The following is a 55,675-nucleotide window of genomic DNA, read 5'->3' on the forward strand; positions in this document are numbered from 1 at the left end:
ACGGCTCCCCGACGATGTCCTCGCGGGCGTCGAGACGGACGTCGATAACGTCGTCCTGTTCCTCCTCGACGGCTTCGGCTACGAGCACTGGAAGCGCTACTGCGAGGAGCGGGCGCTCCTCTCGGCGCTCGCCGATCGCGGCACGGTGACGCCGCTGACGGCGATCTACCCCTCGGAAACGGCCGCGGCGCTGACGACCGTCCACACCGGTCGGCCGCCGGTCGAGCACGGGCTGCTCGGCTGGTTCCAGTACCTCGAGTCCGCCGGGCGAATCATCGAAGCGCTTCCGTTTCGGACTCTCGAGGGCGAATCGCTCGCCGACGCGTCGCCGGGGTCGGACGCTCGAGAGCTGTTCGAGGGGGAGACGGTCTACGAGCGCGCACGAGAGCGCGGGATCGAGAGCTACGCGATCCAGCCGAACGAGTTCGTCGACTCGGGGTACACGCGAGCGACCGCCGTCGGCGCGGAGCGGGTGGGGTACGACACCGCGGCGGATCTCGCGGTGACGATCCGACGGACTCTCGAGGACTCCTCCGATCCGACCTACGTCTACGCCTACGAGCCGACGATCGACGCCATCTCGCACGCCGAGGGGACGGGGACCGAACGCTACCGGGCGAACCTCGAGGCGATCCTCGAGCGCCTGCGCTACGAACTGGTCGACCGACTCGACTCCGACGTCGCGGAGCGAACGCTGCTGCTGGTGACGGCCGACCACGGGATCGTCGACACCGTCCCCGAGGAAAACGTCGAGATGACCGAGTGGAACGACTGGCCCGCGCTGCGGGAGACGTTCCGCCGCGATGGCGCCGGCGAGCCGCGTCTTCCGACCGGCAGCCCCCGGAACGTCCACGTTCACGTTCGGCCGGATCGAGTGCAGGAAGCGCGCGAGATCGTCGAGTCGAACGCGATAAGGACGTTTACGCGCGAGGAGGCGCTCGAGCGCGGCCTGTTCGGCCCGGGGACCCCGTCGTCGCTGTTCGAGCGCCGGTGTGGCGACCTGATCGCCGTCCACCGGAACCGAGGAATGTGGTGGTGGGAGATGGCGTCGATCGGGATGCACGGCGGGCTCACGCGCGAGGAGATGCTGGTTCCGTTCGCCGCAGCACGGCTCGACGCGTTGCAGCGGTAACGCCCGATCTTGCGCGTATCCTTCACCCATAAGTACGCGCGCCTCCGAGGGGGAGCCAATGAACGGCAACCGTTTCGGTCGCCTCTTCCAGGTGACCACGTTCGGCGAGAGCCACGGAGAGGCGATGGGCTGCACCGTTTCAGGGTGTCCCGCCGGCCTCGAGCTTTCCGAGGAAGACATCCAGGCGGACCTCGATCGGCGCAAACCGGGTCAGTCGATGATCACGACCAGCCGCGGCGAACCCGACGACGTCTCGATCAAGTCGGGCGTCCAGGACGGCTACACGACCGGGACGCCGATCGGGCTCGTCATCCAGAACAAGGACGCCCGCTCGGGCAAGTACGAACCCTTCATCACCGCGCCGCGGCCCTCCCACGGCGACTTCACTTACTCCGCGAAGTTCGGGACCCGCAACTGGGGCGGCGGCGGGCGCTCCTCGGCCCGGGAGACGGTCAACTGGGTCGCCGCGGGCGCGGTCGCGAAGAAGCTGCTCGCTCGCGAGGGGATCGAACTCAAGGCTCACGTCAACCAGATCGGCGACGTCGAGGCTCCCGAGGTGAGCTTCGAGGAGATCCTCGAGCACAGCGAGGCAAACGACGTCCGCTGTGCCCACCCCGAGACGGCCGCGGAGATGCAGGAACTGATCGAGGAGTACCAGGACGAGGGCGACTCCATCGGCGGCTCGATCTACTTCGAGGCCCAGGGCGTCCCCGTCGGTCTCGGCGCGCCCCGGTTCGACTCCCTTTCGGCGAGACTCGGGCAGGCTATGATGGCGGTTCCCGCGACGACGGCGTTCGAGTTCGGCCTCGGGCGCGAGGCCCGCGAGTGGACGGGCAAGGATCGCAACGACGACTGGGAGTTCGATTCCGAAGGGAACCCGACGCCCGTCGAGAACGACCACGGCGGGATTCAGGGCGGGATATCGAGCGGCGAACCGATCTACGGCGAGGTGACCCTGCACGCCCCGACGTCGATCCCGAAGAGCCAGCAGACGGCCGACTGGGAGACCGGCGAACTCAAAGAGGAGCAGGTTATCGGCCGACACGATCCGGTTCTGCCGCCGCGCGGCGTCCCGGTCGTCGAGGCGATGCTGGCGCTGACGCTCGTCGACTTCATGCTGCTGTCGGGTCGGCTCAACCCGGATCGCGTCGACGGTCAGCCCGGCGAGTACGACACTGAGTACCACCCGAGCAACCCGCGAAACGAGTAGCACAGCACCTCGATCAGTCGCTCTCCCGAGCCAGGTTCCGGTCCGAGATACCGCTCCGTTGCACCTCTGTGTGGTAATCACTAGCATTTATAGGTCGGGTTGTAGTACTGTGCGCCGCTATGGGAGAGATTAACTTGCAAACCCCGGAGGGACGAGCCGAAGCCTTGCGTCGGATGCTGACGATCCGTGCGTTCGACTCGGAAGCGGGCGACCGGTTCGCGGACGGCGAGATTCCGGGGTTCGTCCACCTCTACATCGGAGAGGAGGCGGTCGGCGTCGGGACCTGCGCGGCGCTCGAGGACGACGACTACATCGCGAGCACGCACCGCGGCCACGGCCACTGCATCGCGAAGGGACTGGATCCGAAGTACATGATGGCTGAGCTCTACGGGAAAGCCGAGGGCTACTGCAACGGGAAGGGCGGATCGATGCACATCGCCGACGTCGACGCCGGAATGCTCGGCGCGAACGGGATCGTCGGCGCCGGACCGCCGCTCGCGACCGGCGCGGCGCTGTCGATCGACTACCAGGACCGCGATCAGGTCGCCGTCGGCTTCCTCGGCGACGGCGCCGTCGCCCAGGGCCAGGTACACGAGGCGATCAACCTCGCGGCGACCTGGGATCTGCCGGCGATCTTCGTCGTCGAGAACAACCAGTACGGCGAGGCGACGCCGGTTGACAAACAGCACAACGTCGACAACCTGAGCGACACCGCACAGGCACACGACATCCCGGGACTGACCGTCGACGGGATGGACGTCACCGCGGTCGCGGAGGCCATCGGCGAGGCTCGAGCGCGCGCCCGGAACGGCGACGGGCCGACGCTCGTCGAAGCCGAGACCTACCGGTATCGCGGCCACTACGAGGGCGACGAGGAGCCGTACCGGGACGACGAGGAGATCGAACGCTGGCAGGATCGGGATCCGATCGAGTCGTTCAGGGATCGGCTGATCGATCGCGGCGAGCTCACCGCCGAGGAGTTCGACGAGCTGGAGGCCGAGATCGAAGCCGAAATCGAGGCGGCGGTCGAGTACGCCCAGGAGGCCGACGAGCCGATGCCCGACGAGGCGTACGACGATATGTTCGCCGAGACGCCGCCGGAGATCGAACGGTTCGCGACGGCCGCCCGGACGGACGGCGGTGAGCGGACCGCCAGTTCGCGATCCTCGTCGGAGCCGCGCTCCGACGGCGGCCGCCCCGGAGGTGACCGACGATGACCGCACAGACCGAAGCCGAACTCGAGACCGAAACGGAGACGATGACCGTCCGAGAGGCAATCCGGCAGGCCCTCCGAGAGGAACTCGACCGCGACGAAGACGTCTACCTCATGGGCGAGGACATCGGGCTGTTCGGCGGCGTCCTCGAGGTGACCGGCGACCTCTACGAGGAGTTCGGCGAAGAGCGCGTCCGCGACACGCCGATCAGCGAAGCCGGCTTCATGGGCGCGGCGACGGGCGCGGCGGCGACCGGCACCCGACCGGTCGTCGAACTCATGTTCTCGGACTTCGCGGGCGTCTCGATGGAACAGATCATGAATCAGATGGCGAAGATGCGCTACATGTTCGGCGGGAAAGCCGAGATGCCCGTGACGGTTCGCACGACGGAGGGCGGCGGGATGGGCGCCGCGAGTCAGCACTCGGGGACAATCCACACCTGGATCGGCCACTTCCCCGGCCTGAAAGCTGTCACTCCCGGCACCGCCGCAGCCGCGAAGGGGCTGACGAAGGCCGCGATCCGATCGGACGATCCCGTCTTCGTCTTCGAGAACAAGATGATCTACGAGCAGAAGGGCGCGGTGCCGACCGACGAGGAGTTTACGGTGCCGATCGGCGAGGCCGCGGTCGAACGCGAGGGCGAGGACGCTACCGTCGTTGCGACTCAACGTCTCGTCGGTGAGTCCCTGCAGACCGCCGAGAGTCTGGCCGGCGACGTCGACACCGAGGTGATCGACGCCCGCTCGCTGTACCCCCTCGACACCGAGACGATCGTCGAGAGCGTCCGGAAGACCGGGCGACTCATCGTCGCCGACGAGAGTCCGCTGTCCTACGGCACGCACGCCGAAATCGTCGCGCGGGTCCAGGAGGAGGCGTTCTTCAGCCTCGACGCGCCCATCCAGCGCGTCGGGACGCCCGACACGCACGTTCCGTTCAGCCCGCCCCTCGAGCAGGAGGTGCTGCCGGACGGCGACGACGTGCGCGAAGCGATCGAGCGAGTGACCTGACTCGTGGCTCGCGTCGGACTGATCGGCAACCCCGCCGCCGGTCGCGACATCCGTCGTCTCACCGGCGGCGCCAGCGTCGTCGACAACTACGCGAAGCGCCGGGTCGCGGAGTGCGTTCTCGCCGGGCTAGCGGCGGTGGTCGAGCCGCCGGACGTACGGGTCATGCCGGATCGGGCGGGGATCGCCGATCACGCGATCGACGAATCGCCAGCGGTGATCGACGCGACGACTCTCGAGGTGCCGGCCGAGGGAACGGCAGCCGACACGCGACGGGCGGCGGCCCGGTTTCGCGAGTCGGCCGATGCCGTCGTCGTTCTTGGCGGTGACGGGACGACCCGCGACGTCGCGCGCGAAATTGGCGACGTTCCGGTCGTCGCCGTTTCCACCGGAACGAACAACGTCGTGCCGACGCCGGTCGACGGGACCGTCGCGGGAGTCGCCGCGGCGCTCGTCGCGACGGGCGCCGCGCCGCCGGACGCCGTAACCGACCGACACGGGATGGTCGAAGCGCGAGCCGAGACGGTGACCGGCGACCGGCGGCTGTCGGCGCTCGCGGCCGCCGAAATCTCCTCGTGCTCGTTCGTCGGGACGCGAGCGCTGCTCGATCCGGGGGATCTGCGCGGCGGCGTCGTCTCGCGGGCCCATCCGGGGGACATCGGTCTCGCCGCCGTCGCCGGAGCGGTCGAGACTGTCGCGCCCGAGGACCCCGGCGGCGTCGCGCTCCGGCTAACCGACCCCGCCGACGCCTCGCGAACCGTTCGGGCGGTTCTCGCACCCGGCGTCACGGCGACCGTCGGAATCGCGTCGGTCGAGCGCCTCGAGTGGAACGACTCCGTTCGGTTCGACGTTCCGGACGGAGTCGTCGGTGCCGACGGCGAGCGCGAACTCGAACTGACGGAGACGACGGCCGAACTGCAGGTGGTTCCTGACGGTCCGCGGCTCGTCGACGTCGACGCGGCGCTCGAAGCCGGGGCCGACGCCGACGCGTTCGAACCAACCCGTCGGCTACCGTCGACCGAGGACTGAGGCGGGTCCGAGAGCCCGGATCAGGTTCGCTCCCAGGTGATTTCGACGGAGAGATCGTCCCGAAGCAGTTGCGAGACGTGACAGCCCCGCTCGCCGAGGTCGACGATGCGATCCACCGTCTCGTCGTCGGCGTCGGTCTCGAGTCTGACCGTCGCCTCGAGGCGCTCGACCGAACCGCGTTCGGGGTCGGCGTCGGTCGTGACGTCGATCGCGTCGACCGAGGCGTCGCGTTTGTCCGCCTGAAACCGGACGCTCAGCGAGAGACACGAGGCGAGGGCGCCGAGGAAGACGTCGACGGGCGTCGGTCCCGTCTCCGAGCCTCCGGCGTCCTCGGGCTCGTCGAACGACCACTCGAACGAGCCGGCTTCGATCGTCCCGCCCATCCCCTCGGGATTACGCGCAGTGACGGCCCGTCCGGGCATTTCGGGGCCGTCGATCGCTGCGCTCTCGGTGCACTCGCGTCCGATTTCGTCCGGGAGCAGCGGCCACGGATCCTCGAGGTGATCGACCAGAGTCTCGAGGAACCTGGCGGCGTCGGCGCCGTCGACGACGCGGTGGTCGAAGGAGAGATCGAGTGGAAGTCGTCGTTGCCACTCCACCTCGTCGGTCGCGTCCTGAACGGGCGTCTCCGCGACGGCGCCGACGCCGAGGATGGCGACCTGCGGCGGGTTGATGATCGGATCGAACGATTCGACCCCGAGAACGCCGAGGTTCGTCACCGTGAACGTCCCACCCTGTAACTCGTTCATCGTGTACGCCCCCTCGGTCGCCGCCCGGACGAGGTCTCGGCGCTCGGTCGCGATCGACTCGAGCGATTTACCGCCGACGTCCCGGAGCACCGGCGCGATAAGCCCCTGGTCGATATCCACGGCCACGCCGACGTTGTGTTCCGTCCAGATGCGGTGTACGTCGTCCTCGAACGTCGCGTTGAACGCGGGATGTTCCTCCAGCGCCGCGGACACCGCGAGCAAGAGCACGTCCTGGACGGAGACGTCCGTCCCGAGACTGGCGTCAGCGGCGTCAGCGGTGGCGAACAGCTCCTCGGCGTCGGCTTCGCGGTGAACCGTTACGTGAACGGCTTCCCGATAACTCTCGCCGAGTCTCGAGGCGATCGTTCGGCGCATTCCGTCGAACGGGCGCTCCTCGACGAGGTTCCGTCCGAAATCGTCAGTCGAACCCGCCGCGTCCTCGACGTCCGCTTCGGTAATCGATCCCTGAAAGCCCGTTCCGTCGACGGTTGCGAGGTCGACGCCGAGTTCCTCGGCGCGTTTTCGCGCCCGCGGCGACGCATCGACGTCCGGTTCCCCTCGTTTTCCGCCGGATCCGGCCGCGTTCTCGACGTCGTCTTCGGTAACCGCTCCGTCGTATCCGGTTCCCTCGACGCGATCGAGGTCGACGTCGAGTTCCTCGGCGCGTTTTCGAGCTCGCGGGGAGATCTTGCGATCGGCAGCGGTCGGCTGCGATCCGGTTGCACGCTCGATTTCGGCGGCCGGGTCTCTCTCGTCGTCGGTCGCGGAATCAGACGGATCGGTGCTCGCCTCGTCAGTTGCCTCGAGATCCGCCGTCGCTTCCGATTCGAGGTCGCCGGTGTCGCCGTCGGCGGGAGCGACGATCCCGATCGGCGTCCCCGGTGGCACGGACTCGCCCTCCTCGAGATAGGTCCGGTGGAGGACGCCGTTCTCTCGGGCCTCGACTTCGGCGACGCTCTTCTCGGATTCGACTTCGGCGATAACTTCTCCCTCCTCGACCGTAGATCCCTCGCCGATTGTCCACTCCAGTAACTCTCCGCGTTCCATCTCCAATCCGAGCTTCGGCATCCTGACAACGTATCCCATGACCCAAAATGACACAACCACCGCATAAAGCGTATCGATGGAACGAACGGGCGGTACTCCGCTCCGTCACCGAACTGTGATCGAGGTCTTCGAAACCGCCGATGTTTGCCCCCATCGTCGATTATAGATCGTTATTTTTGTAAACAAACTATAAGGGAGGGAGAGATAAATTGGATGATTGCTCATTCTTCACGATAGATGCATGGCAATCTATAGCAAAGGCTTTAGGCACGGTGAGACCAAATTTTGGATACCGCTGGCCAACTGGCCACTGATCTCAATGAGCGACGAAGAACTCATCTGGCGAGTCTCAGGCGGTTCCGGAGACGGAATCGACTCGACGAGTCAGAACTTCGCGAAGGCGCTGATGCGCTCGGGGCTCGACGTATTCACACACCGACACTATCCATCACGGATCCGTGGCGGCCACACGTACGTCGAGATTCGAGCCGCAGGCCACGAGGTACAGTCACGGGGCGACGGGTACAACTTCCTCCTCGCGCTCGGGGACTCGTTTGCCCGCAACCCGCAAGAAGAAGCATACTACGGCAACGAGGAGATCAAGCCGCTCTCGGAGAACCTCGACGAACTCCGGGAAGGGGGCGTCATCGTCTACGACGAGGGTCTCCTCACCGAGGACGACGTCGCGGAACTCGACCTCGAGGAGCGCGCCGAGGAGAACGACTGGCACGTCTACCCGGTCGATCTCCGCGGTCTCGCCAAGGAGCACGGCCGCGAGGTTATGCGTAACACCGCCGGCGTCGGTATCACGGCGGGACTGCTCGACATGGAACTCGAGCACATCGAGGACCTGATGTCCGACGCGATGGGCGGAGACGTCCTCGAGGCCAACCTCGAGATTCTCCACGAAGCCTACGAGATGGTGGGCGACGAGATCGAGGTCGAACACGACCTCCGCGCCCCGACGGGCGAACACGACACCGAGCAGGCGCTGCTGTCCGGGTCGAACGCGATCGCCTACGGCGCGATCGACGGTGGCTGTCGGTTCATCGCCGGCTACCCGATGACGCCGTGGACGGACGTCTTCACCATTCTCAGCCAGAACTTTCCCGACATCGGTGGCGTCTCCGAGCAGGTCGAAGACGAGATCGCCGCCGCCGCGCTCGCCGTCGGTGCGAGCCACGCCGGTGCGAAGGCCATGTCCGGTTCCTCCGGCGGTGGCTTCGCGCTGATGAGCGAACCGCTCGGTCTCGCCGAGATGACCGAGACGCCGCTCGTGCTGGTCGAATCGATGCGCGCCGGTCCCTCGACGGGGATGCCGACGAAGCCCGAGCAGGGCGACCTCGAGTTCGTCCTCTACACGAGTCAGGGCGACTCCTCGCGCGTCGTCTTCGCGCCCGGAAACATCGAAGAGGCCTACGAACAGACGCGTCTGGCGTTCCACATCGCCTGGGAGTACCAGATTCCCACGATCATCATCTACGACCAGAAGCTCTCGGGTGAGAACAAGAACGTCGACGTCGAGTTCTTCGACCGCGAACCCGAACCGGGTCTGGGATCGACGCTCACCGAAGAGGAACTCGCGGAGGCCGCACACGACAACTCTGGAAAGTTCAAGCGCTTCCAGCACGAGAGCGAGAACGGCGTCAGCCCGCGCTCGCTGCCCGGCCAGAAGGACGGTCGCTACCTCGCAACCGGTAACGAACACAGTCCCGTCGGTCACATCAGCGAGGACCCCGACAACCGCGTCTACCAGATGGACCGTCGGATGCAGAAACTCGAGTCCATCCGGACGGAACTCGAAGAGGAACACGAGTCCAACCAGACCTACTTCGGCGAGGACGACGCCGAGTACGGGATCATCACGTGGGGCTCGAGTCAGGGCGCAGTTCAGGAAGCCGTCGAGCGCCTGAACGAGCAGGGCCACTCCGTAAAGGGTCTCAGCGTCTCCGACATGATGCCGTTCGCCGAGACCGAGGTGACGGAATTCCTCGAGAGCGTCGACGAGGCGATGGTCGTCGAGATGAACGCGACCGCCCAGTTCCGCGGCCTGATCCAGAAGGAACTCGGTCGCTTCGGCGAGAAGATGACCAGTCTCCTCAAGTACAACGGGAACCCGTTCGAACCTGCCGAGATCGTCGAGGGTTACGAGGTCAACGTCGCCGACGAGGACCGCGAACCGACCGCACAGGTACGAATCGAACCCGCTGCAGGTGACTAATCATGAGTGCATTCAACGCAATCGGTGAAGAACGAGAGATCGACCGGGACGAGTTCACTCCCGGCGTCGAACCGCAGCCGACCTGGTGTCCGGGTTGTGGCGACTTCGGCGTCCTGAAGTCGCTGAAACAGGCGCTCCCGGAGGTCGGCAAGAATCCTGAAGAGGTGCTGACCGTCACCGGGATCGGCTGTTCGGGCAAGCTGAACAGCTATCTGGACACGTACGGCTTCCACACGATCCACGGCCGTTCGCTGCCCGTGGCCCGCGCCGCGAAGCTCGCGAACCCCGAGGTCGAAGTGATCGCGGCCGGCGGCGACGGCGACGGCTACGGTATCGGCGGGAACCACTTCATCCACACGGCCCGGGAGAACCACGATATGACCTACATCGTGTTTAACAACGAGATCTTCGGGCTGACGAAGGGACAGACATCCCCGACCAGCCCCAAGGGCCACAAGTCCAAGACCCAGCCGTCCGGCAGCGCGAAGTCGCCGCTTCGTCCGCTGTCGCTGTCGCTGAACGCCGGCGCGACGTACGTCGCGCGAACGGCCGCCGTCAACCCCAACCAAGCCAAGGAGATCATCAAGGAAGCGATCGAGCACGACGGCTTCGCCCACATCGACTTCCTGACCCAGTGCCCGACCTGGAACAAGGACGCGCGTCAGTACGTCCCGTACGTCGACGTCCAGGAGTCCGACGACTACGACTTCGACGTCCACGACCGGGAGGAAGCCGCGCGGATGATGCGCGAGACCGAGGACGTCCTCAACGAGGGCACCGTCCTCACCGGCCGGTATTACGTCGACGACGAGAGCCCCTCCTACACCCAGGAGAAGCAGGCCGTCGGCGAGATGCCCGAGCAGCCGATCGCCGAGCGCTACTTCGACGAGGACGGCGAGTGGGAGCGCAGCTACGACCTGCTCGACCGGCACAAGTAGACTCGCGTTGCGATCTCTCTGATTCGTTTTCGCGGTTTTTTCGAACGCTACTCCCGGTAGCCGACGCCTCGAGCGAACAGCTTCGAGACGTAGCTCAACACGAGCAGCGCGACGATCAGCGCTCCGAGGGCGTACGGTTGGAATCCGTAGAGTATCTCGCGGATCGCGTAGCCGAGGACCAGCAGTCCCATGAGCAGCGCCGTCCCGCCGGCCCAGCGAGAGACGTACGCCGGATCGACAGACTCGTCGTAGTTGGAGTGGAGATCCGCACGTCCCCGGAAGGCGATGAGATAACCCAGATAGCAGATTGCGAGTCCGCAGAGCAGCCAGACGCCGCCGCTGATGAGGTTGTAGTCGACCATGCCGTTTCTCGAACGTGCGATCAGGGACCGAATAAGTCCGCCGGTCGGGATTGACGCGGCGGCTGAGATCCCCGTCTCGGACCGTCTTCGGTCACGCGAGCCGACGTTTTCGGATACAAAAGATATTTTCCCGCCGGAGCAAAACAGAGTAGTATGAGCACACAGGCGACGGAGGATCGCATCCTCGAGGTTCTCGAAGAGGATGCACAGGCGTCCTACGCCGAGATCGCCGACCGCGCGGGGGTCTCGAAGCCGACGGTCCGGAAGTACATCAACCAGCTCGAAGAGGAGGGGGTCATCGTCGGCTACTCGGCCGACGTCGACCCGAAGAAGCTCTCGAGCCAGACCATCGCGCTGGTCGGCGTCGACGTCGCGAGCGAACGCTACGTCGAGGCGACGAAGGCGATCAAGGAACTCGAGGAGATCGAGGCGCTGTACAGTTCGAGCGGCGACCACATGCTGATGGCCGAGGTCCGCGCCGAGGACGGCGACGCGCTCGGCGAGATCATCGCCGACGAACTGCTCGAGATCGAGGGTGTCACCGCGGCCCACCCCTCTTTCCTGCAGGAACGACTGAAGTAACGATCACCGGCTGCACAGGACGCCGAACTGCCCCCGTCGCTCGTGAACCGTCGATTTCGTTCTCACCCGCTCGTCCCGCCGGATCCATACCGTGCCGGAGCGTACGCAGATAGAGAGGACAATCGTGACGAGTCGATCCGACGCGATTCTGTTCGACATGGACGGCGTACTCCTCGAGGGGCCGGGCACTCCCCCGCGGGTCTACGACCGCGCGGTCGACGCGGCGATCGACGCGCTCGGACTCGAGCCGACGGAACGACAGCGCCGCGACCTTCGAGACCACGGCTACGAGAGCGTCGAAACGGCGTGTACCGCCCTCGGCGTCGACCCGACGGCGTTCTGGCGCCGAAAGGAGGAACGGGCGTCTCGGCTGGCGGCCGATCGGATTCAGTCCGGGGAACGGGGCATCTACGAGGACGTCACCGCGCTTTCGGAACTCGGCGAGCGGGCGACGCTCGCGCTCATGAGTAACAACCGCCACGAGACCGCCGCGTTCGTCGCGGACTACGTCTCGGTGTCGTTCGCGACCGCCAGGGGACGAGACCCCACGCCGGCCGGGTTTCGCCGACGGAAGCCGAAGCCGGACTACCTCCTCGAAACGCTCGCGGAACTCGACGTCGAGTCGGGGCTGTACGTCGGCGACCGCGAGACCGACGTGATCGCTGCCGAGGAAGCGGGCCTCGAGCCGGCGTACCTCCGTCGCTCGCACAACGCGGACGCGCCGCTTCCGACGGACGCGACGTACGAACTCGAGTCTCTCTCCGACCTGGCCGGGATCGTAGACGAGCGCCCCGACGGGTAGGATCGACGGGCGGCCTCGAGTTTTTCCGCGCGGCCGTCGTACCGACGTCCATGCCGTCGTACGAACGCGAAATGCGGGTCGAAGCGCCGCTCGAGGAGGTCTGGGACTTTCACTCCCGCGTCTCCGGTCTCGAGGCGCTGACGCCGGAGTGGATGGGGCTGCGCGTCGAGTCGGTCGTCGGTCCGGACGGGGAGTCGGATCCGGGGATCCTCGAGGCCGGCTCCGAGGTGACGCTGTCGACTCGCCCGTTCGGCGTCGGCCCCCGCCAGCGCTGGACGTCGGTGATTACGGAGCGCGAGCGAACCGACGGCACGGCGTACTTCCGCGACGAGATGGTTCGCGGCCCGTTCGATCGCTGGGTCCACACGCACGCCTTCTACGCGGACGGCGACGAGACGCTGCTCCGCGACCACGTCGAGTACGAACTCCCGCTGGGGGAACTCAACGCGGCGGCGACGCCGTTCTCCCGGATCGGGTTCGAGGCCGTGTTTCGGAAGCGACACCGGCTGACGAAAGAGCGCTTCAGCCGCGGGATTCGATGAGAGAACCACGCTTGTTTTGATTACGGAGGGGCAATTCGAAGGCGAATGAGTCAACACGACGGGCGATCACACACGCGGCGGCGGCTCCTCGGCGCGATCGGAACAGGAGCGACCGGTGCCGTTGCAGGGTGTCTGGGAAGAAACGGTGGCGGCGAAGATGAGGGTGAAGACGAGGACGACCGCGAACATCAGTACGCGACGTCCGTGGAACACCCGGGGGACGAGCCGCTCGATTTCACCGGCGAGTACAACTGCCCGGTCTGTAACATGACGCCGGCAGATTACTCGGTCTGGCAGTCCCAGCTCGCTCACGAAGACGGAACGGGTGCGGTCTTCGATACGCCGGGCTGTCTGTTCGCCTACTACGCGGTTCCGCCCACGGACTCGGACGTCGTCGCTGCCTGGGTGACCGACTTCGAGACGGGCGAACTGATCGACGCGACCGAGGCTTTCTTCGTACTCGTCACGGACGACGAGCCGGTGCCGGACGAAGTGATGGGGCTCAACCCGCGACCGTTCGAGGATCGGGACGACGCAGTCGCCTATCTCGACGAGTGGGACGCAGAGGAACTGACCGAGGACGATATCATCGGACTGACCGACGTCGACCGCGAGGTCGCGGCGATCTACCGCGGGAACCGGCTCCCCGACGAGTAGCGTCCCCGACGCCCCTTACCCCCGCCTCGTCGACCGCGCCGGGATCGGCGGTCTCGACGACTCGCCTCGAGATCGTGACACCGCGACTCGTCCTTCAGCTGTCACTCACGTGCCTCGAACGGCTTCCGGAACGCGTTTGTCCCTGTCCCGTATTGTGATACGACGTGAAGGCGTCCGATCTCGAGGTCACGCCCCTCGTCGCTCTCGCGTTCGCGGTGTTCGCCGCCAGCACCAGCGCCATCCTGGTGCGCTGGAGTGCGGCCCCGAGTTCGGTCGCGGCGTTCTACCGGGTGCTGTTCACGACGGCGATCGTCGCGCCGGTCGCCCTGGTGCGGTACCGCGAGGAGTTCACCCGCCTGTCGGGACGCGATCTCGGCTTCGCGATCGTCGCCGGCGTCGCGCTCGCGGTGCACTTCGCCGCCTGGTTCGAGAGCCTGAACCACACGAGCGTCGCCGCCAGCGTTACCCTCGTCCAGACCCAGCCGATCTTCGTCGCGCTCGGTGCGGCGCTCGTCCTCGGCGAGTACGTCAATCGCGAGGCGGTCGTCGGAATTGCGATCGCGATCGTTGGCGCGGCCGCGATGTCGTTCGGCGGCGCCGGCGAGGCTCCCGTCTCGGACGCGACGATGTACGGTAACGCCCTCGCGCTGCTGGGTGCGGTCACCGTTGCAGGTTACGTTCTGGCCGGGCGATCGATCCGCCAGCGCGTCTCGCTGTTTCCCTACGTGACGGTCGTCTACACCGCCTGCGCGCTCACCCTGTTCGTCCTCGTCGGCGCGCAGGGCCACGACTACGTCGCCTATCCGGCCCGCGAGTGGCTGCTCTTTCTCGGGATGGCCGTCGGCCCCGGCGTCTTCGGCCACACCGTCGTCAACTGGGTCCTGAAACACCTCGAGTCGGTCGTGGTGAGCGTCACCTGGCTGGGCGAACCCGTCGGCGCGACGCTGCTCGCGCTCGTCCTGCTCGCGGAGGTGCCGGACGCGATCACGGTGGTCGGCGGGTGCGTCGTCCTCGCCGGGATCTACGTGACGACGATCGAGCGGGAGCGGCGACGGGGCTGACGGATCACAGCGGTCGAGTCAGCCCTCGAGCGTCTCGAGGTACGCCTTCCCCTCATCGGTTATCGCGTAGACACCCCCTGCGATCTGGCGGACGTGACCGTCGGACTGGAGTTCGTAGCACCGCTGGGTTATCGTCATCGGATGCGTCTCGAACTCGCTCGCCAGTGACGCCATCTCGACTGAACCCCGTTCGGCAAGCATCGCTAACAGCGCCTGGTCCGAGCAGCCGTTCATGTGTGATAACATCATGCACGATAATCGGCTACATAGTGGTTTCGCTCGTCGGGGGAGCGCGGATCAGAGATCGAGTATCGACCGAGCCTGCGCGGGCGTCGCGATCTCCCGGCCGAGTTCCTCGGCGAGACGGGCGATCCGCTCGACCAGTTGGGCGTTGCGCTCCGCGAGTTCGCCGCGGCGGTAGTAGACGTTGTCCTCGAGACCGACGCGCACGTGACCGCCGAAGAGAATCCCCATCGTCGCGAACGGGAGCTGATGCTTGCCGAAGCCGAGCGTGTTGAACAGCGCGCCGTCGGGTAAGTTGTCCACCGCGTTCAGTAAATTCTGCGGTCTGGGCGGCGTGAGCGTTCCCGGCCCGAAGATGAGCGTGGCGTAGACGGGATCGGCGAGATCGCGGCGCTCGAGCAAACCGTGGACCTCGTTCAGGTGGCCGTCGTTGAACACCTCGAGTTCGGGTTTGATCCCGCGGTCGACCATCTCCTCGTGCAGCGAGTCGACCAGCCCGCGGGTATTCTCGCTGGTGAGGTGGTCGTAGCGGTTCAGCGGTCCCATATCGAGCGAGGCCATCTCCGGCGGCGGATCGGTTCGCAGCGGGAGGTGGCGCTCGGCGTCCGGCGCGCCGGTGCCCCCGGTCGAGTGCTGGATAACGACGTCGGCGGCGTGCCGACGAACGGCGTCGTCGATCTCCTGGAACCGCTCGGTCGCGAAGGTGCGCTCGCCGTTCGGTCGGCGGGCGTGCAGGTGGACGACGGACGCGCCGGCATCTTCGACCTCGGCGGCGGCGCGACCGATCTCCGCCGGCGTCTCCGGCAGATTCGGGTTCGCCTCCTTCCCGTGGACGCCGCCGGTCAGCGCCGCGGTGACGATCAGCGGCTCGCCGGCGAGGTAGTCCTCGTAGCTCATCGCTCGGTCGCCTCCGTACCGTCGTCAGCGTCGTTTTCCTCGTCGCGATCCTCGTCCCCGGCGTGTTCGAGGAAGATCTCGCAGTGGCGGTCGTGCTCGAGGTCGTAGCGGTCGTTGCAGATATCCGCGCGCAACGGCTGGACGAACCGGTCGGCGACGGTGCAGTAGGCTCGAGCCTCGTCGAATCGCCGGTCGTCCGCTCGGTCGCGGTACTCGAGGTGCGGGCAGGTCACACTCGCCAGTACTTCTCGTTCAATGGTAACTATTCGCATCATCGTAGCCTCTCCGAACACCAGCCCGGTGAGACGCCCGCTCCCCCCCAAAACGCGTTTCGGTGGCGCGCGCTGTTGATCAGGGCGAGCGACGGCGAGATCTGATCGACGACACTGTGTGAGGTCTTCGCGAACAGTGCGAGCGAAGTCGTTCTAGCAAAAATAATTCACGCTGGTGCTGCGGTCGGCGGCATGACTTCAGGCGTCTCCGTTCGGAGGTAGTGGCCGACGAGTACGATCGCGGCACAGAGCGGGAAGATGGCGATCAGGGTGGCGATCAGTCCGACTCCCAGCGCGAAGCCGACCGGTCCTGCGAGCAGCGTGGCCGGGAGGACCGCGATCAGCAGTGCCGCGAAGGGCCGCGACACGATCGACGCTCGCAGGAGCGCGATGCCCATGAGGAACGTGCCGAGGTTGATGCCGACCATGAGGCCGAGGCCGATACCGATGTTCGCGGGCGTGACGATCCCGATCGCGCCGACGGCCGGTGCGGCGGTTGCGAAGACGAATCCGACCGCGGCCATCCCCGATCCGATCGCCGCGAGAAGGGTGCCGGCGCGTAGGAGACGTCCCCCCGCCCCGGAGAGTCGAACGTGCATCGCCGCGAAGCCGGCGAAGACGAGGAACCACGTGATCATCAGCGAACCTTCGCTGGCGTAATACCAAGAGGTGCCGACGCCGTCTACCGGATCGGTCCCATGGAGCGTGAGGAACCCGAGCAGTTCCAGCACCGTTGTGATCGTAAAGTACGCGAACAGGAGGGTTCCGCCGGCGATCGCGGCGAGACCCGCAGCGCGTACTCGCTGTGGCGTCCACCAGCCGGCCGCCGCTCCATCATACTGCGTAGTGTGCGTTGACATTGTTACTCCGATTGTCGATGTAGAAATCGAGAATCACTATTATCTACGCGTAATAGTATCATCAACACAACACCTGATGAGTCAGGCTTGTCAGACACTACTGATCGATCCCAAACACGCTGTCTCCCGTATGGAATCGTGCGCGGCTAATTTCTACATAACGAATCACTCGACTCAGACACGCAGACAGTTCGACACTGAGAAACACCCTTCCGATAACGTTCGTGTCACCCCGTGACGCCAGGGTGAGGGAAGCGTCCTAAGGACGGAGACCGTGCTACCGATAATGGCACCTGACACACCCGGACTCCACCACGTGACGGCGATCGCCGGCGATCCGCAGCGGAACGCCGACTTCTACGTCGGCACGCTCGGACTCCGCTTCGTCAAGAAGACGGTCAACCACGATGACACAGGGACGTACCACTTCTACTTCGGCGACGAGGAGGGGACGCCCGGAACGAACATCACCTTCTTCCCGTGGGCCGACAGCGGTCGTTCCGGACAGTTCGGCGCGGGACAGACGAAGACTACGGCCTATCGCGTGCCGGCCGACTCGGTCGACTACTGGCTCGAGCGACTCGAGTCGAACGGGATCGACGTCGAGCGCGAGGAGCGCTTCGGCGAGACCGTCCTCCGCTTTTCGGATCCGGACGGAATCGGGCTCGAACTGATCGCAGCCGACGGCGAGTCGGACGCGACGCCGTGGGACGGGAGCCCGGTCCCGACCGATCACCAGCTCCTCGGGTTCCACAGCGTGACGCTCGCGGTCGACTCGTTCGATGCAACGGCCGGCGTGCTGACCGACGTTCTCGGCTACGAACTCGAGGCCGAGGCCGAGAACCGTCGGCGGTACCGGAGCGCGAGCGGCGGTCCCGGCTCGGTCGTCGACCTGATCGAGAGCGACGCCGGGCGCGGGCAGATGGGCGTCGGAACGGTCCACCACGTCGCGTTCGAGGCCGAGAGCGTCGAGGAACAGCGGGAGTGGCGCGAGGCCTTCGCCGACCACGGACTCTCGCCGACGGAGGTGATCGACCGAAAGTACTTCCGGTCAATCTACGTGCGCGAACCCGGCGGCGTCCTCTTCGAGATGGCGACGATGGAACCGGGATTCACGGCCGACGAAGACGTCGAGGAGCTGGGCTCGCGGCTCACGCTGCCGGAGTGGCTCGAGGACGAGCGCGAGCGGATCGAAGCGCAGTTGCCGCCGTTCGAGGGGCCGAGCGTCGAGTCGGGCGGCGACTGAATCGACGTCGACCGATACCGGCGCCACAATCGCTTTTATCCGCGCTTCCCTACGGGAAGTATGAAATTCGCCGTATTCGGTGCCGGTGGCGTCGGCGGCTACCTCGGCGGTCGCCTCGCCGACGCGGGCCACGACGTCCATCTCGTCGCGAGGGGAGACCACCTCGACGCGCTCCGGTCCGACGGGCTGCGCGTCGAGAGCGTCGCCGGCGACACGACGGTCGATCCGCCGGCGACCGACGATCCGACCGATATCGGCGCGTGCGACTACGTGCTGTTCTGCGTGAAGTCGCACGATACGCGGGACGCCGCCGCGGGCCTCGCACCGCTGATCGGCGCGGACACCGCCGTCGTCTCCTTCCAGAACGGGGTCGACAACGAGAGCTGGCTCGCCGAGGAGATCGGCGCGGACCGCGTCGTCGGCGGCGTGGCGTACATCTTCTCGACTATCGCCGAGCCGGGCACCGTCGAGCACACCGGCGGTCCGGCCCGGTTCGTCTACGGTGAACTCGACGGTCGACGAACGGACCGGATCGAGGCGCTCGACGACGCGCTGTCGGCCGGCAAGGGGATCGACGCGGTCCTCGCGGACGACGTCGACGCCGAGCGCTGGCGGAAGTTCGCGTTCATCTGCGCGCAGGCGGGGATGACCGCCGCGACGAGAGTGCCGCTCGGCGAACTCCGCGAGACCGAGGCGTCCTGGACGATGTACCGCCGCATCGTGGAGGAAGTCTGCGCCGTCGCGCGTGCGGAAGGCGTCGACCTCTCCGAGGACACCGTCGACGAGTGGCTCGCGTTCGCGTCCGATCTCGACCCGGAGATGACCTCCTCGCTCCACTACGACCTGACCCACGGCAAGCGACTGGAACTGGACGCGCTCCACGGCTCCGTCGTTCGACACGCGAGCGACGTCGGCGTCGACGTCCCGATGAACGAGGCCGTCCACGCGATCCTGCGCCCCTGGGCCGTGCGAAACGAGCGGTAGCGCGTCGTGGAAGGACCGAATCGTCCCGCCGTCCGCCGAACGTTCCGCGCGAACCGAACGAATCGCCGCTGTGTTCCCTTTTAACATCGATCCGCTCGTACGGCCGTCTATGTCTCCGTCCGATTCGAGCGACCGCCTCGCGTCGTTCCGATTCGAGTACCACCCGGCGACGATCAGGTTCGGCGCGGGCTGCGTCGGCGACCTCTCCGCCGAACTCGAGCGACGCGGGCTCGAGCGCGCCCTGGTGGTCTGCGGCTCCACGGTCGGGAGCACGCCCGAGGTGATCGAGCCGGTCAGGGACGGCCTCGGTGACCGGCTGGCCGGCGTCTTCGACAAGACGACGCCCGACAAACGGCTCGAGACCGCGCTCGACGGCCTCGACCGACTCGAGGACGAAGGGGCAGACGTCCTCGTCAGTCTCGGTGGCGGGAGCAGCCTCGACGTCGCGAAGGTCGTCAGTATCCTCGCCGCCAGCGACCGGCCGCGCAGGGACGTCGCCGACGAATTCGCCGAGACGGGGACGATCACCGTCCCCGACGAAGGACTGGTGCCGATCGTCGCGATTCCGACGACGCTCGCCGGCGCCGATCTCTCGACCGGCGCGGGTATCAGCGCGTCTCCCGAGTCGGGGCTGGTTGACGACGAGATCAGCGGCGGGGTCGGGGGTACAGACCTGATGCCGACGGCGGCCGTTTACGACCCCGAACTGGTTGCGACGACGCCCGACTCGATTCTCGCGGGTTCGGCGATGAACGGCTTCGACAAGGGGACCGAGACGATCTACGCCGCCAACGCCACGCCGGTGACGGACGCGACGGCCAGACACGGCCTCGAGAAGTTCGAGGACGGCCTCCGGGCGTTCGGTCGGGGCGACCGCGACGTCGAGACGTTCGAGACGCTGCTCGAGGGGCTAATCCTCGTCCAGTACGGGATCGCGCGAACCGACGGAACGACGCTCTCGGTCGTTCACGCCTTCGGCCACGGGCTGCGGGACGCCTACGGCCTCCAGCAGGGCGTCGCCCACGCCGTCGTCGTGCCCCACGTCCTCCGCTATCTCTTCGAGCAGGAGGGCGTCGACGCCCGGGCGGGGCTGCTCGCGGACGCGCTCGGCGTCGGCGAGGCCGCCGACCGCGGCGCCGCGGTCGTCGACGCGGTCGCGGAGCTGCGGGACGAACTCGGGCTCCCGTTCCGCTTGCGGGACCTCGAGCCCGTCGAGGACGACGACTTCACCGACGTCGCGGAGGCGATCCTGGCGGACGGCTTCATGACGAACGCGCCGCCGGGGCTCGAGCCGACGGTCGAGGAGATCGAAGGCGTGCTCGAGGAAGCCTGGTAGTTCGCCGTTCGATCCCCGTCGTCGGTCCCGGCAGTAGCAGCACGTGTCTCCGGAACCGCGGAATATTCCGGTCCGACGCGCCTCGCTCGAGACGAGATGGCTACCGAGATGACCGCATACGTCCTCGAGGAGTACGGCGATCCTGACGGCTTTGCGGAGACAACCGTCGACGTTCCGGAACCCGGATCGAACGAGATTCGCGTCGAGGTCGCCGCGACGAGTCTCAATCCCGTCGATTACAAGATCCGCCGGGGCGACCTGGCCGACATCGGACCCGAGATGCCGGCGACGCTGCACTGCGACGTCGCGGGCGTCGTCGACGCGGTCGGCGAAGCGGTCGAGGCGTTCGAGGAGGGCGACGAGGTGTACGGGATGCCCGGCGGCGCGGGTCGACAGGGTTCACTCGCGGACTTCGTCGTCGGTCACGCAGGTACGTTCGCTCACGCGCCCGAAACGCTTCCGCTCGAGGAGAGCGCGGCGCTGCCGGTCGTCGCGCTCACCGCCTGGGAGATGCTCGCCGAGAAGACGACCGTCGAAATCGGCGACGAGGTGCTCGTCTACGGCGCCAGCGGCGGCGTCGGCCACGTCGGGGTCCAGCTCGCGAAGTGGTTCGGCGCGGACGTCACCGCGACGGCCTCGAGCGAGGACAAACGCGACTTCGCCGCTGAGCTCGGCGCCGACGCGACCGTCGACTACAGCGAGACCGACGTCGAGACGTACGTCGACGAGCACGCGAGCGGCGACGGCTTCGACGCGGTCTTCGACCCGGTCGGCGACGACCACCTCGAGACGGCCTTCGAGGCGGTTCGGCCGTTTGGAGCCGTCGTGACGACCGAGTCCAGCGCGGCCGAGGAGCTCGATCTTTCGCCGATGCACCTCAACTCGCTCGAGCTCGGTGTCGTGCTGGTGATCCTGCCGGTGCTGCTCGGCGATCGCCAGGAGCGAATCGGCGAGGAACTCGCTGATATCGCGACGCTCGTTGACGCCGGCGCGCTCGAGCCGCACGTCGACGATCGGTACGGCTTCGACGAGGTCGCGAAAGCCCACCGCCGCGGCGAGGATGGCGACTTCGTAGGGAAGCTGCTGCTTGTCAACGAGTAGCGCCCTCCCGGCGAGCAGCGTGTTCTCGAGACCGGTTGAGACTTGTGGATCCACCGACCTACGGTGCGGTGGCGGCGCTGTCGATTCGCGTTCGAGCGCAGCGAGGTGCGAGCCTGCGAGCACCTCGAAAGGCGAATAGCGAAGGACGCTCCGCGTCCTTCGGACCGTGCGAACGGGCGCTTCGAACCCGTGAGACGACGGTTTCACCGTTTCACGGCGCCCGTGAGCAGAAACCGGCTGGGGGAGGACGTGGAAATCCCCCGTCGTCAGTGTGAGTCGTGTATCTGAATGAGGTACTGTGCTACATACTGGTGAAGGCGTTACCGCTGCGGTCGAGCCACGAGTGCTGCACCCGCGAGCGATCGACGGGAGCGAGCGGCCTTGTTAGCGTAGATTTTTGGAGGAGAGGTGAGCGAGCAACGCGAGCGAACCCGACGAGAAACAGGTACTTCCGCACTCTCTACACAACAAACCGGCTAATTTGAAATCGAGATCGAGTCCGCGCGACGAAACCGACTTTTCGACTATCGTTACTGCTCCGGTTCGCCCTCGAGATAGGACGGCCGTTCCTCGTACGCGATCGGATCGCGAACGCCGATCCGCTGGAACGCCTGCAAGCGGAACGCACAGGCATCGCAGGTACCACAGGCCGGTTCGTTCTCCCGATAACAGCTCCAGGTGTGCTCGTAGGGGACCTCGAGGTCGACGCCTCGTTCGGCGATGTCGGTCTTCGACCGCTCGACGAACGGCGCCTCGATCCCGATCTCGGTGTCGGGTTTCGTCCCGACGTCGACGACGGTCTCGAAGGCGTCGAAGAACTCGGGCCGGCAGTCGGGATACCCCGAGAAGTCCTCGCTGTGGGCGCCGATGAACACCGCTTCGCAGTCGTTGGCCTCGGCGTAGGAGGTCGCCATCGCAAGGAGGTTCGCGTTGCGGAAGGGGACGTACGAGGAGGGGATCTCCTCGCTTTCCATATCCGCGTCCTCGACGTCGAGTTCGTCGTCGGTCAGGCTCGAGGCGCCGATCGCCGAGAGGTGACCCGTCTCGATCCGCAGGAAGTCCGCCGCGTCGATCTCGTCGGCGAGGCGGCGCGCGCACTCGAGTTCGCGGTCCTCGGTGCGCTGGCCGTACGAGGTGTGCAGCGCGTAGATCTCGTAGCCGCGCTCGAGCGCCTCGTAGGCGGCGGTCGCGCTGTCCATGCCGCCGGAGAGGAGGACGACGGCGCGTTTCGCTGTCGATTCGTCGGCCGGAGGGATGGTATCGGTGTTAGACATGGGTAGCAGCGTTCGATCGCGCTACGTTTCCGGCGCGTCGTTCCAGAGGTCGACGTGGAGCCGCGGCGTGTAGCGAAAGCCGCGTTCCATCGCGAGGTCGGCGACCCGGCTCCGAGTCTCGGCGAGTCGCTCGCGGGTCGCCCCCTCGGGCATCAGGAGGACGTCGTCGTCTCGGATCGGCACGCTCGAGACGTCTCGAAGATCGTCGAGCAACTCGAGTATCTCGGGCATATCGTCCGCGTCGGTGACGACGAACTTCAACTGGAAGGGATACTCCTCGACGAGGCGGGCGAGCGCCTCGAGGTCGATCCGGTCGTTCTCGTGGCGCTCTTCCCACTCGCCGTCGCCCTTGGGATCTCGCTCGGGCGTCGGCGTACTGCTCTCGAGTTTCGGGCTGATCGACGCGAGATCGATCGGCGCGTCGCGACGGATCGTCCCGTTGGTCTCGACGGTGGTGTGGTAGCCGCGGTCGTCGAGTTCCTCGAGGAGGTCGACGCTTCCCTCGTGGAGCAGCGGTTCGCCGCCGGTGAGGACGACGTGGTCGGCCCGCTCGTGGGACTCGACCTCCGCGACGATCTCCTCGATGGTCATCCGGGCGTGGGTCGGCTCCCAGGATGTGTGGTAGGAGTCACAGAACCAGCACCGAAGGTTGCAGCCGCTCGTGCGGACGAACACCGACGGAACGCCGGCGAGCGTTCCCTCGCCCTGCAGCGAGTAGAACAGCTCGTTGATCGGGAGCCCGTCAGTCGACGCGCCCTCCCGCTCCGCGTCGTCGACGTCGCGATCGACCGAGTCGGAGACCGGCATCTCAGAACTGACTCCCTCCGCAGAGTTCGCTCGTCTCGTTGACCTGGACCCCGATGTCGGTCACGTTGTCCGGCAGGGCCTCCTCGAGCTTTCGCTCGAGGATGACGCTCATCACCTCGGCCGTCGGCGGCTGCTCGAGAACGACGACGCCGTCGTCGTCGCCGGCGTCCTCGAAGGCCTCGACGAGCGGATCGCCCCGCTCGAGCAGGAACATGTGATCCCACTCGGAGATTACGTCGGTAATATCTCCCTTGTCGGCGACCCACCCCTCTTCGGTGAGTTCGCCCTCGAGGGTGACGGCAACCTCGTAGTTGTGACCGTGCGGACGAGAACACTTGCCGTCGTGGTGGAGGATTCGATGGCCGGCACTGATCCGGATCGGCCGATCCCGACCGACGTGGAGGGTACGGCCGGTCCCGACGACGGCATCGGCGGGCTCCTCGCGGGCGGCGAGCTCCTTGGTCATACCGTGGTATTCGCCGGCGAATACTTAACTCTGGTCGATCCGGATCCCAGGACTCGTCGATAGATCGAACGCCGTCCGGTACTCTCGGTTCGGTCGATCGTCCGGAATCGCGAAAAAGCGAACGTGCACCCGGCCGTGATCGGATCAGTGAGCGCTGACGGAGCGGCTCTCACCGTCTGAAATCCGTCGGGAGATCCGGGCCGTTTAACCCTCGAGTTGGTCCTGGATCCTGTTTTTCGCTTCGGTTCGCCGCTTCTGCGAGAACGTCGGTTCGTCGGCCGAGAAGCTAACCCCGACTTCGTCGACAGTCCGCCGGTAGATGTTCGTTCGGCGTCCCTCCTCGGAGAGCCGTCGCCCCTCGCAGGTCAACAGTCCGGCGTCGACGAGTTCCTCGATTCGCCGATAGCAGGTGGCGATGGGGATCTCGATGTCCTTGCTCAGCGTCTGTGCCGACTTCGGCGTGCCCGCTGCACAGAGAATTTCCGCGCTGTACTTGTTGCCGAGTGCCGTGAGGACCGTCGTCGAATCCGACTGGTCCTGTGCCGTCCAGCCACGAGACATAATCCCACTATAGCTATTTATCAAAATTGAATCTTTCGATTATATTGAGTATCTTTTTTGCTTTAATTTCGTCCGGGTGGAGTAGTCTCGATCGAGGGCCGGGAAGGGCGGGACGCATTTGAATCGTCGAGTCGAACGGTCAGTATGAACGTCGCGGTCGTGACGGTCGGAGACGAACTGCTCGCTGGACGAACGACGAACACCAACGCCACGTGGCTCTGCGAGCAACTCGCCGAGCGCGGCGCGACCGTCGAACGCGTGACGACCGTTCCGGACCGCGTCGCGGATATCGCACGGGTCGTCAACGAGTATCGCGCCGAGTACGACGCCGTCGTGGTCACGGGGGGACTCGGCCCGACGCACGACGACGTCACGATGGACGGAATCGCCGCCGCCTTCGGCCGCTCGCTCGAGACGCACGACGCCGCGCTCGAGTGGCTCGAGGATCACGGTTACTCGCGCTCTGACCTGACGGAAGGGACGGCAGAGTTACCGGCCGGAGCCCGGGCGCTACACAACGAGGAAGGAGTCGCACCGGGTGTGGCGCTCGAGGGCGTCTACGTACTCCCGGGCGTGCCGGCGGAGATGCGAGCGATGTTCGAGACGATCGCGACCGAGTTCACCGGCACGAAAACCTACCGGGAGACGGTCGTCGCGGACGAACCCGAGAGCGCGCTGCTCGATCGGTTCGACGAGTTGCACGACCGATTCGACGTCTCGGTCGGGAGCTATCCCGGCGAGTCGGTCAGCGTCGAAATCGTGAGCGACGACGAAGCGACGGCCGCGGAAGCCGCGGCGTGGCTCCGCGAGCGGGTCGATACGCCGTCGTAGCCGACCGACTACCGGTAGAGGTAGGCCAGCCAGACGACGGTAACGAGCAGGCTCACGAGCAGGGTTCCCCAGCCGACGATATCCATCGGCAGCGCCGTTTCCGCCTCGAGTACGACGCCGATCAGTTCGTTCATACTCGGCGATCCGTTCTCAGCCCTCTTAATTTTTCAGAAAGCGTGTCGATCGGTGCAAAGCCACACGGATTTAGCGTCGGCTGTCGAACCGTCCGACATGGATTCCATCGGCGTCGTCGTCAATCCGATCGCCGGGATGGGCGGGCGGGTCGGATTGAAGGGAACTGACGACAAGGTCGAGGAGGCGCGTCGACGCGGTGCAGAGCCGCGAGCACCCGAGCGAGCGCGAACGGCATTCGCATCGTTGCACCGGCGGGCGCCCGACCTCACGGTCTACACGGCGGCCGGCGTGATGGGGGAGAACGCGGCTCGAGACGCCGGCTACGAACCCGAGGTCGTCTACGATCCCTGGTCGGAGACCGGAAACGAATCGGCGGCGGAGCCGCCGACGGATCCCGCAGCGTCCGAGACGACCGGCGCAGACACGCGGGCCGCCGTTCGGGCGTTTCTCGAGCGCGGTCATCGGACATCGTCTGACGACGGCGTCGACCTGGTTCTCTTCGTCGGCGGCGACGGAACGGCGGTCGACGTCGCGACGGTACTCGAGGACGTCGGCGACGAGACGCCGATGCTCGGGGTGCCGGCCGGCGTCAAGATCTACTCCTCCGTGTTCGCGGTGACGCCGGCGGACGCCGGTTACGTCGCCGCCGAGTTCGACCGCGTGGAGAGCCGCGAGGTCAACGACATCGACGAGGAGGCCTACCGCGAAGGCGAGGTTCGCACCGAGCTGAAGGCGGTCGTGCCGGTGCCGGTCGCGCCGGACGTCCAGTCGGGAAAACAGGTCTCGAGCGGCAACGTCGACTCGCTGGCCGCCGGATTCGCCCGCGAGGCGGACCCCGATCGAACCTACGTTTTCGGTCCCGGCGGAACCGTCGGAGCGATCGAGACGGAGCTCGGAATCGATCCCTCGCCGCTCGGCGTCGACGTCTGGCGCGACGACAGACTCCTCGCTCGAGACGCCGCGGAGACGGAGATTCTGGCGGTCCTCGAGGATCCCGTCTCGATCGTAGTCTCGCCGATCGGCGGCCAGGGTTTCGTCTTCGGCCGCGGAAACCATCAGATCTCGCCGCAGGTCATCGAGCGGGCCGACGAGATCGAGGTCGTCGCATCGGGAGAGAAACTCGACGATATCAGTGCGTTGCGGGTGGATACCGACGACGACGCGGTCGACGACTCGCTTCGCGGCTGGATGCAGGTCCGGACGGGCCGGTTCACGACGCGACTCGTAAAAGTCATCTAGGATCCCCGCACATCCCCGTGTGGCTCTCAACCATATTAGTATCGGTCCGGAATGTAATGTGTGTATAGTCAAGACTAAGGTTGGCTCCGGCATACGGCCGTCCATGGAAACGCGGAAAGTCCAACGGCTCGGTCCGTCGACGCTCGCGATGACCCTGCCCGCGGAGTGGGCGTCAGAGCACGGCGTCGAGAAGGGCGACGAAGTGACGATTCGAACCAGCGGCAAGGGCACGCTAACGGTGATGCCCGAGTCGGCGAACACCGAAGAGACGGAGGCGATCATCCACGTCGACAGCCTCGACGCCGCCGCCGTCGAGCGCGCCATCGTCGCCCAGTACGTCCTCGGGCGGCGCGTCATCCGAATCCAGCGCGAGGACGGTGCGCTCGACTCTGAACACATCAACGCGGTCTACCAGGCCGAGACGCAGTTGATGGGACTCGGCGTGATCGAGGAAACCCCCGAGAGCATCTCGATCCGCTGTTCGGTCGATCCCGAGGACTTCACGCTCGACAACCTGCTCGAGCGACTCGAGCGGACCGGACGAACGATGCGCGGCGAGGCGATCAAGGCGCTGGCCCACGGCAACCCGGATCTCGCTCAGCGGGCGCTCAACCGCGAGCGTCAGGCGAACAAGATCTTCGTGCTCCTGCTGCGTCTGATCTTCACGGCCTATCAGAACCCGAACCTCGCCCGGGCGGTCGGCCTGAACAGCGGCTTCCCGCTGATCGGCTACCGCTCGATCGCGAAGAACCTCGAGTTGACGGCCGACAACGCCGAGGACGTCGCCGACATCGTCATGGAGATCGAGGGCCACACCCTCGACGTCGACACCTCGATCATGCGCGACATCCGGGAACTGAACGAGGTCGTCGACGAGATCACGTCCCTCGCCGTCGAGGCGGCGGTCGAGCGAGATTACGACAAGTCCAACGAGGTTCGGTCGCTGTTTCACGAGATTTCCGATCGAGAGCACGAGATCCTCGCCGAACTGCCGGAGATGGCCAACGAGGACCTGCTGCGGGTGCGCGAGGTGCTCGTCAGCCTCCAACAGACCGCACAGTACGCGATGCGAAACGCCGAAATATCGGCCAATCTCGCGCTGAACGAGGAGTCCGAGCACACGACGATCAAGTGAGCGACCGACTCGAGTCGCCCCTGCCGCCGGTGCGGCGCGCCGTACTGTCGGTTTGCGCGAAGGGATGCAGTTAAGGGACCCTGCACAGAATCCTCGAGCATGGCTACGCAATCGGAGTCGACGGACAAGGGTCTGGGCCTGGCGCTCGCGCTCGGTGCAGTCGCGACCATCGGTGCACTCCTGATGCTTACCGGTGCACCGAATATCGAAGCCGCGTGGGGATTCGCCGGGGCGATGTTGTTTAGCTCGCTCGCGGTCGTCGGTATCCACCTCTACTGGGACTGACGACGACTTCTCGTTTTCGCTCACAGTCACACGTCGGACCCCGACACTCGATACCACGCTCCACGCCGTTTCAGGTGCGGTATCTGCCGTTAAGAGTTAAGACCGACGGCGACCTAGAGCGGGTACGGACGATGACCGACTACTCCGACGAAGAGCAGCGTATTCTCTCGTACCTCCGCGAGAGTGCCGCCCGCGGCGAACAGTACTTCCGGGCGAAGAACATCGCGGACGCGATCGGACTCTCGTCGAAACAGGTTGGTGCTCGCCTCCCTCACCTCGCGGAGAAATCCGACGAGGTCGACATCGAGAAGTGGGGTCGGGCCCGCTCGACGACCTGGCGAGTCACCGTCAGTTAAGCCGCCTCTCGTCTCCCGGTCCACGGTCTTTTTACCGACGAACGACCCAGTTAGTGGCATGACTGTACGTGTCGACCGGTCGTTCGAGGTGCCGGCGCCTCCCGAGCGCGTCTGGGAGTTTATCTCCGATCCGGCGAACCGGGCGCAGGCGATCAGCGTGGTACAGGAGTACTCCATCGACGATGCGGACGGTCGCCGCGCGACCTGGCACGTCGAGTTACCGATTCCGCTCGTCCGGCAGACGGTCGCCGTCGAGACCGAAGACATCACCCGCCGCCCGCCCGAGTACGTCAAGTTCGTCGGAAACTCGAAGGGGCTGACGGTGACGGGCGAGCACGAGATCGTCGAAACGGAGGGCGGCAGTCGTCTCGAGAACCACTTCGTCGTCGACGGAAAGCTCCCGGGCGTCGAGAAGTTCTTCAAACGGAATCTGGACGAGGAACTCGAGAACCTCCGCCGCGAACTCGAGCGGGATCTCCAGACCACACAATGACCGCACAGCAGACGGAATCCGAAGCGGAGACGTTCCGGCTCGCACTCGCGCAGATCCGGGTCGAGTCCGGTCAGGTCGAGGCGAACGTCGAGCGCGCGCTCGAGGCGATCGGCCGAGCCGCGGCCCGCGGCGCGGATCTGGTCGCCCTCCCGGAACTGTTCAACGTCGGTTACTTCGCGTTCGACCGCTACGAGCAGCACGCGGAGCCGTTCGGCGGCGAGACGTTCACCCGGCTCCGCGAGGCCGCCGTCGAGCACGACGTCGCGGTGCTCGCCGGAACGATCGTCGAGGATCTCGCAGCGACGGAAACCGTCGAGACGCCGGCCGACGAGGGACTGGCCAACACCGCCGCGCTGTTCGACGCGAGCGGCGATCTGCGGCTGATCTACCGCAAGCACCACCTCTTCGGATACGAGTCGGCCGAATCGGAGCTGCTCGTTCCCGGCGAGCGACTCGAGACCGCGTCGATCGGCGACCTCACCGTCGGCGTGACGACCTGCTACGATCTCCGGTTCCCGGAGCTCTACCGCCGCCTGATCGACGCCGGCGCCGACCTGTTTCTCGTCCCGAGCGCGTGGCCCTATCCGCGGATCGAACACTGGAAGACGCTTGCACGCGCTCGAGCGATCGAGAACCAGAGCTACGTCGCGACCGTCAACGGCGCCGGCCACTTCCCGGAGGCCGACGCCGCGCTGCTCGGCCGGTCGACCGTCTACGACCCGTGGGGGGTGACCGTGGCCTCGAGCGGCGACGACTCGGTGCTCGTCACGGCGGACATCGATTCGGCGACGGTTCGAAGCGTTCGCGAGGAGTTTCCCGCGCTTCGCGACCGTCGGCTGTAGGCCGGTTCGGACGGCGGCGTCAACCGCTGTCTTTTTATTTCAGGGTACCATTGATTCCGATGCCGGTTACAGACGCTTTTCACGTCCGACCGGCACTGCGCGTCGCTCCGGCCGCAACTCGCTCGATTCCCGGGATCGAGCGATCCACTCCCGTCGACTCGTCTTCGACCGCGTCCCACTCCTTTCGCCTCGCTTTCGTCTACCGATGCTCTCGTCACGTCGAGCGAGACGCTACTGGACGAGTAGCTCGAAAAAGCCCGCAGTCGAACGCGGCGGTTAGTCGTCTCGCGTCACGATATCCGCCGACAGCCCCTGTGCCATCTCGATATCCTTGGAGTTGTTCAGCGTCCAGGCGGTGCGCTCGGTGACGGCCTCGATGGCCTCTCGAGCCGAGGGGTAGCCGTTGCCGGATTTCTTCACGCCGCCGAAGGGAAGCTGGACCTCCGCGCCGATACACGGCAAGTTCGCGTACGCGAGGCCGATTTCGGCGCGATCGCGGAAGTAGTTGATCTGGCGGTAGTCCTCCGAGATGATCGCGCCAGCCAGCCCGTAAGGCGTGTCGTTGTGGATTTCGACGGCGTCCTCGATGTCACCCGAGTACTCGATCAGGGCGACGTGGGGACCGAAACACTCCTCCTGGAGACAGCGCAGGTCGGAGTCGTACTCGATCTCGTAGACGAACGGCCCGACCCAGTGGCCGTCCTCGTGACCCTCCGGGATCTCGTCGTCCTCGAGTTCGAACCGGTCGACGAGCACGTTGGCACCCTCCTGCTGGGCGAGTTCGTTGTGTTTGCGGATCTTCTCGACGTGCTCGGCCTCGATGGCCGGCCCCATGAACGTGTCCTCCTCCAGGGGGTCGCCGACCGCGACGTCCTCGGCGATATCGACGTACCGCTCCTTGAACTCGTCGTAGACGTCCTCGTGGACGATCAGGCGCTCGCTCGAGACGCAGCGCTGGCCGGTCGTCTTGAAACTCGACATGATCGCCGAGTGGACGGCCATGTCCAGATCCGCCTCCTCGGTGATGACGATCCCGTTCTTGCCGCCCATCTCGCAGGCCGCGAGTTTGCCGGGTTCGCCGCCGACCTTGCCGGCGATCTCGTGACCGACCTCCGCGGAGCCGGTGAAGAGCACCGTATCGACGCGGCCGTCGTCGGTGATCGCCGCGCCGGCGTCGCCGAAGCCCTGGACCATGTTGAAGACGCCCTCGGGGATGCCCGACTCCTCCATCATTTCGGCGATGATCTGGCCGCACCACGGCGTCTGCTCGGCGGGCTTCCAGACGACCGTGTTGCCCTCGACGAGCGCGATGGCCATGTGCCAGAACGGGATCGCGACCGGGAAGTTCCAGGGCGTGATACAGCCGATGACGCCGCGGGGTTTCCGGCGCATGTAGGCGTCCTTCGAGCCGACCTCGCTCGGGACGAGGTCGCCGTGGGGGTGACGAGCGTTGCCGGCGGCCCACTCGACCATGTGCCAGGCTTCGGTGACATCGGCTTTCCCCTCCGAGATCTCCTTGCCGCACTCCTTGGAGACGACCTCGCCGAGTTCCTCGTGTCGCTCACGGAGCTCGTGGTAGATGTCCCAGAGGTACTCCGCGCGGTCGATGTAGGAGAGGTTGCGCCACTCGTCGAAAGCGTCCTCGGCGGCCTCGAGTGCGGCGTCGACGTCGTCGGTCGTTCCGCGGTGGAACTCCGCGAGGGTCTCTCCCGTCGCCGGGTTCTCGCTCTCGAACGTCTCCGAACCCGTCCCCTTCGTCCACTCGCCACCGATGTAGTGCTCGTGGAGCTGAGCGCTGGTTTGCTGCGACATATCTTCTAGTTAGGTACCGATCCTATGTAATTCCCACCGATCATGGTCTCCCGTGCGCCGGCGCTTTATTTCTCGATCGTGATATTCTAACGAGTTGGTCGGATAGTGGCTTATGGTGATCGTCTCGCGGATCTAGGACGAATGATTCCGCCTATCGTGAACACGTCCGTCGCGGGGGAGACACCCGTCGAGGCACTCGAGCGCACAGCCGGTCAACGAGCAGAGCGTCACCGCGATCTGTAACTTGCTCGGCGATTATCGCCCGTGCCCGGCGGATACACAAAATCACGGGACACCGTACGAGGTACAGATGGTGATGGGCGTCCGGACCGACGCACAGCACGAACTGGCCGCCGAGAGCGTCGACGTCTACCAGTATGTACCCTACGACTTTTAGGTGGTTTTACTACTTCTACCGACAGGTCCGCGAGCGGAAGGCGAATTTCGTCTTTGCCCTCCGGGCGATCCTGAATTGACTGGCGCAACGAGCTATAACGGACTACTGCTACGACTCGAAATATAAACTACTGCTGCGGCGCCTACGGATCCAACAGCTTCGACTCGGCCGTCCGCAGGTGTTCGAGCAGCGTCGACTTCGCGATATCGAGGTCGTCGGCTAGTTCGCGCGTCGTTATCTCTCGGGGCCACTCGTAGTAGCCCGCCTCTCGGGCGTGCTCGAACACCTCGCGCTGGGCCGTCGTGAGCGTGTCGAGGCGCTGGTTGCGGGACGAACGATCGGCCGTATCGGCGGTCGTGATCGAGGTAACGGTAACCTCTGAACCAGTCTCTTCGCGGACGTTGTCCAGAGACTCCTGAATTCCGGACCGGTCACCGGCGAAACACAGGTTCCACACCTCGCTGCCGCCCTGGATGTGAACCGGTGCGCTGTGGACGAACCCGTTCTCGAGCAGCGTCGGACAGATCATCTCGTCGGGATCGTACTCGAGGAAGAACTCGCGGGCGACGTTCCCCGGTGCGTTGCGTGCGCGTCCGAATCGTTCTTGCAGCGCGAACAATTCTCCGGAGTGTTCGGAGTCGCGAATCGCGTTCAGGAGATCCCGAACCTCGGCGGTCGTGTCGCCGAACGCCGTAAACAACCCCTTGACCGTCTTCGGACTGCTTCCGTCCGTTTTCGGAGAATTATAGACCGCGTGAGCGAGCACCCCGCCCCCCGTTCGATCGGTTGCTTCGATGGCCCAGCAGTTCGGATGCCACAGATCGAGGGTCAACCGAACGCTCGATACCTCGCCCTTCGTACTCATGTGTAATCCTGTCTTTAGCAGGGATTTCTATGTTGTGTTCTCGAGGGGAGATCCCCAATCGATGATCGCGTCGGATACGCGTGCGGGTACCGGACGGAGCGTTGCCGTCGAGCGTCCCGTCGCCGATCACTCAAACGATCAGGCTCTCGAGATCGCGCGGATAGTACGTCAGCGTCTCCGTTCCGTTTTCGGTCACCAGCACCGTGTCGGAGTGCCGAAAGCCGCCCAGGTCGGGGACGTAGAACCCGGGCTCGACCGTGAACAGTTCGCCCGGTCGGATCTCGCCCTCCTGATCGACGTCGAGAAACGGCCGTTCGTGACCTTCCATGCCGATGTTGTGGCCGACGTGGTGTTGGGTGTACTCGGCGACCCCCTGCTCCTCGTAGTAGTTGACGACCGCCTCTTCGACGGCGGCGTACTCGACGCCCGGCTCGATCGCGTCGATCGCGATTTCCTGGGACTCTTTCATGATTTCGAAGTACGTCCGCTGATCGTCCGACGCCTCGCCGACGAACATCGTCCGCTCGAGTTCAGTTGTGTAGCCGCCGACATTTGGTTTGACGATGGTGACGATATTGTCGCCGCGTTCGATTCTCGTCGTCTGGTCCTTGTTGTGCGGGAGCGCGGTCACGTCACCGGTTGTAAACATGCATTGCATCGGGTTCGCCCACGTTCGCATCTCGTACCGGTTGCCGAGCGTGTCGAGCATCGTCTTGACGGCTTCGGCCTCGACTTCCGCACGAACTTCGATCGGTCGCCGGCCGACTTCGATCCGTTCTTGCAGGAGTTGGTGACCGAGGTTGGCCCAGACGCTGGCCTCCCGAATGAGTTCGATCTCGCGGTCGCTTTTCGTCTCCCGCATGTCGGTCACGTACTCCTCAACGCCGACGTCCGCGTCGACGAGTTCCGAGAGTGCGGGGCCGGTGTACCCGTTTCGCGCCGGACTCCCGTCAGAATCGACTGCAATCGTACCGTCGGCAATCCCAAGCCGGTCACATATTTCAGCAACCGACTTCATCGGTTCGCCCTGAGGATAATCGAAGTACGAAATCACATCATCGATCAGAAACTCATCCCGGGCGGCGTGCTCCCGTTCTAGACGAGGAACGACCGCTTCGACTCGCTCGTCGGTAAGACCGAGCGCGACCGGCCGCTCCGTCGGAAGATGGTACATCCCGCTTACGTAGTGAATGTTTAACGATCCAAATAGAACGAGGCCGTCGTATCCATCCGCTTTAGCGCGCTCCAGTAACTTTTGTTTTCGCTCGCGATATTCTGATTTGGGAATCGTGAGATCTGACATCAAGTGCCACCTGGTATGTACCACTATTAAAATTAGACCCGACTATGGACCCGTCCTAATATTATATAAAATCCTATGTATCTAATTGGGAAATTATTGGTCGGCCGTGTATTTAACACCCATGTTTTCTATTCCCACAGTATGGCAGTTGAGAGTAACATTACCTTACTATACATCGTCGGCGCGTATTTGGTCGTAATGCTCGGCGTTGGCGTCTGGGCGTACGGAAAAACGAATACTGCAGAGGACTTCATGGTCGCTGGCCGAAGCCTTGGCGCGGTGATCATCGCCGGGACGCTGCTCGCGACGTGGATGGGTTCCGGAACGATAACTGGCAGTAGGAACTCGGTTGCATATGGTAATGGGCTATTGCCTGCGATGCTCCTCGCAACAGGATCACTCATCGGTATCGGTTGTCTGAAGGCGCTCGCGCCGCGGATTCGGAGTTTCGACAAACTGACGATTCCCGCGATGATTGAGGAAGAGTTGGGCAAAGAAGGCCGAATCATCAGTCTGCTCGTGATTGCGTTCGCATATGTTGGGATCGTTTCTTACCAGTTCATCGGGCTCGGGTTTGTTTTGAATGTCACAGCCGGTATCTCGATCGAACAGGGGACGATCATTGGGGCAGTCATTATCATTGTACTTGCGGCGATAGGCGGACTCATGTCGGTTGCATACACCGACGCAATTAGCGCCTTCTTGATGCTCGGCGGTCTCGTGGTCGCAGTTCCGTTCGTAATCGTCGAGGCAGGGGGTTGGGCGGAAATCACCGCGAACGTACCCGAAACCCACCTCGATACGCTCGGGGATCTCTCTTTCCTCGAGTTCTTCGCGCTCTGGGCACCACCGCTTCTATTGCTTCTCGGCGATCAGAACATGTATCAGCGCATCATCGCCGGCGAAACTGACGAAGGGACCAATACAGGAATCGTTGCTTGGTTCGTCGGCGTTATCGCGTCGGCGATACTGATTCCTGTGATCGCGTTTTCCTCGCGCGCGATGTTTCCTGAACTCGACCCAGGAATGGCCCTGATCGCGACGACGACGGTAATTCCGACCTGGATCGGCGGCATCCTTCTGGCCGCCGCCGCGGCGTTTATCGTCACGACCGGTAGCTCCTACCTGCTTTCGGCCTGTACGAACCTCTCTCAAGACCTTTACGGGGAGTTTATCAATCCCGGCGCCTCCGATGAGCAAATTTTCTTGCTGACCCGAGCGTTCGTGGTGATCCTCGGGATCTTCGCGTTCGTTCTCGGGCAGTACTTCCCGACCGTCCTCGAGGTCCAGATGTACTCGTACACGGCCTACGGAGCCGCGATCACGCCCCCGCTGCTGGCGATCTTCCTGATGCGGGAGCGACTGACCAAACTCGGCGGTCTCTCCGGGATGATCGTCGGCGCTCTGCTCGCGATCACGTGGGACACGGTGCTCGCAAGTCCGTACGGGCTGGATGCGGTGATCGTCGCGGCGCCGATCGGCGGACTGCTCATCGTCGTCGTCAGCTACCTCACGGGTAGTTCATCGACGCCGTCGGCGGCTCGCGCCTGATTCGGACGGCAACCCGTCCGACTACTATCGGCGCTATTGTGCGAGATCCCGTCGGACGACGCTCGGGACGGCGAGCGCGTCGGTATCGACGTCGTTCGTACCCGAAACTCGGAGGCGGAGATCGCTCGGAACCGAAGACTCCTACCGATTCTCCTTCGAACCGCGATCTTTCGTTACCGTCCGGTCGCCCTCCGGCGGCGTGTCCTCGGTTTCGGGGTGGCGTTCCGCGCCGGCCTCGTCCATCTCCTCGGTCGACGGCTCCATAGCCTCGCCGGATCTTCCCGCTTCGTCTCCCGTTTCTTCGGCGTGCTCGGTGTCGGGATCGGTGCTTCCCTCGGCGTCTCCGTCTCGAGACGAGCGATTTCTCTCGAGACGAACCGCGTCGTCGGTGACCGCCTCGACGTCCTCCTCGTCGATCGGGGACGCACCCTCCTCGTCGGTCTCTCGGCCGAACACGGCGTTGATCGCGTCCAGTGCGCTCGGATCTCGTTCGACGTAAGCCGTCGCGCCGTCGACCGATACCACGACGCCGATCGTCTCGCCGCCCGCGGTCTCGACGTGCTTGCCGATCTCGTCGTCGGTGAACATAGACGACGGTACTCTGACGCCGGAAAAGCCTGTGGTGCCTGCATTGGCGTGGGAATCCGAACCACGACGGGCGACCGGTTCGAGCGCCGGTCGACGATCGACTCACCGACGGCCCAGATCCGCCGCCTTCTCGAGTTCGCTCCGCAGCGTCGTCGAATCGAACTCGTGATCCGGTCGCAGTCGGACGAAGTCGAGGAAGCGGCGGGCCGAGAGGAGCGAGTCGGAATCGTACGCGGTCGACGCCGCGTAGACGGCGTCGCGAGCGCCGATACGCGGCTCGAGGACGGCGAGCGCGCAGGCGAGGTCGTAGGCGGTCGTCTCGGCGACGCGGTCCTCGTGGACGCTGGTCGCGTCGATGAAGTAGAGCTCGCCGTCACAGAACAGGATGTTCTCGGCCCGGAGGTCGCCGTGGGCCAGCCCGTTCTCGTGTAGCGTCGACAGCATCTCGAACAGCTCCGGCGCGCGCTTCGTGACGGCGGCGTCGGAGACGTCCTCGAGCGACTCGAACGCCGGCAGATACTCGAGGACGAGGACGCCGAGCCCGTTGACCTCGAAGGCGTCGATCGGCCGCGGCGCGTTGACGCCGATCTCGCGCATCCGTCTGGTCGCCTCGTACTCGTGTTCGACCATCTCGCGGGGCGTATCGAACCGGTCGAAGAAGCCGCCCGTTCCCGAGGAGACCGCACCGACGTTGCGGCCGGTCGTCAGGAGCGCGTGGACGAGCGCGTTCTGTCGAGAGACGATCTTGACGAACCACTCGTCGTCGATGACACACGGCGTCGATAGCCAGTTGTCCGCCTCGAGGAACTCGACGCGAACGTCTTCCCGACCGTACCGATCCGCCAGCGTGTGGATCACGCGCTCGATGCGGCTCCACTCGACGGTCCCTCGAGCGAGCTGGCGGATGTCCATACGTCGGAAGGAGGGCACAAAGGGTTAAATGCCTCCCGAAGTGTCGTGATCGGGACGGGTCAGTCGTGTGTGTATTGGGTAGCGTGAACGTCGTTCTTCTCTTCGAACGACGCCGTCGAACCGGTGCGAAGACTGCCGTCGTACCGATATCTGCCGGTTCGTCGTTCTCGCCCGCTGATCGGTCCCGAGGGAGTTAGAACAGTATTACTTTCAACGGCGCGATGATACGGTCGAGTACGTATGGACGCTGTCGACGACCTCAGAGATTCTATCGACGCGACGAGAAATTTCCTGACGCCGGTACGGGCCGGCGTGTGGCTTCGCCTTGCGATCGTCGCGCTCTTCGTTGGCGGCTTCGGGACGGGCGCCCCGTCGATCCCGTCGGGTGACGTCGGTCCGGCAGAAGAGCGAGCACCGGACGTGAGCCCCGGAGAGATCCCCGAGGAGGCGCTGGCCGCCGTGGCCGTCGCTCTCGGCCTCCTGTTTCTCCTCTGGCTACTCTTCGCGTTTATTTCGGCGGTTATGGAGTTCGTTTTCATCGAATCGCTGCGCTCGACCGAGGTCCGCGTTCGACGGTACGCGAACGAGAACGTCGGTCGAGGGATCCGACTGTTCGGGTTTCGAGTGTTCGTCGTCCTCGCCGGGATCGCGATCGTCGGAACGCCCGTCGCGGCGCTCCTTCTCGGTCTCGGCGGACTCGAGGCGACGAGCGGGACGTTCATCGCCGTGGCGTTGTTTGCGATACCCGTCTACCTGGTGTACGCCATCGTGAACCGGTTTACCTCCGAGTTCGTCGCACCGATCATGCTACTCGAGAACCGCGGCGTTCTCGGCGCGTGGAGTCGGTTCTGGTCGACGTTCAGATCGAACTCGACGGAGTACGTGGTCTACCTGCTGCTGGTCTGGATCGTCCAGGCCGCGGTCGGACTCGCCGTCAGTATCCTCGTGCTCATCGGCGGGATCGTCGTCGCGATTCCGTTCGCGCTGCTCGCCTTCGCGTTCTTCCTGCTGGGAGATATCGGTGCGATTTTCGCGGCGATCGTCGCCGTCGTCGGCATCGTCACGTTCGTCCTGTTCGCGCTCCTCGTCCAGGTGCCGATCGTCTCCTACTTCAAGTACTACGCCCTGCTGTTGCTCGGCGACACCGACGCGGAACTCGATCTCATCCCCGACCAGCGGGCGGCGATCCGGACCGACGGCGGCGAGGGGCCGACCGACGTCGATGGTACGGAGCCGGCAGCCCCGGCCGATCGGTGGGAGAGTGGAGAGAGCGAGGGGAGCGACGATCGGGACGCGACCTCGGACGACGACTGGCAGGCCGACTACGGGTGGACCGACGAGGACGAGATGGACGACTGGGACGACCGTGCGGATCGTTCGGATCGTGAGGATCGGAGCGAGGATGAGGATCGCGACGACGAGGACCGCGGCTGGTAGGCCGCTATCCCTCGATTTGATTACGTTTTCGGAGCGTTTATTCCGGATGCTGGCAAGTATTGCATATGGACTTCGACCTGCCGGACGAGCATCGGATGGTCCAGGAGACGGTCAGGGACTTCTGTCAGCAGGAGATCGAACCGATCGCCCAGGAGATCGAGGACGAACACCGGTTCCCCGACGAGATCTTCGACCAGCTCGCCGAACTGGACATGATGGGCGTTCCGATCGACGAGGAGTACGGCGGTCTCGGCGGCGACACGCTGATGTACTCGCTGGTCGCCGAGGAGATCGGTCGCGTCTCCGGTTCGGTCGGCCTCTCCTACGTCGCACACATCTCGCTGGCGTCGAAACCGCTCGAGTTGTTCGGCACGCCCGAGCAGAAAGAGCGCTGGCTGCGACCGCTCGCGGAGGGCGAGTACATGGGCGGCTGGGCGCTGACGGAACCGAGCAGCGGTTCGGACGCCTCCGACATGGACACGGTAGCCGAAAAAGACGGCGACGAGTGGGTGCTCAACGGCACCAAGCAGTTCATCACGAACGCCTCCGAGGCGGGCTCGGTGCTGGTCAAGGCCGTCACCGATCCCGGCGCCGGCTACGACGGCATCTCGACGTTCATCGTCGATCCCGAGGCTGACGACGGCTTCGAGGTGACGACGATCTGGGACAAGATGGGGCTGAACGCCTCCCCGACCTGCGAGATTACGCTCGACGACGTCCGCCTCTCCGAGGATCGTCTGCTCGGCGAGGAAGGCGAGGGCTGGAACCAGACCAAGAAGACCCTCGACGGCGGTCGCATCTCGATCGCGGCGCTCTCGACTGGACTGGCTCAGGGCGCCTACGAACACGCCAAAAAGTACAGCCAGGAGCGCGAGCAGTTCGGACAGCCGATCTCCGAGTTCGACGCGATCCGGGACAAGATCGTCGACATGCACCGCAAGACCGAACGCGCGCGGCTGCTCACACACCAGTCCGCGTACCGGTACGACCAGGGAGAACCCGTTACGCGGGAGTCCGCCCTCGCGAAACTCGACGCCAGCGAAGCCGCACGAGAGGTCGCCGAGGAGGCCGTCCAGGTGCTCGGCGGCTACGGCTACACCACGGACTTCGCGCCGCAGCGGTTCTACCGCGACGCCAAGCTGATGGAGATCGGCGAGGGGACGAGCGAGATTCAACACCTCGTCATCGGTCGAGAGCTCGGCCTGTAGCGCGATGCTCGTGACCGCTGTCGGAATCGTCCTCGTCGCCGTCGGGATCGCCGGCGTTCGGTACGCGCCCGCGATCGTCGAAACCCAGCGTCGACAGCGGATGGCGCCACTGGAGAACGAGGAACTCGACGAGTCCGATCGCGTTCGGGCCACGAAAGGAACCGGTGTGGTCGTCGTGCTGGTCGGTCTCGCGCTCGTCGGCTACGGCGCCGGGCTATAGCAACAACGTTTCAGCGGCTACGATGATCTAGCTCACTATCGGCGGAACGGACCGAATACCGTCGACGCGATCGATTTTCCGGAGCACTGCCGTTTTCGCTGCCGGTGGATTCGCGTGAGAGAGACGACGAGCGCGTAACTCAGTATCGAAAGGAGAACGGCAATCACCAGGTTGCCGACCAGGAGCTGTCTGACGGCTACTCCTGCCGTTTCGGTGAGCGACGTGCTCGTCGTACTCGAGTACAGCGACCGATTTCCGAGGAGCACGCCGCCCGTCTGATAGCTCGCGACGTAGACGGCCGGCTTGACGAACGGGTTGAGAACGGCGACCGATGCGATGATCGCGGGCTTGCTGATCCACGACCACCAGGCTGCGAGTCCGGCCAGTAGACCGATCCCGAGTCCACCGGTCGGCATGGCCGTCACGAAGATTCCGACCGAGAAGCTCAGCCCGACCTCGTGGGGCGTGTGCTCCTCCTGAAGCGCGCTCGTCAGCTTCTGACGAACGCGGTCGCGATATCTAGCCACCCGTTCTCGGATCACGCTCTGTGGATCGGTATTGTCCAGTCGTCAAAAAGATATCGACGTTCCCGGGATTCGGGTCAACAGTCCGACATCACTTCCCTGGTTGTGGTATGGTATACTGGGGCGCACGTTACAGGAATCTGAGCGGTCCAGACCAGGTCGAGCGAGTCGGTCCGATCCGTCGAATGTAGAGGACTCTTTCACCGAGAGCGAACGATCAACGGAACGAGACGGCCGCCAGGTCGAGGCTTCCTTCCGGTTTAGGGCCAACTGCCGCTTTCGTCGTAGGCGTCCGCGACGCGCTGGATCGCGACGACGTAGGCCGCTGTTCGGGGGTTGTCGAGGTCGCGTTCCTCGAGCGAGTCGACCAGCGCGTCGAAGGCGTCGACGATGAGGTCCTCGAGTTCCTCGTTGACTCGCTCCTCGGTCCAGTAGAAGCGCTGGCGGTTCTGCACCCACTCGAAGTACGAGACGGTGACACCGCCGGCGTTGGCGAGGATGTCCGGAACGACGAAGACGTCGCGCTCGGCGAGGGTGTCGTCCGCCTCGGGCGTCAGCGGCCCGTTTGCGGCCTCGGAGATGACGTCGGCCTCGACGTCCCGAGCGAGGTCGCCGTCGATCGCGTTCTCGAGGGCGGCGGGGATCAGCAGGTCCACGTCCAGCGTCAGGACGTCCTCGTTGGTGAGTTCCTCTTCGCTTTCCTCGTAGCCGACGACGGTGCCGGTCTCGCTCTTGTGGTCTTTCGCCGCAACCGGATCGAAGCCGTCGGGGTTGTAGATGCCGCCGCTCGAGTCGCTGGCGGCGACGACGGTCGCGCCCATCTCGTCCATCAGTTTGGCGGCGATCCAGCCGGCGTTGCCGTACCCCTGGACCGCGACGGTCGCGCCCTCGAGGTCCTTGTCGAGGTAGTCGAAGGCTTCGCGGGCGGCGATAACGGTCGACCGACCGGTCGCCTCGACGCGGCCCTCGCTCCCGCCGCTGGCGAGGTTCTTGCCCGTGACGACGCCCGGTTCCGTGGTGTGTTCGAGCGTCTCGTAGGTGTCCTTGATCCAGTTCATCTCCCGCTGGCCCGTGTTCACGTCGGGTGCGGGGATGTCCCGATCTTCGCCGACCAGCGGACGGAGCTCGGTCGCGAACGCGCGGGTGACTCGCTCGAGTTCCGCCTCGGAGTACTCGCTCGGGTCGATGGCGATCCCTCCCTTCCCGCCGCCGTACGGGATATCCGCCGTCGCACACTTGTAGACCATCCACCCCGAGAGGGCCTTTACCTCGTCGCGGTTGACGTCCGGATGGTAGCGGATTCCGCCCTTGTACGGACCGCGGTCGCCGTTGAACTGCGAACGGAAGGCTTTGAACCGCTCGAGGGTGCCGTCGTCGAGTTCGACCGTGAGGTTCGTCTCGAGGACGCGCTCGGGGTGTTTGAGTCGCTCGATCACGTCCTCACTCACGTCGAGGTAGGCGGCAGCGTCGTCGATCTGTGACTGAAGACTTTCGAATGGATTCGCCTGCCCGGTCATACGAGCACGTTTACTCGACCGGAGGATAAGCGTAGCGAATATCTATCATAGGGGATCGGCCAGACGGTAATTTAGGATATTGTAATTTCATTTAATATGTAATCGACAGTTCAGTCCGGGAGTCGCAGCTTCGGACGGACACAAACCGCCGCGTGACGGTCGGCGAACGCGGGTTCAGCGATTCGCGGCGTCGGCTCGAGCGAGGATTCGTTCGGCCTGCGCGATAAGCGGCGCGTCGATCATCTCGCCGTCGACCTCGAAGACGCCCCGGCCCTCGGCGTCGGCCTCGCGTTTGGCCTCGAGGACGGTCTCAGCCCACTCGATCTCCTCGTCGGCGGGCGTGAACGCCTCGTTGATCGGCCCGACCTGTGCGGGATGGATCGCCAGCTTTCCGTCGTAACCCAGTCGGATGGCGAACGCGGTGTCCTCGCGAAGACGCTCCTCGTCTCCGAAGTCGGTGACGAGCGTGTCGATGGCCACGCAGTCGTGAGCCGCCGCCGCGAGGACGACCCGCTCACGCGCGTACAGCATCTCGGTTCCTTCGGCCGTACGCGTCGCACCGACGTCGGCCGAGAGATCCTCGGCACCGAAGACGAGCGCGTCGGTCGCCGACACGGCCGCGATTTCGGGCGCCGCGAGCACGCCCGCCGCGCTCTCGATCAGCGCCAGCACGGGAATTCCCCGTTCGTACGACTCGAGCGAGTCGGTCAGATTACGGACGTCCTCGGCCGTCGCCGCTTTCGGAAGCATGACGCTGTCGAGCCGGAGCTCTCCGGATCCGCCGCAGAGACCCTCGAGATCGCGGTCGATCGCCGACTGCTCGGCGTTGACGCGTACGCAGACTTCGCAGTCGGGATCGAAATCGGGATCCTCGAGGAGTTCGCGGACGGTTTCGCGCGCTTCGTCCTTCCGCTGGGGGGAGACGGCGTCCTCGAGGTCGAACACGATCACGTCGGCATCAGAGTCGGGCGCCTTCCGAAGCATTTCCGGACGATCACCCGGCGTAAAGAGCACGCTTCTACGTACCATACTGCCGTGTGCGCGTACCGCCACCGTGAAAGTACGGGTCGTCCGCCTCGACAACGCTACCCGGAAGTACGCTGTCGCTCGCTTCGTTGGTCGGTGTTCGACCCGGGCCCCTCGTTCAGAGTGAAAGAGTGTGCGAGGGTGGACGGGGCGAGTGAGCGCTATGTGTCGCTCCGGTCCCCTTCGGCAGACGGGCAAGTACCGGCGTTCCGTCTCGAGGGGTGCTCGCTTCGACAATCGCTCGAGGGGCTCGAGGTTTTCACTCTGAACGAGGGGTGGCAAGCGATCGGATCGGGCGATGGGAGATCGGATTCGAGCATCAGCGACCGTCCGTAGGGAAACTGTCGCCGAGTGGGGTCCCCCACCCCTCACTCAGAGTGAAAGCGACGATTCACTCCGTCGGAATCGAACGCGGTCCGCCGTGGGTATTCACTCGAGGAGTCGTCGGAAAACCACGGAACTGTCGACGCTGCACGACACAGTACTCGATTACTCCGAAGAATCGAGTCGGGCCATACAGACCTCGACTAATTGAACGGAAACCGACTTCGAGTATCCTCGCCGTATGCGGTGATTCGAACCGGATCGTATCTCTGGGTTCGAACCGGATCATATCTCCGGAAACGTAACATACAATGCTATCTCTAGTAGCCTATCTACTAGTAGTATTAGTAGTAACTGTTACGAACGGAGAGCGTTCGCTCTCTGCGAGATACGACTACGCTCGAACAAATCTACTCAGACCTCGTAGAATAGTTTCCGGAAGTCGATCTGTAGAACGATTCTCCGTAATCCGTTCCCTCGATTCTCCTTCGCGAGTACTCCCCTCGGGTCTCGCAGCTGTCACACCGGGTGTTTCGGTCCAGTTTCACTCTGAACGAGGGGGGAGGGGGCGGGGATACCCGAGCGCGTGGCGTCGGACGCTCGAGGCCGCCGCGAGTTCAGTCTGCATCCGGCTCTACTGACGCTAGTCGAGATTTGGTCGAAATACGGGTCGATAGACACTCACACTGCCCGTTATCAGTCTGAGCTACCTTCCATAGTTTTATTATACGACTCTCCAAGAACGAGACATGACCGAGCAGGCGGGTGGGGATCCACTCTTTCAGTCACAGGATCCGATCTTCAATCGGAAGGAACTCCTTCACGTCGGTCACGTGCCCGAAGAGGATCGGATTGTCGGCCGGGACGACGAGATGCAGTCCGTCGCGGCCGAGGTTGGGGCGATCACGCGGGGGGATCCGCCGAACAACGTGATGATCTACGGCAAGACGGGAACGGGAAAGAGTCTCATCTCTCGCCACGTCGCGACCCGTGCCCAGGACGCCGCCGAGAACAACGAGATCGACTGCGGCGTGCTCTACGTCGACTGCTCCGAGGCGAACACCGAAACTCGCGCGACGCGACAGCTGGCGCTCAACCTCGCGGACCAGACCGGATACGAGGATCACATCCCCGTTCGAGGCGTCGGAACGATGGAGTACTACCAGCACATCTGGTCGATCCTCGAGTCATTTTTCGATTCGGTCGTCGTCATCCTGGACGAGATCGACAAACTGGACAACAGCAACATCCTGATGCAGCTTTCTCGAGCCCGCGAAGCGCGAAAAACCGACGCCTACATCGGCGTCATCGGCATCAGCAACAAGGTCCAGTACCGGGAGACGCTCGACGAGCGCATCGACAGCAGCTTCGGCCATCGCGAACTGTTCTTCCACCCCTACGACGCCTCGCAGCTCCGCGAGATCATGCGCAACCGTCAGGACGCCTTCCAGCCGGACGTTCTCGAGGACGGCACGATCGAACTCTGCGCCGCGCTCGCCGCCAAGAAACACGGCGACGCGCGAAAGGCGATCGAGATCCTCAAGGAGGCCGGCGAACTCGCGCGCCGGACCGGCTCGGAGACCGTTTCGGAGCGCCACATCCAGCAGGCCCAGGAGGTCGCCGAGATCAACCGAATCGAGGAACTGACCAGCGGGGCCACCGTCCACGCGAAACTGGCGCTGTACGCGCTGGCGAGTTGTATCGTCACCGGGAAGCGAGAGACGTACAAGACCCGGGAGGTTTACCAGCGCTACGTCGGCATCTGCGAACTGGTCGCGACCGATCCCATCACGGAGAACGGACTCTACCGCCAGCTCAAGGAACAGGCGTTCCTCGGCGTCATCGAATCGGAGAAGACCGGCGGCGGTCGATCGCAGGGGAGCTACCTCCTCCACCGGCTGGTCACCGATCCGAAACACATCGTCAAAGCCGTTCGCCGCGACTCCTCGCTCGAGGAACTGCCGCCGTACGATCGACTCGTCGACAGCAGCGGTTCGACGCGCGAACGCGTCGACCTCTCCTCGTTCTCGTAACTGACGGCCTTCGTTCTCGTAACCGACGACCCCGGTATCGACCACCGTTTCCGTCTCGCTTCCGTCCGAACCCCGGATCCCGTTTCAGCCCGACCTCTCGCATCCCGTTTCAGTCTGAACGAGGGGTGGGCCCCTCGAGAAAAAGACACGCTTCTGCCACCGGCCACGGCCACCGCTCCAGCGATTGAAGATCGGTTCCGCACTCGCTACGGCCAGAGTCCGCGGGACTCGTGGGCTGCCGCGATCCGCGAGAGGGCGACTAAGTAGGCCGCGTCGCGCCAGGTAATATCTCGAGCGTCGTACTCCTCCCGGACGGCTCCCCAGGCGCGGAGCATCTCGGTCTCGAGTTCCTCGTGGACGCGCTCTAAGCTCCACGCGCGGCGGTTAATGTCCTGAAGCCACTCGAAGTAGCTCACCGTCACCCCGCCGGCGTTGGCGAGGATGTCCGGGATGACCGGGACGCCGCGCTCCTCGAAGATCTGATCGGCGGTCGAGGTCGTCGGTCCGTTCGCCCCCTCGATGATCAGATCGGCGCTGATCCTGCGAGCGTTCTCGCCGGTCAGCACGTTGCCGATCGCCGCTGGGATGAGGACGTCGACGTCGAGCTCGAGCAGTTCCGCGTTCGTGAGCGTCTCGGGGGCGTCGTAGCCCGAGACCATCCCCGGCGTCTCGTCGTGGTCCTCGACGTCGTTCGTATCGAAGCCGTCGGGGTTGTAGATCGCGCCGTCGACGTCCGACACCGCGACGATGGTCGCGCCGCGCTCGTCGAGATAGCGGGCCGCGTTGGCGCCGACGCTGCCGAAGCCCTGCACGGCGACGGTCGTGTTCTCGATGTCCCAGTCGTAGTACTCGATCGCTTCCCGTGCGACGATCCCGACGCTTCGGCCGGGCGCTTTCTCCCGTCCGTGGGAGCCGCCGACGACGGGCGGCTTTCCGGTGACGGCTCCCGGCGTGGTCTCTCCCTCCTGCATCGAGTAGGCGTCCATGAACCACGCCATCGTCTCCGGATCGGTCCCCATGTCGGGGGCGGGAATGTCTTTCATCGGACCGATGACCGGCCGGAGTTCTTCGGCGAATCGGCGGGTGAGCCGCTCCTTCTCCGTGTCGCTGAGTTCCTTCGGGTTGACGACGACACCCCCTTTCGCGCCGCCGAAGGGGAGATCCATCACGGCGCACTTCCAGGTCATCCACATCGAGAGTCCGATGCACTCGTCTTCGTTCACGTCGGGGTGATAGCGCAGTCCGCCCTTGTACGGACCCCGGACGCTGTCGTGGTGGGCGCGGTACCCCGTGAACATCTCGGTGGTGCCGTCGTCGCGCTCGAGCGGGATCGTCACCCGATAGACGCTGGTCGGGTAACGCAGCCGTTCGACGATTCCCTCGTCGACGTCGAGGTGCGCGGCGGCACGCTCGAGTTGACGGCGGGCGGTTTCGACGGCGCTCTCTGCTTCCGGTTCCGATGTAGGTTCAGCAACTGTCATTGTGATCCGATTGCTGCACCGCCTGGAGCGTCGATCGTAAGCGACCGTCGGTCGATCAGCCCTCCCTGCTGCGACCGCTCCCGGGTGCAGGTGTGGAGTGTCTGTGGCGAATTATAATCCTTGTCAATCCGCTCCGGTTCGTGCAATACTTGCACACTCGCTCTCGGTTCGGCTCCGATCGAACGCTCTGCGTTGCTCCGTCGAACGGGCCTTTCGTCTACGGGTTTTATCGCTGATTTCGGGGGATTTGGACGCCGTCTAGCGATATGGGCCGTCTCAGGACCCTCGCACAGAGGCATCGCCGTCGTCCGCAGAGAACCGCACGATAGCGTCCTCGAGTCCGGTCCGGTGAAAGATGTCCTCGTGGCTCCCCGCCCTCGCCTCGGGACCGTCATTCGCTCCATCGACGCGCCCCGCTCGTCGCCCGCGACGACGCTTCCGCGGCGGGAACCGAAGCCGACGACGGCGACGTCTGTCCCGTCCTCGCGGGCGAGCTGGCCCAGGTTCAGCTTGCCGCGTCGACCGTGTCGTCGCGGGAGCGTCGCCGACGTGGGTGCTGTGCGCCCAGACAATTCCCGGGCCGTCGTGGAACTCGAGCAGCCGTTCCAGAGTCTCGCTCGTGTGCCGGTCGCGCACGTTCCCGGACGTCCCCCGTCGCGGGCCATCTCGCGGTAGTAGGATTCGGCGTTCTCGGCGACGAGGGCGTTCTGGTCCCCCGCGAACGACTCGAGCGGGGAGCGGAGCCGCGAGCCACGACGGCGACGACCCGCTCGATCCGAGGACGAACGGACTGAGTCCTCGCGCAGCGTCCGGAGCACCTCGAGCGCGACGAACGAGAAGTCGCGATTCGCGAGCAGTCGGGCCGACAGTCGGGCCCGCGGGCGGTAACACTCCGAGGTTCCGTGGGAAGCTTCGCCAAACAGGACGACGTCCGCGTCGGAAACGTCTGCGACGAGGTCGTCGATCCCCGTCGTGACGAACTGCCGGCAGATTCCTCGGGATTGCGACGCGTTTTTGGTGCGTCTTGTCGACTCCGAACCTATGGTGGGATTGTACTACGAGGAGTTCGAAGTCGGCGAACCGATCGAACACGAACGTCGCCGAACGATTTCAGAGAGCGATAATCAACGATTCTGTGACATGACGATGAATCAGCAGCCGCTTCATCTGGACGAGGAGTTCGCTGCCGACACGCAGTTCGAGGAACGACTGGTCAACGGGCTCTACACGATGTCGCTCGCGGTGGGAATCTCGATTCCAGAGACGACCGACGGAACGATCGTCGCGAACCTCTCCTACGACGACGTCGAGCACCCGAACCCGGTCTTTCACGGCGACACCATTCGCGTCCGGTCGACGGTGGCCGACAAGCGCGAGACCAGCGACGGCGAGCGCGGCATCGTCACCATGCACGTCGAGGTCTTCAACCAGGACGACGACCTCGTCTGCGAGTTCGACCGCACCGTGCTCTCGCTGAAACGCGAGCACGCGGAGGACGCGTAACGATGGCGGCCTCGAGGGAACGAAGCGACGAGCGCGACCTCGAGTGGCTCTCGCTCGACGACGGCGAGGAGATCGTCTGGACCGACGGGCCCGACCGTCGAACGCTCATCCCGGCGTTCGCGATCGGCATCCCCCTCTCGATCGTCCTGATCGGGGTGTTCATCATCGTCGGGGAGTACCTCCGGGTGACGAACACCCACTACGTCGTCACGGATAACGCGGTGTACAAGAAAACGGGGATCCTCTCACGCGACGTCAAACGGATCGAACACGAGAAGGTCCAGGACATCTCCTACAGTCAGTCCGCGCTCGGCGCGTTCTTCGGCTACGGGACCGTCGAACTCACGACGGCGGGCGGCTCCGGCGTCGAAATGGCGTTCAAGGCGGTGCTCGATCCGCGGACGGTCCAGCAGCGGATCAGTGAACAGCTCAAGCGGCACCGTAGTCCGAGCGAGACCGGGGCGAACGACGACGTGCTCGAGGAGATCCTCGCCGAACTGCGGGCGATTCGATCGGCCGTCGACGCGCACGATTCCGGCGGGGTTGCCGAAACCCCCGATTCCGACGTGACCGACGCCTCCGGTTCCGATGGGGCGGAAGGAATCCGCTCCGTTCCCGAGGGGAGCTCCATCCCCGGCGCCCCCGCCGATAGCGACCCTGTCCGCGACGACGGCCGGGACGGCTCCCGCGACCCGAACGCGACGCGTGACGAGGTCCAGGCGCCACCCGGGGACGGTGACGGCTCCCGACGATGAGTACCGACGCCGCCGCTCCCGCCGATCGTCCCTTCGACGGCGCCGCTGGGACGACCGACCGACGTCTCTCGTGGCTGGCACTCGAGCCGGACGAGGAGATTCGCTGGCACGGACAGCCGCGGCTCCAGACCGTCTACTCGTGGCTCGTCCTCACCGCGTTCGGAATGATCGCCCTCAGCGCCCTGATCGTCTTCGACGTGCTCTCCGCCCGCGGATTGCTCTGGCTGCCGATACTCGCCGCGCTTCCGATGTGGCAGTACGCCCGGATCGCGAAGACGGTCTTCGTAATCACGGACCGACGGGTCGCGACCAGACGCGGCGTGTTCGGCGTTACCGTCAACACCGTCGCGCTCGACCGAGTGCAGAATACGACCGTCACGCAGGGTTCGATCGGCCGACTGGTCGGCTACGGGACCGTCGTCATCGAGACCGCCAGCGGCTCCGATCTCGCGCTCTGGAACGTCGACGGGCCGCTCGCGGTCCGGGCCGAACTCGAGCACTCCGCCGATCGTCTCGAGAGCGGGGGCGTTCCCGGAACGCCGGAGCAGTGGCGGGCCGTCCTCGAGGAGGTGCGCGGCTGGCGACGCGCGATAGTGACCAGCGAGGGCGACTGAGTGGAGCGACGTCGCCCTCGAGAATGCGAGCGGGGAACGAACGCGACCCGTGAGCGAGCGCAACGGTCCGAATAATTCCCACCGATTTGACGCCCGTCAGATGACCGTCGAGATCATGTAGGCGTTGACGAAGACGGCGATCGTCCACGGGAGGGCGAGGCCGGCCGGAACGATCGCCCGATACGCCCGGGGGAGCATGGGTCGACAGACGAGTCCGACGCCGATCGCGAGCGCCTTCAGGACGATCATTCCTCCCAGCCCGTAGCTGTAGATCGCGCTCCGGGCGACCGGGTTCGACTCGGCGAGGCCGAGGTGAAGTCCGACGAACGTCGTAACGATGTCACCGACCAGCGAGAGGCCGACGAGGATCCAGAGAGCGCGCTCGAGCGCGACCGGCGTCACCTCGACGGGCAACCAGCGGCGGGCGTGTGCACCATCGAAACTCATGAGACTCCCAACCGGAGTCGAACCGGTTTCGTACCACGGGGAGCGTGCGGCCGACCCACACGCCTCCTTTCATCACTCGGGGTATTGTTATGGCAGGCATAGAACGGGATAGGCGGCTGTTAAACGGTCGTACGCGGCTGAATTGCGGCAACGAAGGCTGGTGATCGGAGTGAGAGCGCGAGATCGAGAAGGGCGGCCGATCGCCTACAGAATAGTGCCGTGTTTCTTGTCAGGAAGCTCCTTTTCGACGTCCTCGTAGAATGCGAAGCGTGCCGCGAGCTCCTCGCGAAGCGTGCTCGGCGGGACGATCTCGTCGATGACGACCTCGCTGGCCATCCGGTGGACGTCGATGTCCTCGCGGTACTCCTCGCGGAGTTCCCGCTCCCGGCGTTCGCGTTCATCGGGATCGTCGATCTCGGAGAGCTTGCGGGCGTAGACCGCGTTGATCGCGGCCTCGGGGCCCATGATGGCGATCTCGCCCGACGGCAGTCCGATAACCCCCTCCGGATCGTAGGCCGGGCCGCCCATCGCGTAGATGCCCGCGCCGTAGGCCTTGCGGACGACGACGGTCTGTTTCGGGACCGTCGCCGAAGAGGTCGCGTAGATCATCTTCTTGCCCTGCTCGAGGATACCCTCCTTTTCGACCTGCGATCCGGCCATAAAGCCGGGCGTATCGCAGAGGTAGAGCAGCGGGATGTTGAACGCGTCCGACTTCCAGATGAACTCCGCGGCCTTCTCGGCGGCGTCGGGGAAGATGGCGCCGGCACGGTGGGCCGGCTGGTTCGCGACGATGCCGACGGGACGGCCGTCGATTCGGGCGTAGGCGGTGACGATCTCCTCGCCGTAGCCGGGCCGTAACTCGAAGTAGGACCCCTCGTCGACGACGCGATCGATGACGTCGGTCATGTCGTAGCCCTTGTTGGGCTCCTGGGGAACGATCGAGTCGATCCCGTCGGGCGAGGCAGCCGGCGGTTTCGGCTCCTGTCGGGGCGGGTTTTCGTCGGCGTTGTCCGGCAGGTAGGTGATCAACTGGGCGACGAGTTCGCGGGCGTGCTCCTCGTCGGTCGCGACCAGATCCGCGCTTCCCGACTCGCGGGCGTGGACGTCGGGGCCGCCGAGTTCTTGCATGCTGATGTCCTCGCCGGTGACCATCCGGACCATCCGCGGGGAGGCGATGGCCATCGCGGACATCTTCTCGACCATGATGGTGAAGTCGGCGAACACCGGCGTGTACGCCGCACCGGCGATACAGGGGCCGTAGAGCACGCAGACCTGTGGGACGCGCCCCGAGAGCATCGAGTGGTTGTAGTAGTACTTCCCGATCCCCTCGCGGTTGGCGAAGAAGCCGGTCTGCTGGTCGATCCGGCCGCCGGAGGAGTCCATCAGGTAGAACACCGGCTGGCCGGTCTTCAGCGCCCGCTGTTGCATCCGGAGGAACTTCTCGACGCCTTTCCCGGCCATACTGCCGCGTTTGACCGTGTAGTCGTTGGCCATGAAGTGGACGTTTCGCCCCTCGAACTCGGCTGCGCCCGTGATCAGGCCGTCCGCCGGGAGTCGATCGTCGGTATCCTCGTCGGTGTCGGCACCGCGCGGGTGCCAGTCGTCGAAGGCCGCGAACTTGCCGTCCTCGAAGAGCAAGTCGTCGTTCTCGCCATCGAACCAGAGGTCGAGTCGGTCGCGGACGAACAGCTTCCCCTCCTCCGGGAGCTGTTCCTTGTACTTCTCCGGACCGCCCTCGAGAATGTCCTCGATCTCCTCCCACAGCAACGCCTCGCGTTCGGTCGGGCCGAGATCCTCGTCTCGACCGTCGTCGCTCGCCGAAGGCGTCTCCTCCGGCGCCGAGTCGACCTCGCGGGTCGCGGTCGGTTCGTCGTCGTTACCGACGTACACTTCGACGGTAGCACCGACGTGTTCGGCCAACGCGGCTGCGATCGCCGATGCTTCGTCGTCGGACGCCCCTGCAGCGATACGAACGTTCATGGCAAGTGTTGCGTCGGGGGGCGCTAAAATCGTTTTCCCTCGCTGTCGGCGGGTTCGGTGCTGAATCACGAAATCGCAGGATATCGGGTTCCCTGACACACTCCCGAGAAACGAACAGCACCTGCAGGCACAACTGGTATCCTCAAATTCGGCTAGTTTCCCAGTAGCGACCGACTCTCTGGGTGTACGTGAAGATTAGCTATGACGACCCGGAGCAAACGCCGAACGAGTGCAGTCCCAACGGCCTCGCAGGTGTATCTGGAGTGAAGAGAGAACGTCTCGTCCGTCGGCTCGCAACGATCCGCGACCGACTGAACAGTGAGATGGACCGCCGTGAATTCGTCCGAACCCTCGTTACCGGCGGGTACGCAGTCGGAATGGCACACCTGCTCGGCGTCGAGGACTTTCTCGCAGCCGACGACGGCCAGGTGCCCGTCGTCACCGCGCTCGTCCGGTCGGATCCGGACGACCCCTGGTCACTCGAGGAGCGAGTCCGGGACGTTCCCGCCGAGTGGTACGCCGCGGTCGAGAAGGCGATCGAACTGAACGACCGCCTCTCCAGGACCGCGTTTACAGGGTATCTCGGCAGTGCGGTCGTCCCGGGTTCGTACGGCTCCGGGAGCGCGACGGTCTCCATCGGCGTCTCGAAGGACGCGGGCTCGATTCGAGACGCGATCGGCGACCTCGCGGCTGGGGTCTCGCTCGACGTCCAGACGATCGTCGACGTCGAGGAGGTCGAGGACGGCGCCGACTTCTACCAGCCGCGGATGATCGAGTCGCTCTCCGACGATCGGGTTCCGGCCGGGGTCGCCTGCGAGACGCCGTCGAGTCTGGCGACGCTCGGTCCCGCGTTGTTCCATCCGGACGAACGACAGCAGTACTTCGTGACGGCCGAGCACGCGTTCGAGGGTGAGACCGGCGCCAACGGCGTCCCGCTATCGCTGCCGCTCTCGACGGACGATCCCGTCGAACTGGGTGCGGTTGCGTACGATCACCCGATCGAGGACGTCGCCGCCGTCGAACCCGAGGGCGAACTCGTCCCCTCGACGTGGATCGACGCACCGGAGCCGGTCCAGGTTCGCGGCCAGCTTACCCGCTGGGGGCTCGCCGACCTCATCGCTCGAGACGAACGACTCGAGAAGGTCGGTGCCCTGACCGGCCACACGTCCGGCCGAGTCCAGGGGCTGGACGCGGTGACCTGCTTCACCGACGAGTTCTGTCGCCGCGGCCAGATCCGCTGGGGCGGCGAGATGGATCTGACCGACGGCGACAGCGGCTCGGTGAGCTACCACGCCGACCCCGAAGGAGACGGCGATGACGTGCTCGTCGCGGGATTCAACAACGCCCGCACCTGGTGGCCGGGCCAGAGCTACGTCTGGGGTGTCGCCGCCTACCGGATCACCGAACAGTACGGCTACCACTTCTGAACGCACGGCTCAGCAACGATAGACCCAGACCACCGATACCCGATGACCAACGAACACACTGCGCGGTCGACTCGTTCCGGATCCACTCTCTTCGCGATCGTCAGCGCCGTCGGTCGTCTCGTCGTTGACGCGCTCGTAATCGGACTCTGGGTCCTCTTTCTGACGCTCCTGTTTCTTTCGACCGGCTGGCCCTGGTGGGCGTTCTACGTCCTGTTGCTGGTCGGTGTCGGGCTCTACGTGCAGTTCACCGCCGGCTGGCAGCGATCGTCCGAGACGGAATCCTGACCGAGACCGAGAAGAAGCGTGCTAGGACTCGAGCGTCGACTCGAGTCGATCGATCAGCGCGGTGCTGCCGACGTGGACGGGAGTGCGCTGGTGGAGGTCGTCGGCTTCGACGGACAGCAGCGAGCCGTCGCCGTCCGAGGATTGGCCACCGGCTTGCTCGACGACGTAGCCGATGGGATTCCCCTCGAACTGGAGGCGGAGTTTTCCCTCCGGGCGGGACTCGAGTCCGGGGTAGCTGAAGATCCCGCCGTAGGTGAGCACCTGATTGACGTCGCCGATCATCGCGCCGCCGTACCGGAGTTTGAGTTCGTTCTCGATCTCGCGTGCGTACTCGCGAAAGTCGGGGGTCCAGTTAGGAACGCGGCCGCCGAAGCCGTAGACGGTCGGCTCGTCGGGGAGCGCGAGGTCGCGCTCGAGGACGGTCCGGTCGCCGTCGGCGAGTTCGTACTCGGTGACGGTCTTCCCGGTCGCGACGATCATCGTCGTGATCGGGCCGTAAAGGACGTAGCCGGCGGCGACGAGCGTCTCGCCGCGCGCCGGCAACGCGGCGTCGTAGACGCCGAAGATCGTCCCCATCGCGTTGTTCGACCGCAGGTTCGACGAGCCGTCGAGGGGATCGACGGCGACGGCGTAGCTGCTCGAGTCCGATCCGGGATCGGTCCCGCAGTCGAGCGGTTGCGGCCGCTCCTCGCTCGCGTACTGGCCGATCCCGTCGATCGCGGAGAGCCGCTCCGCGAGCAGGTCGTCGGCCCAGACGTCGGCTTCCATCTGGGTTTCGCCGCTGGGGTTCTCCCCGTCCGCCGCGCCGCGGCGACCGACGAGTCCCTGTCTGATCTCCGTCGCCGACTGACTGATCGTCGTGACGACTTCCTCGACGACTGGATCGGACACCGTCATTCCTCGAGTGCGGCGTCTGCGGTCTCCTCCTCGTAGATGACTCGCTCGAGGCCGTCGAGGATCTTGGTCGAGTCCTCGCGCTGCCAGACGTTGCGTCCGACGGCGAGACCCTTACAGCCGGCGTTGACGGCAGCTTCGACCGTCGAGAGGAACTCGTAGTCCGAGGTCTTCGAGCCGCCGCTCATGACGACCTTCATGTCGCCGGCGGCCCTGCAGGCGTGTTCCATCGCTTCGGGGTCGCCGGGGTACTTGACCTTCGCGATGTCGGCCCCGGCCTCGAGGGCGACCCGCGTCGCGTACGAGATCGTACTGGGCTTGGTGTCGTTCTTCAGACCCTGTCCGCGCGGGTACGACCACATGACGACGGGTAGATCGTACTCCCGAGCCTTCTCCTGAATGTCGCGGAACTCCTCGAACATCTCGACCTCGTGGTTCGAGCCGCTGTAGACGGTGAAACCGACGGCGTCGGCGCCGATTTCGGCGGCGTAGTCGACCGAGCAGTTGACCGCCGAATCGGGTTCGCCCATCCACATGTTCGACGTGCCGTTGAGCTTCAACAGGAGGTTGACGTCGTCCTCGTAGCTGGGGTAGTAGCCCTCGGCGATCCCCTTCTGGACGGCCATCGTGGTGACGGCGTCGTGAGTCGCCGTCTCGAA

The 55,675-nt window shown here is 65.0% G+C and carries 57 protein-coding genes and 2 pseudogenes (2 of these 59 cut by a window edge); 34 read left to right on the plus strand and 25 right to left on the minus strand.

Features of this window, described 5'->3' with window-relative positions; translation table 11 throughout:
• The 5 genes from NED97_RS04905 to NED97_RS04925 form a co-directional block, all read left to right on the plus strand.
• On the plus strand, window positions 1-1,132 hold the 3' portion of the coding sequence (locus NED97_RS04905) for an alkaline phosphatase family protein (RefSeq protein ID WP_252489608.1). Its footprint begins 134 nt before the window's first position; 1,132 of the gene's 1,266 nt are visible here — the last part of the coding sequence; its start codon lies beyond the left edge, outside the window; its stop codon occupies window positions 1,130-1,132.
• 58 nt (window positions 1,133-1,190) lie between these two features.
• On the plus strand, window positions 1,191-2,342 hold the full coding sequence (aroC, locus tag NED97_RS04910) for a chorismate synthase (RefSeq protein ID WP_252489609.1): 1,152 nt from the start codon (window positions 1,191-1,193) through the stop codon (window positions 2,340-2,342).
• 119 nt (window positions 2,343-2,461) lie between these two features.
• Entirely contained in the window at window positions 2,462-3,559 is a 1,098-nt protein-coding gene (locus NED97_RS04915) for a thiamine pyrophosphate-dependent dehydrogenase E1 component subunit alpha (protein ID WP_252489610.1), read from the plus strand.
• Entirely contained in the window at window positions 3,556-4,563 is a 1,008-nt protein-coding gene (locus NED97_RS04920) for an alpha-ketoacid dehydrogenase subunit beta (RefSeq protein WP_252489611.1), read from the plus strand. The genes NED97_RS04915 and NED97_RS04920 overlap by 4 nt, the downstream gene beginning before the upstream one ends.
• A 3-nt stretch (window positions 4,564-4,566) precedes the next feature.
• Window positions 4,567-5,589, plus strand: a complete 1,023-nt coding sequence (locus tag NED97_RS04925; protein ID WP_252489612.1) for an NAD(+)/NADH kinase — start codon at window positions 4,567-4,569, stop codon at window positions 5,587-5,589.
• A gap of 20 nt (window positions 5,590-5,609) precedes the next feature.
• Here NED97_RS04925 and NED97_RS04930 read toward each other — a convergent pair whose 3' ends face one another.
• Window positions 5,610-7,424 carry a 2-oxo acid dehydrogenase subunit E2 gene (locus tag NED97_RS04930; protein ID WP_252489613.1) on the minus strand — a complete coding sequence of 605 codons (1,815 nt, stop codon included), beginning with the start codon at window positions 7,422-7,424 and terminating at the stop codon, window positions 5,610-5,612.
• 280 nt (window positions 7,425-7,704) lie between these two features.
• On the opposite strand from NED97_RS04930, the gene NED97_RS04935 reads away from it, so the two are divergent.
• Both NED97_RS04935 and NED97_RS04940 read left to right on the plus strand, forming a co-directional pair.
• Window positions 7,705-9,606: a 2-oxoacid:acceptor oxidoreductase subunit alpha gene (locus tag NED97_RS04935; RefSeq protein ID WP_252489614.1), complete on the plus strand. Its 1,902-nt coding sequence runs from the start codon at window positions 7,705-7,707 to the stop codon at window positions 9,604-9,606.
• 2 nt (window positions 9,607-9,608) lie between these two features.
• On the plus strand, window positions 9,609-10,544 hold the full coding sequence (locus NED97_RS04940) for a thiamine pyrophosphate-dependent enzyme (RefSeq protein ID WP_252489615.1): 936 nt from the start codon (window positions 9,609-9,611) through the stop codon (window positions 10,542-10,544).
• A gap of 47 nt (window positions 10,545-10,591) precedes the next feature.
• On the opposite strand, the gene NED97_RS04945 is transcribed toward NED97_RS04940, so the two are convergent.
• On the minus strand, window positions 10,592-10,906 hold the full coding sequence (locus NED97_RS04945; RefSeq protein WP_252489616.1) for a hypothetical protein: 315 nt from the start codon (window positions 10,904-10,906) through the stop codon (window positions 10,592-10,594).
• Between the two features lie 153 nt (window positions 10,907-11,059).
• On the opposite strand from NED97_RS04945, the gene lrpA1 reads away from it, so the two are divergent.
• The 5 genes from lrpA1 (at window position 11,060) to NED97_RS04970 (ending at window position 14,550) form a co-directional block, all read left to right on the plus strand.
• Window positions 11,060-11,488, plus strand: coding sequence for an HTH-type transcriptional regulator LrpA1 (lrpA1, locus tag NED97_RS04950; protein WP_252489617.1), 429 nt, complete (start codon window positions 11,060-11,062; stop codon window positions 11,486-11,488).
• A 157-nt stretch (window positions 11,489-11,645) separates the two neighbouring features.
• Window positions 11,646-12,290, plus strand: a complete 645-nt coding sequence (locus NED97_RS04955; RefSeq protein WP_252490571.1) for an HAD family hydrolase — start codon at window positions 11,646-11,648, stop codon at window positions 12,288-12,290.
• Between the two features lie 50 nt (window positions 12,291-12,340).
• Window positions 12,341-12,832, plus strand: coding sequence for an SRPBCC family protein (locus NED97_RS04960; RefSeq protein ID WP_252489618.1), 492 nt, complete (start codon window positions 12,341-12,343; stop codon window positions 12,830-12,832).
• Between the two features lie 45 nt (window positions 12,833-12,877).
• Window positions 12,878-13,489 carry a nitrous oxide reductase accessory protein NosL gene (locus tag NED97_RS04965; protein WP_252489619.1) on the plus strand — a complete coding sequence of 204 codons (612 nt, stop codon included), beginning with the start codon at window positions 12,878-12,880 and terminating at the stop codon, window positions 13,487-13,489.
• Between the two features lie 164 nt (window positions 13,490-13,653).
• The gene (locus tag NED97_RS04970) at window positions 13,654-14,550 is read left to right on the plus strand and encodes a DMT family transporter (protein ID WP_252489620.1); all 897 of its coding nucleotides are present in this window, start codon (window positions 13,654-13,656) and stop codon (window positions 14,548-14,550) included.
• Window positions 14,551-14,568: 18 nt separating this feature from the next.
• Here the strand turns inward: NED97_RS04970 and NED97_RS04975 are convergent, their stop codons facing one another.
• The 4 genes from NED97_RS04975 to NED97_RS04990 form a co-directional block, all read right to left on the minus strand.
• Window positions 14,569-14,784 carry a hypothetical protein gene (locus NED97_RS04975; RefSeq protein ID WP_252489621.1) on the minus strand — a complete coding sequence of 72 codons (216 nt, stop codon included), beginning with the start codon at window positions 14,782-14,784 and terminating at the stop codon, window positions 14,569-14,571.
• Between the two features lie 63 nt (window positions 14,785-14,847).
• Window positions 14,848-15,690 (minus strand): BKACE family enzyme, encoded by an 843-nt coding sequence (locus tag NED97_RS04980; protein WP_252489622.1) that lies wholly within the window; start codon window positions 15,688-15,690, stop codon window positions 14,848-14,850.
• On the minus strand, window positions 15,687-15,923 hold the full coding sequence (locus NED97_RS04985) for a hypothetical protein (RefSeq protein WP_252489623.1): 237 nt from the start codon (window positions 15,921-15,923) through the stop codon (window positions 15,687-15,689). Before NED97_RS04985 ends, NED97_RS04980 begins: the two co-directional genes overlap by 4 nt.
• A gap of 206 nt (window positions 15,924-16,129) precedes the next feature.
• Window positions 16,130-16,822, minus strand: coding sequence for a hypothetical protein (locus NED97_RS04990; RefSeq protein WP_252489624.1), 693 nt, complete (start codon window positions 16,820-16,822; stop codon window positions 16,130-16,132).
• Between the two features lie 286 nt (window positions 16,823-17,108).
• Between NED97_RS04990 and NED97_RS04995 the strand changes: the two genes are divergently transcribed.
• From NED97_RS04995 to NED97_RS05010, 4 genes are all read left to right on the plus strand, one after another.
• Entirely contained in the window at window positions 17,109-18,068 is a 960-nt protein-coding gene (locus tag NED97_RS04995) for a ring-cleaving dioxygenase (RefSeq protein ID WP_252489625.1), read from the plus strand.
• Between the two features lie 60 nt (window positions 18,069-18,128).
• A complete protein-coding gene (locus NED97_RS05000; protein ID WP_252489626.1) occupies window positions 18,129-19,052 on the plus strand; it encodes a 2-dehydropantoate 2-reductase in 924 nt (307 codons plus the stop codon).
• Between the two features lie 109 nt (window positions 19,053-19,161).
• On the plus strand, window positions 19,162-20,388 hold the full coding sequence (locus NED97_RS05005; RefSeq protein ID WP_252489627.1) for an iron-containing alcohol dehydrogenase family protein: 1,227 nt from the start codon (window positions 19,162-19,164) through the stop codon (window positions 20,386-20,388).
• Between the two features lie 96 nt (window positions 20,389-20,484).
• A complete protein-coding gene (locus NED97_RS05010) occupies window positions 20,485-21,489 on the plus strand; it encodes a zinc-binding dehydrogenase (protein ID WP_252489628.1) in 1,005 nt (334 codons plus the stop codon).
• A 530-nt stretch (window positions 21,490-22,019) separates the two neighbouring features.
• On the opposite strand, the gene queC is transcribed toward NED97_RS05010, so the two are convergent.
• The 4 genes from queC to NED97_RS05030 form a co-directional block, all read right to left on the minus strand.
• Window positions 22,020-22,763 carry a 7-cyano-7-deazaguanine synthase QueC gene (gene queC / locus NED97_RS05015; protein WP_252489629.1) on the minus strand — a complete coding sequence of 248 codons (744 nt, stop codon included), beginning with the start codon at window positions 22,761-22,763 and terminating at the stop codon, window positions 22,020-22,022.
• Between the two features lie 21 nt (window positions 22,764-22,784).
• A complete protein-coding gene (locus NED97_RS05020) occupies window positions 22,785-23,570 on the minus strand; it encodes a 7-carboxy-7-deazaguanine synthase QueE (protein WP_252489630.1) in 786 nt (261 codons plus the stop codon).
• Between the two features lies 1 nt (window position 23,571).
• On the minus strand, window positions 23,572-24,036 hold the full coding sequence (locus NED97_RS05025; RefSeq protein ID WP_252489631.1) for a 6-pyruvoyl trahydropterin synthase family protein: 465 nt from the start codon (window positions 24,034-24,036) through the stop codon (window positions 23,572-23,574).
• Between the two features lie 204 nt (window positions 24,037-24,240).
• On the minus strand, window positions 24,241-24,597 hold the full coding sequence (locus NED97_RS05030) for a winged helix-turn-helix domain-containing protein (protein WP_252489632.1): 357 nt from the start codon (window positions 24,595-24,597) through the stop codon (window positions 24,241-24,243).
• A 144-nt stretch (window positions 24,598-24,741) separates the two neighbouring features.
• Between NED97_RS05030 and NED97_RS05035 the strand changes: the two genes are divergently transcribed.
• The gene (locus NED97_RS05035) at window positions 24,742-25,428 is read left to right on the plus strand and encodes a competence/damage-inducible protein A (RefSeq protein ID WP_252489633.1); all 687 of its coding nucleotides are present in this window, start codon (window positions 24,742-24,744) and stop codon (window positions 25,426-25,428) included.
• Between the two features lie 8 nt (window positions 25,429-25,436).
• On the opposite strand, the gene NED97_RS23075 is transcribed toward NED97_RS05035, so the two are convergent.
• Window positions 25,437-25,562: a hypothetical protein gene (locus NED97_RS23075; RefSeq protein ID WP_256493410.1), complete on the minus strand. Its 126-nt coding sequence runs from the start codon at window positions 25,560-25,562 to the stop codon at window positions 25,437-25,439.
• Between the two features lie 97 nt (window positions 25,563-25,659).
• Between NED97_RS23075 and NED97_RS05040 the strand changes: the two genes are divergently transcribed.
• From NED97_RS05040 to NED97_RS05065, 6 genes are all read left to right on the plus strand, one after another.
• Window positions 25,660-26,802 carry an ATP-NAD kinase family protein gene (locus NED97_RS05040; RefSeq protein WP_252489634.1) on the plus strand — a complete coding sequence of 381 codons (1,143 nt, stop codon included), beginning with the start codon at window positions 25,660-25,662 and terminating at the stop codon, window positions 26,800-26,802.
• A 103-nt stretch (window positions 26,803-26,905) separates the two neighbouring features.
• Window positions 26,906-27,937, plus strand: coding sequence for a phosphate signaling complex PhoU family protein (locus tag NED97_RS05045; protein WP_252489635.1), 1,032 nt, complete (start codon window positions 26,906-26,908; stop codon window positions 27,935-27,937).
• 99 nt (window positions 27,938-28,036) lie between these two features.
• Window positions 28,037-28,222: a DUF7525 family protein gene (locus NED97_RS05050; RefSeq protein WP_252489636.1), complete on the plus strand. Its 186-nt coding sequence runs from the start codon at window positions 28,037-28,039 to the stop codon at window positions 28,220-28,222.
• 131 nt (window positions 28,223-28,353) lie between these two features.
• Window positions 28,354-28,578: a DUF7123 family protein gene (locus NED97_RS05055; RefSeq protein ID WP_148856316.1), complete on the plus strand. Its 225-nt coding sequence runs from the start codon at window positions 28,354-28,356 to the stop codon at window positions 28,576-28,578.
• A 58-nt stretch (window positions 28,579-28,636) separates the two neighbouring features.
• Window positions 28,637-29,071 carry an SRPBCC family protein gene (locus NED97_RS05060; protein ID WP_252489637.1) on the plus strand — a complete coding sequence of 145 codons (435 nt, stop codon included), beginning with the start codon at window positions 28,637-28,639 and terminating at the stop codon, window positions 29,069-29,071.
• Complete coding sequence (locus tag NED97_RS05065) at window positions 29,068-29,913, plus strand: carbon-nitrogen family hydrolase (protein WP_252489638.1); 846 nt, start codon at window positions 29,068-29,070, stop codon at window positions 29,911-29,913. The genes NED97_RS05060 and NED97_RS05065 overlap by 4 nt, the downstream gene beginning before the upstream one ends.
• Before the next feature lie 276 nt (window positions 29,914-30,189).
• Here the strand turns inward: NED97_RS05065 and NED97_RS05070 are convergent, their stop codons facing one another.
• Window positions 30,190-31,725 carry an aldehyde dehydrogenase family protein gene (locus tag NED97_RS05070; protein ID WP_252489639.1) on the minus strand — a complete coding sequence of 512 codons (1,536 nt, stop codon included), beginning with the start codon at window positions 31,723-31,725 and terminating at the stop codon, window positions 30,190-30,192.
• Window positions 31,726-32,005: 280 nt separating this feature from the next.
• Between NED97_RS05070 and NED97_RS05075 the strand changes: the two are divergent.
• A pseudogene (locus tag NED97_RS05075) lies at window positions 32,006-32,201 on the plus strand (proline dehydrogenase family protein); the annotation flags it as partial.
• A 63-nt stretch (window positions 32,202-32,264) separates the two neighbouring features.
• Here NED97_RS05075 and NED97_RS05080 read toward each other — a convergent pair.
• Both NED97_RS05080 and NED97_RS05085 read right to left on the minus strand, forming a co-directional pair.
• Window positions 32,265-32,987 carry a helix-turn-helix domain-containing protein gene (locus NED97_RS05080; RefSeq protein WP_252489640.1) on the minus strand — a complete coding sequence of 241 codons (723 nt, stop codon included), beginning with the start codon at window positions 32,985-32,987 and terminating at the stop codon, window positions 32,265-32,267.
• Between the two features lie 130 nt (window positions 32,988-33,117).
• Window positions 33,118-34,290 carry a M24 family metallopeptidase gene (locus NED97_RS05085; RefSeq protein ID WP_252489641.1) on the minus strand — a complete coding sequence of 391 codons (1,173 nt, stop codon included), beginning with the start codon at window positions 34,288-34,290 and terminating at the stop codon, window positions 33,118-33,120.
• Between the two features lie 141 nt (window positions 34,291-34,431).
• On the opposite strand from NED97_RS05085, the gene NED97_RS05090 reads away from it, so the two are divergent.
• A complete protein-coding gene (locus NED97_RS05090) occupies window positions 34,432-35,841 on the plus strand; it encodes a sodium:solute symporter family protein (protein WP_252490572.1) in 1,410 nt (469 codons plus the stop codon).
• 141 nt (window positions 35,842-35,982) lie between these two features.
• Here the strand turns inward: NED97_RS05090 and NED97_RS05095 are convergent, their stop codons facing one another.
• On the minus strand, window positions 35,983-36,429 hold the full coding sequence (locus NED97_RS05095) for a hypothetical protein (protein ID WP_252489642.1): 447 nt from the start codon (window positions 36,427-36,429) through the stop codon (window positions 35,983-35,985).
• Window positions 36,430-36,531: 102 nt separating this feature from the next.
• Entirely contained in the window at window positions 36,532-37,341 is an 810-nt protein-coding gene (locus NED97_RS05100) for an RIO1 family regulatory kinase/ATPase domain-containing protein (RefSeq protein WP_252489643.1), read from the minus strand.
• A 240-nt stretch (window positions 37,342-37,581) separates the two neighbouring features.
• On the opposite strand from NED97_RS05100, the gene NED97_RS05105 reads away from it, so the two are divergent.
• From NED97_RS05105 to NED97_RS05115, 3 genes are all read left to right on the plus strand, one after another.
• Window positions 37,582-38,778, plus strand: coding sequence for a DUF7544 domain-containing protein (locus NED97_RS05105; RefSeq protein ID WP_252489644.1), 1,197 nt, complete (start codon window positions 37,582-37,584; stop codon window positions 38,776-38,778).
• A 65-nt stretch (window positions 38,779-38,843) separates the two neighbouring features.
• Window positions 38,844-39,986, plus strand: a complete 1,143-nt coding sequence (locus NED97_RS05110; RefSeq protein WP_252489645.1) for an acyl-CoA dehydrogenase family protein — start codon at window positions 38,844-38,846, stop codon at window positions 39,984-39,986.
• A gap of 4 nt (window positions 39,987-39,990) precedes the next feature.
• Complete coding sequence (locus NED97_RS05115; protein ID WP_252489646.1) at window positions 39,991-40,206, plus strand: hypothetical protein; 216 nt, start codon at window positions 39,991-39,993, stop codon at window positions 40,204-40,206.
• 35 nt (window positions 40,207-40,241) lie between these two features.
• Here NED97_RS05115 and NED97_RS05120 read toward each other — a convergent pair whose 3' ends face one another.
• The 3 genes from NED97_RS05120 to NED97_RS05130 form a co-directional block, all read right to left on the minus strand.
• On the minus strand, window positions 40,242-40,748 hold the full coding sequence (locus tag NED97_RS05120) for a DUF2062 domain-containing protein (protein ID WP_252489647.1): 507 nt from the start codon (window positions 40,746-40,748) through the stop codon (window positions 40,242-40,244).
• 242 nt (window positions 40,749-40,990) lie between these two features.
• Window positions 40,991-42,247: a Glu/Leu/Phe/Val family dehydrogenase gene (locus tag NED97_RS05125; RefSeq protein WP_252489648.1), complete on the minus strand. Its 1,257-nt coding sequence runs from the start codon at window positions 42,245-42,247 to the stop codon at window positions 40,991-40,993.
• A gap of 174 nt (window positions 42,248-42,421) precedes the next feature.
• Window positions 42,422-43,276 carry an HpcH/HpaI aldolase/citrate lyase family protein gene (locus NED97_RS05130; protein ID WP_252489649.1) on the minus strand — a complete coding sequence of 285 codons (855 nt, stop codon included), beginning with the start codon at window positions 43,274-43,276 and terminating at the stop codon, window positions 42,422-42,424.
• A gap of 1,070 nt (window positions 43,277-44,346) precedes the next feature.
• On the opposite strand from NED97_RS05130, the gene NED97_RS05135 reads away from it, so the two are divergent.
• Window positions 44,347-45,630, plus strand: a complete 1,284-nt coding sequence (locus NED97_RS05135) for a Cdc6/Cdc18 family protein (protein ID WP_252489650.1) — start codon at window positions 44,347-44,349, stop codon at window positions 45,628-45,630.
• 206 nt (window positions 45,631-45,836) lie between these two features.
• On the opposite strand, the gene gdhB is transcribed toward NED97_RS05135, so the two are convergent.
• Window positions 45,837-47,111, minus strand: coding sequence for a glutamate dehydrogenase GdhB (gdhB, locus tag NED97_RS05140; RefSeq protein WP_252489651.1), 1,275 nt, complete (start codon window positions 47,109-47,111; stop codon window positions 45,837-45,839).
• Window positions 47,108-48,203: pseudogene (locus NED97_RS23325) on the minus strand (erythromycin esterase family protein). The gene gdhB and the pseudogene NED97_RS23325 overlap by 4 nt, the downstream one beginning before the upstream one ends.
• Here NED97_RS23325 and NED97_RS05145 point away from each other — a divergent pair.
• From NED97_RS05145 to NED97_RS05155, 3 genes are read left to right on the plus strand one after another with little or no spacing between them, the layout of a single operon-like run.
• Window positions 48,153-48,614: a MaoC family dehydratase gene (locus tag NED97_RS05145; protein ID WP_252489652.1), complete on the plus strand. Its 462-nt coding sequence runs from the start codon at window positions 48,153-48,155 to the stop codon at window positions 48,612-48,614. The pseudogene NED97_RS23325 and the gene NED97_RS05145 overlap by 51 nt on opposite strands.
• A gap of 2 nt (window positions 48,615-48,616) precedes the next feature.
• Window positions 48,617-49,369 (plus strand): PH domain-containing protein, encoded by a 753-nt coding sequence (locus NED97_RS05150; protein WP_252489653.1) that lies wholly within the window; start codon window positions 48,617-48,619, stop codon window positions 49,367-49,369.
• Entirely contained in the window at window positions 49,366-49,983 is a 618-nt protein-coding gene (locus tag NED97_RS05155) for a PH domain-containing protein (protein WP_252489654.1), read from the plus strand. Before NED97_RS05150 ends, NED97_RS05155 begins: the two co-directional genes overlap by 4 nt.
• Before the next feature lie 96 nt (window positions 49,984-50,079).
• Here the strand turns inward: NED97_RS05155 and NED97_RS05160 are convergent, their stop codons facing one another.
• On the minus strand, window positions 50,080-50,430 hold the full coding sequence (locus NED97_RS05160) for a DUF5658 family protein (RefSeq protein WP_252489655.1): 351 nt from the start codon (window positions 50,428-50,430) through the stop codon (window positions 50,080-50,082).
• Window positions 50,431-50,634: 204 nt separating this feature from the next.
• Window positions 50,635-52,410, minus strand: a complete 1,776-nt coding sequence (locus tag NED97_RS05165) for an acyl-CoA carboxylase subunit beta (RefSeq protein WP_252489656.1) — start codon at window positions 52,408-52,410, stop codon at window positions 50,635-50,637.
• Between the two features lie 323 nt (window positions 52,411-52,733).
• On the opposite strand from NED97_RS05165, the gene NED97_RS05170 reads away from it, so the two are divergent.
• Both NED97_RS05170 and NED97_RS05175 read left to right on the plus strand, forming a co-directional pair.
• Window positions 52,734-53,837, plus strand: a complete 1,104-nt coding sequence (locus NED97_RS05170; RefSeq protein WP_252489657.1) for a hypothetical protein — start codon at window positions 52,734-52,736, stop codon at window positions 53,835-53,837.
• A gap of 42 nt (window positions 53,838-53,879) precedes the next feature.
• Complete coding sequence (locus tag NED97_RS05175) at window positions 53,880-54,122, plus strand: hypothetical protein (RefSeq protein ID WP_252489658.1); 243 nt, start codon at window positions 53,880-53,882, stop codon at window positions 54,120-54,122.
• Between the two features lie 21 nt (window positions 54,123-54,143).
• On the opposite strand, the gene NED97_RS05180 is transcribed toward NED97_RS05175, so the two are convergent.
• The gene (locus NED97_RS05180) at window positions 54,144-55,019 is read right to left on the minus strand and encodes a class 1 fructose-bisphosphatase (protein ID WP_252489659.1); all 876 of its coding nucleotides are present in this window, start codon (window positions 55,017-55,019) and stop codon (window positions 54,144-54,146) included.
• On the minus strand, window positions 55,016-55,675 hold the 3' portion of the coding sequence (locus NED97_RS05185) for a class I fructose-bisphosphate aldolase (protein WP_252489660.1). It continues 129 nt past the right edge of the window; the window shows 660 of its 789 coding nt (coding positions 130-789); its start codon lies beyond the right edge, outside the window; its stop codon occupies window positions 55,016-55,018. The genes NED97_RS05180 and NED97_RS05185 overlap by 4 nt, the downstream gene beginning before the upstream one ends.

It is taken from the genome of Natronococcus sp. CG52 (assembly GCF_023913515.1).
Taxonomy (GTDB): domain Archaea; phylum Halobacteriota; class Halobacteria; order Halobacteriales; family Natrialbaceae; genus Natronococcus; species Natronococcus zhouii.

Coding starts and splice junctions, on each gene's coding strand:
- NED97_RS04945 (WP_252489616.1), bottom strand. CDS start 10,906: ATGGTCGACTACAACCTCATCAGCGGCGGCGTCTGGCTGCTCTGCGGA.
- NED97_RS05115 (WP_252489646.1), top strand. CDS start 39,991: ATGCTCGTGACCGCTGTCGGAATCGTCCTCGTCGCCGTCGGGATCGCC.
- NED97_RS05070 (WP_252489639.1), bottom strand. CDS start 31,725: ATGTCGCAGCAAACCAGCGCTCAGCTCCACGAGCACTACATCGGTGGC.
- NED97_RS05085 (WP_252489641.1), bottom strand. CDS start 34,290: ATGTCAGATCTCACGATTCCCAAATCAGAATATCGCGAGCGAAAACAA.
- NED97_RS04915 (WP_252489610.1), top strand. CDS start 2,462: ATGGGAGAGATTAACTTGCAAACCCCGGAGGGACGAGCCGAAGCCTTG.
- NED97_RS04965 (WP_252489619.1), top strand. CDS start 12,878: ATGAGTCAACACGACGGGCGATCACACACGCGGCGGCGGCTCCTCGGC.
- NED97_RS05110 (WP_252489645.1), top strand. CDS start 38,844: ATGGACTTCGACCTGCCGGACGAGCATCGGATGGTCCAGGAGACGGTC.
- NED97_RS05095 (WP_252489642.1), bottom strand. CDS start 36,429: ATGTTCACCGACGACGAGATCGGCAAGCACGTCGAGACCGCGGGCGGC.
- NED97_RS05180 (WP_252489659.1), bottom strand. CDS start 55,019: ATGACGGTGTCCGATCCAGTCGTCGAGGAAGTCGTCACGACGATCAGT.
- NED97_RS05060 (WP_252489637.1), top strand. CDS start 28,637: ATGACTGTACGTGTCGACCGGTCGTTCGAGGTGCCGGCGCCTCCCGAG.
- gdhB (WP_252489651.1), bottom strand. CDS start 47,111: ATGACAGTTGCTGAACCTACATCGGAACCGGAAGCAGAGAGCGCCGTC.
- NED97_RS05135 (WP_252489650.1), top strand. CDS start 44,347: ATGACCGAGCAGGCGGGTGGGGATCCACTCTTTCAGTCACAGGATCCG.
- queC (WP_252489629.1), bottom strand. CDS start 22,763: ATGTCTAACACCGATACCATCCCTCCGGCCGACGAATCGACAGCGAAA.
- NED97_RS05000 (WP_252489626.1), top strand. CDS start 18,129: ATGAAATTCGCCGTATTCGGTGCCGGTGGCGTCGGCGGCTACCTCGGC.
- NED97_RS05105 (WP_252489644.1), top strand. CDS start 37,582: ATGGACGCTGTCGACGACCTCAGAGATTCTATCGACGCGACGAGAAAT.
- NED97_RS04960 (WP_252489618.1), top strand. CDS start 12,341: ATGCCGTCGTACGAACGCGAAATGCGGGTCGAAGCGCCGCTCGAGGAG.
- NED97_RS05150 (WP_252489653.1), top strand. CDS start 48,617: ATGGCGGCCTCGAGGGAACGAAGCGACGAGCGCGACCTCGAGTGGCTC.
- NED97_RS05050 (WP_252489636.1), top strand. CDS start 28,037: ATGGCTACGCAATCGGAGTCGACGGACAAGGGTCTGGGCCTGGCGCTC.
- NED97_RS05160 (WP_252489655.1), bottom strand. CDS start 50,430: ATGAGTTTCGATGGTGCACACGCCCGCCGCTGGTTGCCCGTCGAGGTG.
- NED97_RS05065 (WP_252489638.1), top strand. CDS start 29,068: ATGACCGCACAGCAGACGGAATCCGAAGCGGAGACGTTCCGGCTCGCA.
- NED97_RS04955 (WP_252490571.1), top strand. CDS start 11,646: ATGGACGGCGTACTCCTCGAGGGGCCGGGCACTCCCCCGCGGGTCTAC.
- NED97_RS05175 (WP_252489658.1), top strand. CDS start 53,880: ATGACCAACGAACACACTGCGCGGTCGACTCGTTCCGGATCCACTCTC.
- NED97_RS05170 (WP_252489657.1), top strand. CDS start 52,734: ATGGACCGCCGTGAATTCGTCCGAACCCTCGTTACCGGCGGGTACGCA.
- NED97_RS04935 (WP_252489614.1), top strand. CDS start 7,705: ATGAGCGACGAAGAACTCATCTGGCGAGTCTCAGGCGGTTCCGGAGAC.
- NED97_RS05130 (WP_252489649.1), bottom strand. CDS start 43,276: ATGGTACGTAGAAGCGTGCTCTTTACGCCGGGTGATCGTCCGGAAATG.
- aroC (WP_252489609.1), top strand. CDS start 1,191: ATGAACGGCAACCGTTTCGGTCGCCTCTTCCAGGTGACCACGTTCGGC.
- NED97_RS05165 (WP_252489656.1), bottom strand. CDS start 52,410: ATGAACGTTCGTATCGCTGCAGGGGCGTCCGACGACGAAGCATCGGCG.
- NED97_RS05035 (WP_252489633.1), top strand. CDS start 24,742: ATGAACGTCGCGGTCGTGACGGTCGGAGACGAACTGCTCGCTGGACGA.
- NED97_RS04940 (WP_252489615.1), top strand. CDS start 9,609: ATGAGTGCATTCAACGCAATCGGTGAAGAACGAGAGATCGACCGGGAC.
- NED97_RS05055 (WP_148856316.1), top strand. CDS start 28,354: ATGACCGACTACTCCGACGAAGAGCAGCGTATTCTCTCGTACCTCCGC.
- NED97_RS04975 (WP_252489621.1), bottom strand. CDS start 14,784: ATGAACGGCTGCTCGGACCAGGCGCTGTTAGCGATGCTTGCCGAACGG.
- NED97_RS04930 (WP_252489613.1), bottom strand. CDS start 7,424: ATGGGATACGTTGTCAGGATGCCGAAGCTCGGATTGGAGATGGAACGC.
- NED97_RS05080 (WP_252489640.1), bottom strand. CDS start 32,987: ATGAGTACGAAGGGCGAGGTATCGAGCGTTCGGTTGACCCTCGATCTG.
- NED97_RS05010 (WP_252489628.1), top strand. CDS start 20,485: ATGGCTACCGAGATGACCGCATACGTCCTCGAGGAGTACGGCGATCCT.
- NED97_RS05090 (WP_252490572.1), top strand. CDS start 34,432: ATGGCAGTTGAGAGTAACATTACCTTACTATACATCGTCGGCGCGTAT.
- NED97_RS05020 (WP_252489630.1), bottom strand. CDS start 23,570: ATGCCGGTCTCCGACTCGGTCGATCGCGACGTCGACGACGCGGAGCGG.
- NED97_RS23075 (WP_256493410.1), bottom strand. CDS start 25,562: ATGAACGAACTGATCGGCGTCGTACTCGAGGCGGAAACGGCGCTGCCG.
- NED97_RS05030 (WP_252489632.1), bottom strand. CDS start 24,597: ATGTCTCGTGGCTGGACGGCACAGGACCAGTCGGATTCGACGACGGTC.
- NED97_RS05045 (WP_252489635.1), top strand. CDS start 26,906: ATGGAAACGCGGAAAGTCCAACGGCTCGGTCCGTCGACGCTCGCGATG.
- lrpA1 (WP_252489617.1), top strand. CDS start 11,060: ATGAGCACACAGGCGACGGAGGATCGCATCCTCGAGGTTCTCGAAGAG.
- NED97_RS05040 (WP_252489634.1), top strand. CDS start 25,660: ATGGATTCCATCGGCGTCGTCGTCAATCCGATCGCCGGGATGGGCGGG.
- NED97_RS04980 (WP_252489622.1), bottom strand. CDS start 15,690: ATGAGCTACGAGGACTACCTCGCCGGCGAGCCGCTGATCGTCACCGCG.
- NED97_RS04990 (WP_252489624.1), bottom strand. CDS start 16,822: ATGTCAACGCACACTACGCAGTATGATGGAGCGGCGGCCGGCTGGTGG.
- NED97_RS04995 (WP_252489625.1), top strand. CDS start 17,109: ATGGCACCTGACACACCCGGACTCCACCACGTGACGGCGATCGCCGGC.
- NED97_RS05145 (WP_252489652.1), top strand. CDS start 48,153: ATGGTGGGATTGTACTACGAGGAGTTCGAAGTCGGCGAACCGATCGAA.
- NED97_RS05125 (WP_252489648.1), bottom strand. CDS start 42,247: ATGACCGGGCAGGCGAATCCATTCGAAAGTCTTCAGTCACAGATCGAC.
- NED97_RS05025 (WP_252489631.1), bottom strand. CDS start 24,036: ATGACCAAGGAGCTCGCCGCCCGCGAGGAGCCCGCCGATGCCGTCGTC.
- NED97_RS05155 (WP_252489654.1), top strand. CDS start 49,366: ATGAGTACCGACGCCGCCGCTCCCGCCGATCGTCCCTTCGACGGCGCC.
- NED97_RS05100 (WP_252489643.1), bottom strand. CDS start 37,341: ATGGACATCCGCCAGCTCGCTCGAGGGACCGTCGAGTGGAGCCGCATC.
- NED97_RS05005 (WP_252489627.1), top strand. CDS start 19,162: ATGTCTCCGTCCGATTCGAGCGACCGCCTCGCGTCGTTCCGATTCGAG.
- NED97_RS04920 (WP_252489611.1), top strand. CDS start 3,556: ATGACCGCACAGACCGAAGCCGAACTCGAGACCGAAACGGAGACGATG.